Source organism: Paenibacillus mellifer, from assembly GCF_023195895.1.
GTDB lineage: Bacteria > Bacillota > Bacilli > Paenibacillales > Paenibacillaceae > Fontibacillus > Fontibacillus mellifer.
Map to the genome: position 1 here is coordinate 1 of NZ_JALPRK010000027.1, position 56,951 is coordinate 56,951.

A 56,951-nucleotide genomic window follows, 5' to 3' on the forward strand; every position below is an offset into this window, starting at 1 on the left:
GATAACCCCAAAAGTGAAGCGAGGCTTCGAAGGTAATTCCGATTACTTTTTGGGCTTGGCGGGGACAATTAGGGGCTAACACGCAAATACGTTTCGTATCCAGTTTTCAAGGATTAAACCTTGAATTTGTGGCTTGGAGAGATACCCAAGTGGCTATAAGGGGACCCTCTGCTAAGGGGTTAGACTGCGTAAGCGGTGCGAGGGTTCGAATCCCTCTCTCTCCGCCATTTGTACAAGCTTATATCGTGGCGGCGTAGCTCAGCTGGCTAGAGCGTACGGTTCATACCCGTGAGGTCGGGGGTTCGATCCCCTCCGCCGCTACCATAATATTTCGGAGGCTTAGCTCAGCTGGGAGAGCATCTGCCTTACAAGCAGAGGGTCGGGGGTTCGATCCCCTCAGCCTCCACCATTATTACGCTTTCGAAACCAATATTACACCGTGCCGGTGTAGCTCAACTGGTAGAGCAACTGACTTGTAATCAGTAGGTTGGGGGTTCAAGTCCTCTCGCCGGCACCATTTACTTCACGCGGAGCCGTGGTGTAGAGGCCTAACATGCCTGCCTGTCACGCAGGAGACCGCGGGTTCGAATCCCGTCGGCTCCGCCATTTATTTAAATATTTCCACCGTAAAGTGGGAAAGTGGCCAACTTCACCGCTTTATTTTTTTGGGAATTTATCGTAAAACATACGGCTCGGTAGCTCAGTCGGTAGAGCAGAGGACTGAAAATCCTCGTGTCGGCGGTTCGATTCCGTCCCGAGCCACTTTTATGCTCCTACATTATTTTCGGGTAATTCGGGAAGCATAAATCATATGGAGGCTTAGCGAAGTGGCCAAACGCAGCAGACTGTAAATCTGTTCTCTGACGAGTTCGGTGGTTCGAATCCATCAGCCTCCACCAGTTTTATGAGCCATTAGCTCAGTTGGTAGAGCACCTGACTTTTAATCAGGGTGTCGAAGGTTCGAGTCCTTCATGGCTCATGTCAAAAGTCGTTGACCTTAGGGTTGACGGCTTTTTTGCGTTAAAGCAGGATTTACGTTTACTTTGGCGGGTATGATAAAATGTATATAATGAACACTAAAATGCTTGGAGAGAAAGGCAACACTATGGATATTAAATTGCTGAAACAGCAAGTGGAGAGGGTCATCGGTACGTCGTTATCGGAGAACGTCCGGGAGACGCAGGCCTGGAACCACGTTATGTCGGAGCGGAGTGGTCAGGATGCAGGTCCTTATCGGATCGATGATCGATGGGTATGGTTCGTGGACCGTGAACCCGGAGGCATACGTGTGCTTGAGACGGAGCTCTCCAAGGTAAGCGAAGCGGAGGCGCGATTAATCCACTTGCTCTTATCCGCGGCTCGCGAATCGTCCCACCCGGTACCCAACCCGAAACGGGACGATGAGACTCGCAGCATCCAATTGGGGGAATGGCTGCAGGAACGCATAGAGCTGGGGGAGTTGAATCTGCCGTTACCGGAACATTTTCCTATGAAGCCAAAGCTGAAGGGTCGAATGCTGCCCTTTTTGCTGAACTGGGAGAGTTCGGGGCAAGGTCAAGCCCTTTCCTTTTCGAAGCTGAACAAGCTCTTGAAGAGTTACTTCGGCAGCGAAGTGATCTTAGTTCCGCTGAAAGAGGATTGGCTAATCCTGCTGGCTGAAGAGCTGTTTATGAGCTTGCGGGAAGAGAGCGAAGAGGCGGCGGAGACGGAACTTGACCTGCTGGGGGCGCTTTGCCAAGGGCTATACGAGCTCGTAACCAACGAATGGGTTGGTGGATTTCATCTGACGGTAGGGGGCACGTTAATTGGTGAGGCGGAACTGGCATCAGCTACGTTGTTTCTACGTCAAACGTTGGCCCTCGGTCGAGTGTTTAATGTAACGGACCCCATTCACTTACCTTGGGAACTGAAGCTGGAGCGCCTCATTTACAGCATTCCTGAGGAACAGCGCCGACAATTTACCCTGGAGCTTGGGGATCGTACCGGACTGTTACAGGACGAGGAGACGTTGACGACGCTGGAGACGTTTTTTGCATTGGATTGTAATGTTAGCGAAACCGCTAAACGACTTTATATTCACCGGAATACGTTATTATATCGGATTGATAAATTCAAACAGGAAACCGGACTGGATGTAAGGACGTTTGACGACGCCGTTTTGGTCAAGCTGGAGCTGCTATTGTATAAAGTGACGAAAAGGCCATGAGTTTTTTGTGCAGTTTGTGGATGGATGGGTGAACTCCTATCGACTAATATATAAATATAAAATGTATCCGATTTCATAAAGGTCATAGAACCCTTAACACCAAATTCATTTATGGGAGGCCAAACACATGGCAGGCGTACGCTTAGAACACATTTTCAAAAAATACCCGGGTGCTGCAAAAGCAACTGTAGAAGACATCAACCTTGATATTGCGGATAAAGAATTCCTCGTACTGGTAGGTCCATCCGGTTGCGGTAAATCCACAACTCTTCGGATGATCGCTGGTTTGGAAGAAATTACAGAAGGTAAATTGTACATCGGCGACCGCGTCGTGAACGACGTTGCTCCGAAAGACCGCGACATCGCGATGGTATTCCAATCCTACGCGCTGTACCCGCACATGAACGTATATCAAAACATGGCGTTCGGTTTGAAACTGCGTAAAGTGAAGAAAGACGAAATCGACCAACGCGTTCGCGAAGCTGCAAAGATCCTCGACATCGAGCATTTGCTGGATCGCAAACCTAAAGCTCTTTCCGGTGGTCAACGTCAACGGGTTGCCTTGGGCCGCGCAATCGTCCGCGATCCACAAGTGTTCCTGATGGACGAACCGCTTTCCAACTTGGATGCTAAACTGCGCGGTCAAATGCGCGCGGAAATCACGAAACTGGTTAAACGTCTGGAAACCACTTGCATCTACGTAACCCATGACCAAATTGAAGCTATGACGATGGGTGACCGCATCGTGGTTATGCACGACGGTATCATCCAACAAGCTGCTTCTCCAGAAGAGCTGTACAACCAACCGGGCAATATCTTCGTTGCTGGCTTTATCGGTTCCCCTACGATGAACTTCGTAAACGGTACTCTGGCAGAAGAAGCTGGTACAGTTCGTTTCAAAGCTACCAACATGGACGTTGTTGTGCCTCAAGGTAAAGCAACCGTTCTGAAAGAAAAAGGCTACATTGGCAAAGAAGTGATCATGGGTATTCGTCCTGAGGACATCCATGAAGAGCCAGTATTCCTGGAAGCTTCGCCGCAAACTGCATTCACCGCTAACGTGTACCTGACAGAAAACCTGGGTCACGAAATGCAATTGTACCTGAACGGTGCTGGCGGCGACGGCCTGATCGCTCGCGTTGACGGCCGCTCCAACACGCGTGAAGGTGACAATGTTAAACTGGCTATTGATATGAACAAAATTCATATCTTCGACAAAGAAACAGAACGCAACGTGTTCTTCAGCTAAACCGTTAAGCGTTGAAGAAGCCGCCCTTCGGGGCGGTTTTTTTGTTAAGCGGGAGAAACGACCGCTTCAAAGCATGGAACCCGGGCTACTCCCGGGGCAATGATTGATTTACGTGACAATTTCCTTTACGATGAATACATTAAGTGATCCTGTAACAAGATGAATGAATGCCGTAAAGGCAGCTTATATTGGAGCCGGAGCTTGTTTGAGATGGATAACCCGTCTGGGATGCCGGCAGGGGAAAGGAAGAGCACCATGGCTAAAAAAGTGAAAGTATCCGAATTGGTCAACCAGTTCGGGCTCGAGGTGGTTTCCGGAGAGCAGGGCTTGAAGCGTGCGATTACGGTCGATGATCTGTATCGTCCGGGTCTGGAGATGGCCGGATATTTTGAATACCACCCGCCGGAGCGCGTTCAGATTTTAGGGAAAACGGAGTTGGCTTTCTTCGAGATGCTTCCGGAGAAGGAGCGCAGAGATCGGATGGAGCGGTTATGCAGCAGTGAAGAGACTCCTTGCATTATCGTCACCCGGTCTTGGAACGTGCCAGAGGAATTAATTGAGATCAGTTCGGAGAAGCAGATCCCGGTCCTTCGCAGCAGCATGGCAACCACCATACTGTCGAGCCGGATCACAAGCTTTCTGGAACGGAAGCTGGCGCCAACGGCGACCATTCATGGGGTTCTCGTCGATGTTTATGGCGTAGGGATGCTGATAACGGGTACCAGCGGAATCGGGAAGAGCGAAACCGCACTTGAGCTGGTGAAGCGGGGTCACCGTCTAATTGCGGACGATGCCGTAGAAATTCGGCAAACCTCGGACAATCAATTGCATGGTTCGGCACCCGAACTGATCCGTCACTTGTTAGAAATCCGCGGTGTCGGGATTATCAATGTCATGACGTTGTTTGGCGCCGGGGCGATCCGCAACAACAAACGGATTACGCTTGTCGTAAGGCTGGAAGCTTGGCAGCAGGAGAAGCAGTATGACCGGTTGGGGCTGGATGAGGAGACGACGCGTATCATCGATACCGATGTGCCGCTGGCCACGATTCCCGTACGTCCCGGGCGGAACTTGGCTGTCATCATCGAGGTGGCTGCGATGAACTTCCGTTTGAAGCGGATGGGGTATAACGCCGCGCTGCAGTTTACGACAAAACTGACCGAAACGATTGCGGAAGATATCGACGATTTGGATTAGGAGCGTGAACGATGGGCACTTTGTTATTAGACCCGATCGCATTTTCCATCGGGGGCTTGAAAGTACACTGGTATGGACTGATTCTAGGAAGCGCTGCATTAGTTGGCCTTCTGTTAGCGGTATGGGAAGGGAAGCGGTTCCGCATTCCCCAGGAATTCTTTATGGACTTGCTGTTACTGGGGGTGCCGTCGGCGATTATCGCCGCGCGAATTTATTACGTCGCATTTATGTGGGACGATTACAAGAATAACTTCTGGGATGTCTTTAAGATCTGGAATGGCGGGATCGCCATCTATGGGGCGCTGATCGGTGCGATTATATGCGCGGTGATCTTTGTTCGGCGCCGGGGTTATAACTTCTGGCGGATCGCCGATATTTGTGCCCCTGGGCTCATTATTGGGCAAATGATCGGGCGTTGGGGGAACTTTGTCAATCAGGAAGCTTATGGCGGTCCGACAACCGAGAGCTTCCTTCGCGAGAACCTGCACCTGCCGTCGTTTATCGTAAATCAAATGAATGTGCAGGGGACGTTCCATCACCCTACCTTTTTATACGAGTCACTATGGAATTTGGTGGGATTGTTCCTGCTTCTAATCTTGCGCAGACAGAAATTTTTGCGCTCCGGCGAATTGTTTGCCTCGTACTTCATCTGGTATTCGATCGGACGATTCTTCATCGAAGCACTTCGGACCGACAGCTTGGCATTCCAAGGGGCAGCTTGGCTCGCCTCGTTCGTGAACGGGCTGTGGTCACCGATGACCTGGTTAGGCTTTGAATTGGGCTATCTGGCCCCGTCTTACGGAAACGTACGTATCTCGCAACTTCTCGCCATTGGGATTGTGATTGCCGCTGTTATTTTCATTATTGTACGCCGTCGTACGGTAAGTGATTTGCCGTACTATAGCGATCCAATTATTTCCACGAAAGTAGCCGCTGCGGGGGTGCCGGGTGTAACGGCAAGTGCCGAACCGGAGAAAGCAGAGCCGGTTAAGCCGATGGAGACGACGGTGGAGGAGCAACCGGAAGTTCCGGAAGAGAAGAAGGAGTAGCGACCACATGATAGACACCGTGTTATTTGATCTGGATGGAACGATCATCAATACCAACGAACTGATTATTACGACATTTGAGCATGTCATTGAAAAAAACGGCTTAAAGCCCCATACCCGGGAAGAAATCATCCCGCATATGGGCATGACGCTGGAGCATCAGCTGCAGATTTTCTCGGGTAGACAGGACGTCGCCGATCTGGTGGCGGATTACCGGAAATACAATCGGGAACGTCATGATGAATTGATCCGTGACTTTCCACATGTGAAGGAAGTGATCTCCAAGCTGCACGACCGGGGGATCACGATAGGCATCGTCACAACGAAAATTAAGGAAACGACGCTGCTCGCCTTGAACATGTTCGGGTTCAAACCGTATATGAAGGCGATCGTAACGGTGGAGGACGTGAAGCATCCTAAGCCGCATCCCGAGCCGATTCTAACGGCGTTGCGCGAGCTGAACGCCGATCCGGCGCGAACACTGATGGTCGGCGATAGTGCGGCGGATCTGCAGTGTGCGAAGGCGGCGGGCGTACAAGCTGCCGGCGTGGCTTGGTCGTTGAAAGGCGAAGCGATGTTGCGCAAGTATGATCCTGACTACATCCTCCAGGATATGACCGATCTCTACGGTATCTTAGGGTGGGAGCCGGTGAAGTCGTGAGACAAGTCAAACGGTATCCTGTCGAAGGGCCCAACGCACTTTGGCAGCTATACCGAACGGTAAGCCCTTGGAAGGGCGTACGCAATTTTATATTTATCCAAATCGCCCGGTACTGCCCGATTCTCTCTGTGAAGAATGCGATTTATCGGCGGGTTCTTGGTATGAAGGTCGGCGAGCATACCGCGTTTGGGCTGATGGTGATGGTTGACGTTTTTTTTCCGGAGCTCATTACAGTGGGACGTAATTCGGTGATCGGTTACAACACAACCATCCTGGCCCATGAGTACCTGATCAAGGAATACCGGCTGGGTGAGGTACGGATTGGCGATGAGGTGATGATTGGGGCGAATAGCACCATTCTCCCGGGCGTTACGATCGGGGACGGCGCAGTCATCGCGGCTGGATCGGTGGTACATAAAGACGTGGCTCCCGGCATGTTTGTGGGCGGCAATCCGCTGCAGGTGCTTGAGCGGAAGAGCCCTAGTTGATGCACGCATGACCTAGGGAACTCGAATTGTCAGTAGGCGCTAACGCTGATCAGGAACGCTATTGTGACTAATTCAGCGCTTTTGAAATTCTAACGACGGTGAGCCACGCTATTTCGAGGAAAACACCTGGTTACGGCAGCAAAAAGAGACAATAAGCATTGTGGTCAGCGTTAGAATTGTAAAACGGTGATTTTGGCGGATATAAGCTTTGTGACAAGCGTTATAAGTTAAGCTGAGTTAAAGAAAAGCGGCCTTGAACCGGTATCTTACTGGTTCAAGGTCGCCTTTTGCTTTATCATTTGAGTGGGATCTTAAATTCTTGGGGTTTGTAGGTGCTGTCCACCACTTCGGTTAAGGTAAAAGTTAACGGTTGCGCGTACGTTTTAGGCTCCAGCTCAAACGTGATGACTTCGGTCGTCGAATCATTCATATAATCGGACGGTTTACCGTCCACTTGAAGGATACGATGCTTTGCACCTTCGCGGTCGGTAAACTCCTCTTCAATTTGAAATGGAAGCCCAACGTCAACTTTTGTTTTTTTCTCGGCATAGATGCGGACTAGTGTACTTTGTTGGTCATGAATTATATTTACCTTTAGGATTGTCGAATCCGTAGCATGAAGTTGATTCTTCTCCGTATCAATAACCAGGTCAAAGGACCTCTTTTTGGTGCTAAGGGTTCCAAAACCGTCGATTTGAAGCGTGACCTCGTTCCAATCCGAGTAATAAAGGCTTTCAAATTCAATCCCCTGAAGATTCACTTCGTTGTTACTCAAAATTTTGTGGTCATAAATTACGTTCTTGGAACGCGTATAGTAGTGAAATTGACTCTCCTGCTTCTCACCTAAGTAGAGCTTCGCCTTAAGGTTGACAGCCATGTGAACATCCGTCCGCATTTGCGGCTCAAAGACGATGATCGTGCTTAACGGACGTATACTCACCTCGCGGATGGCGATCTTTGTACGATTTACCGTGGCGGTCTGTTTGACTGGAACGACCTTCTCCATTCCCTCATAAGGACGGCTGCTCCACGCGATGGGGATCTTTGCAATGGGATCACTATTTGTCACTCTGGAATCTACAGCAAAGCCAGCTTGAGTCGGCGCATCTTGATCAAAGGTGATCTTAAAGTAGCTATGATTAACATCCTTTGAATCAACAAATGATGTACCGCTTTGTCTAGGAAGGTTGATAAATATATCCCCATCCATATCGATCAGATAGCCATAAAAGTTATCAACGGCTTTCACATCCTCAGGATTGACCATCGAATAAAACACCACCACCGTCCTCCCATCCGCCAACACGCCATCAACGGTAACCTTCGTTCCCGCCACTTCCGTCGACTTCCTGATTGGCTGGTATAAGCCGTGTTCGGCGGCCCGTTCCATCTCAGAGGTCATTAAGGCAGAGACATAGTTCGGAATAACCTCGTTCTGGCTGGCTGTGGTGGGTGATAAGGGTGAGCCAACAAACGAGCTACCACTTGGCCAAACGAACAACAACAGCAGGCACATGGCCAGTGTTCCAGCCGCCCCGGCGGTCCAGGCCAGCCCCCGGCGCAGATGCCATTTACCGCGCAGATTTCTTCCCTGCTCCAGGCCATGCCGAATCGCCGCCTCCAGTTGCTCGTCTCCGATCTGCTTCTCGGCGATCCGAACGCCGTCAAAATAACGAGCCAGCAGGTTTTCCTCCCGGTCAACCATAATACAATTCACCTCCGACATCCATATGGCGGCGCAGTTGCTTCAACCCCTGATGCAGCCAGGTCTTGACGGTCCCCTCCGGACAGTCCAGCACCCGGGCAATCTCCGCCAGGGTCATATCTTGGTAATACTTCAGCGTCAACACATGGCGGTATTTCGGCTTAAGCCGATCCAGCGCCGTATCCAGATCCATTTTGAAGACGCTGACCATTTCCCCTGTAGGCTGCACCGTCTCGGCAACGTACGGAAGAACCCGTTTCCGCCGTTTGAGTTCATCGATGCAGCAGTTAATCAGAATCCGGATCAGCCAGGGAACGAAGGCTTCGGGATCTTGTAAAAGTCGGCATTTGATCCAAGCCTTGCACACCGTTTCCTGAATGGCCTCCAGGGCGTCCGACTCGTTGCGCAGATAGCTGTAAGCAATGCCGTAGAGTTTACGCCGATGGTTGGATATCAACTGATAAAAGGCTTGTTCGTCTCCGCTGCAGGCAGCGGCAGCCCATTCTCTCTCTTTCAAATTGGGCTCCTTCCTTCCCGTGTGAAATGCAGCGAACAGGGAGTACCGGCCGGTAACTTTCATTCCCTATGTTAAAGACCGCGAAGAAGGCCAAACGGTTTTACGATCCGCCAACTTCTGGTATAGTGAAAAGAGCACTCGGTAGAAACTTTTCCCATAAACGGGCGTCTAGTACATAAATAAGGCTTCTTCTTAATTATGAATAGGGGTTGGTTGAGTGAGCAAGGTGGTCAAGGAGCGTTTGCCGCAGCTAGACATCTTTCGGGCGTTAGCCATCATCAGCGTGATCCAGGTGCATGCCTCATCGTTCGCAGCGGCGGAACAAGCGTTGAATTCACCGGTCTACTATTTTTATAATTGGATGAACATTTTCTTCAAAATCGGAACTCCGTCCTTCATCTTCCTAAGCAGTTTCGTGCTCTTCTATAATTATTACGATCAGCCGATCAGCCGTAAGCTGGTCAGTAAGTTCTACAAGAAACGCCTTACCTATATTATTTTGCCATATGTATTGGTTTCCTGCTGTTATTTCGTACTGGTAGCAATCTACCGTCACGACTTCATCAATAATTCCAAGCTGTACGAGTTGAAGTTGCTGGGGACGGCGCTGCTGACCGGCACGGCCTACACCCACCTCTATTTCGTATTTATCAGCATTCAGTTCTACCTGTTGTTCCCGCTCTTCTTGTGGTTATTTCAATCCTTTCGCAATCACCGCGTGTGGCTCGCCCTGATCCTCCCGTGTGGTCTGGCGCTGCAATGGGGGTTCGTGTTCTTGAACAAATACGAGCTGCAGCTGCCGAACAAAGCGAGCTACGCGATTTCTTATATGGGTTACTACATGCTAGGCGCGATATTGGCGATCTACTTCGGCAAAGTGAAGGCCTGGCTCTCAACAGAATGGAAAGCGCTGCCGAAACTCCAAAAGGGATGGACGGCCGCCTTATGGATCGGTTGGCTGGTGATCGCTCTGATTCATGTCCAGCTCTGGTATTCGTTCCGTCAGGGCCTCAGCTCGCCGAACTCCCTTTGGTTTGAGCTGTTATGGAATGTGCATTCCTTATTTTCCGCGTTGGTGCTGATGAAGGCGGCCTTTTATATCCAGAGAAAAGGTTCAGGGTTTTGGATTCGATCGCTGACCCGACTGGGTGAGCTCTCCTTTGGTATCTATTTGTTTCATCCGTTTATTCTGCTCGTTTATCGGCTCTTCTGGAGTGAACAAAGGCTGCCCGGCGCTTCACTAGGCTATCTGCTCTACATCGTGGTTGGCTCCTTGGGGGCGTTGTTCCTCTCCTGGGGATTCGTGCAATTCAGCTTCCGGCGACTGCCGTTCGCCGCGTGGTTTCTCGGGAATGTACCGGCGTCTTTACGCAAAAATAAAACGTCCAGGCGGCGGGAAAGCGGGCAAAGCTCATCCGTTGGCGCTAATATGTAACGAACGTGTAAATCAAAGCCGGTCTGGTCTACCAGGCCGGTTTGTTGTATTTTTCGGCGGAATGCAAGGGTTTTGGCTCTCGCTTGGGGAATACTTTAGGGAGGATGATAGAGAGGGAAGTAGCAATTGACGGTCCGAAAGGAAATATGATAAAATTGGGCTACTCTTTACTTTGGTAGTATGGTAGCACTTTAATATAATAAAGGATTCAATGTGAGAGAGAAGAACGGTGAGGTGAAACACTTGTCGAAACCAAAAGGCTTTGAAAAACCAGCGGGTGTCCGCGACTATCTGCCTTTTGCCGTGGATAAACTGCGGGCCATTGAACGGAGTGTGCTGGATTGCATGGCTGGCTGGGGTTACCGGCAGATCATGACGCCAACGATGGAATATTACGATACGGTTGGCGTAGCCAGTTCGACGTCGGATCAGAAGCTGTTTAAATTGTTGAATAATCGGGGCACCACGATGGTGCTTCGTTCCGATATGACGGCGCCGATCGCCCGGGTCGTCTCTTCTTTGCTCAAAGAAGAACCGTTGCCGCTCCGTTTGTCGTATCACGCCAATGTGTTCCGCGCCATCGAGGAAGAGGCGGGACGCGAGGCGGAGTTTTTCCAAACCGGGGTCGAATTGGTCGGAGATGATTCCCCGGATGCCGACGCCGAGGTGATCGCTTTGGCGGTCGCCTCATTGCAAGCCGCGGGCGTGAAGTCGTTTAAAATCGCCGTCGGGCATGTCGGCTTCCTGAACGGTCTGCTGGAAGATGCGGTTCCCGGTCGTGAGGAGATCCAAGAGGCGCTCAAAGACGGGCTGCTGCACCGCGATTACGTCGGTTACCGCGAGACATTGGCGGAGTTGACACTGTCGCCGCAGCAACGCGACGAGCTGGAGGGGATCCTCCGCCTGCGCGGGGGGAAAGAGATCTGCGGCCAAGCGCTGGAGCTGAGCGGGAACACGCTCGCCCAAACGTCGGTTCGGCATCTCAGCCAGCTATGGGATGCGCTGGAGGACTTCGGCGTTGCCGAACACGTGATGATTGATCTGACAATGATCGGGGACTTTTCCTATTATACGGGCATGACGTTTGAAGGATATGCAGCGGAGCTGGGCTTCCCGGTATGCAGCGGCGGACGGTACGACAATTTGCTGCAGCAGTTCGGACGCCCTGCGCCGGCAACGGGCTTCTCGCTCAAGACGAATCGGATCCTGGACGGCGTAGGTGGCCTTGCAGGCGAACCGGAGCTGCCGGTCTTGCTTCAGTACGATGCGCCAAACCGGAAGCAAGCGTTCACCGAAGCGGAACGGCTGCGCGGAGAGGGTCGCAGCGTGCTGATGCGCCGCATCGAGGGTCCTGCGGATCTGCTAAGCGCACCGGAGTCCGCACGTAAGTCAGGGCCGCTGGGAGTATCCTACGGCGATATCCTGACGTTTGTAAGCTTTTGACTCAAGGCATGATGTTGCCTGCAAGGAGGTCGCAATCATTGAAACAGATCATCAAAGTCGCCATGCCCAAGGGGCGTATTTATAAGAAAGCCTCCGCCTTGTTCCGTGAGGCGGGCATCCAGATTCCGGACGATGTGGACGAAACCCGCAAGCTGGTCATTCCCCTTCCGGACATCGGGATGGAGTTTATTCTGGCGAAGCCCGTTGACGTGCCGACCTACGTGGAATACGGGGTAGCCGATATCGGCATCGTCGGCAAGGATGTGCTGATGGAGGAGAATCGCGATGTTTACGAGCTGCTTGATCTCGGCATCGCGCGTTGCCGCATGTCGGTCATCGCGCTGCCGGATTGGAAACCGGGAATTCAGCAACGGGTCGCAACGAAATATCCGAACGTGGCATCGCAATTTTTCCGTGAGCATGGGCAGCAGGTTGAAGTGATCAAGCTAAACGGATCGATTGAGCTGGCGCCGCTGATCGGCCTCGCCGATCGGATCGTCGATATGGTTGAAACCGGGCAGACGCTCAAAGAGAACGGGTTGGTCGAGATGGAGAAGATCTTTGATATCACCAGCCGCTTGGTTGCCAATCGCGTCAGTTACCGGATGAAGAACGCCGAGATCCAAGCCGTATGCGATGCGCTGAGTAAGGTGATTCGGCGGGATGAAGTGAAGCAGGCTTAGAGAGCGGCGCAGCTAAGAACGAGTAGGAAAAGGGAATCGATAGAGCCATATAAGAAAGAAAGCAGGGGGATGCCGGATGATGAAACTGGTATCGGCACAGGATTTTGATTTGCGGCGGGAAGTCGAGTACGGATCGCCGGAACAGAACGAAGCGGTAAAGGAGATCGTCCAAGCGATCAAAATGGAAGGCGATACGGCATTACTTCGTTACACGGAGAAGTTTGACGGCATGAAGCTGGAAGCGTCCGGGCTGCGCGTAACGAAGGAAGAGTTGCAAGCGGCGTATGACGTGGTGGAGCCGTCGTTCGTAACGGCGATTCAGGCGGCTGCTGCGAATATTCGAGCGTTTCACACCCGGCAGAAACGCAACTCCTGGATGGATTTGCAGCCGGACGGGAGCTTGCTCGGACAGATCATCCGGCCGCTGAAGCGCGTCGGGGTATACGTTCCCGGCGGGAAGGCGGCTTATCCTTCCTCCGTGCTGATGAACGTCATCCCCGCACAAGTAGCGGGCGTGCCGGAGATCGTGATGGTAACGCCGCCGGCCACGGGCGGCAGAGCCGGGATCGACCCGTACATTCTCGTGGCCGCGGCGGAAGCCGGCGTGCACGAAATCTATCGGGTCGGCGGGGCCCAAGCGATTGCCGCGCTCGCGTACGGCACGGACACGATCCGGCCCGTTGATAAAATCTGCGGGCCGGGGAACATCTACGTCGCGTTGGCGAAACGCGAAGTATACGGCGTCGTCGATATCGACAGTATCGCCGGTCCTAGTGAAATCGCCGTGCTGGCCGACGACAGCGCCAATCCCGCCTATGTGGCGGCGGATTTGCTGTCCCAGGCCGAACACGACGAGATGGCGTCGGCGATCCTCGTGACGCCGTCGGAGGCGTTTGCGAAGGCGTGCCAGGCCGAGGTGGAGCGGCAGCTGGCCGCGCTGCCGCGGAAGGCGATCGCCGGAGCTTCGATCGAGCGTTACGGCGCGATCATTCTCGTCGATTCGGTGGAAGCCGGGATCGACGTGGTTAATCAGCTAGCGCCGGAGCATTTTGAGCTGATCGTGGAGAATCCGATGGGCTATCTGGGGCGGGTGGAGAACGCCGGAGCGATCTTCCTCGGGCCGTACAGCTCGGAGCCGGTTGGCGATTATTTTGCAGGGCCGAATCATATTATTCCGACCAACGGAACGGCGCGGTTCTCGTCGCCGGTGGATGTGGACGATTTTATCAAGAAATCCAGTGTGATTTACTATAGCAAGGATGCGCTGCTGGAGAACGGGGCGACGATTATGGAGCTGGCGCGTCGGGAAGGCCTGGAAGGCCATGCCCGGGCGATTGAAGTCCGGCTGCAACAGGAAGGAAAGGCGGGGAACGAACATGGCTAATTTGAATAACGGGGGAACGGCGGCTCGCCAATCGAGCGTCAGCCGCAAGACGAACGAGACCGACATCCAGTTGACCTTCGCGGTGGACGGGAGCGGGAACGCTCAGCTGGAGACGGATGTTCCTTTTTTGAACCATATGCTCGATTTGTTCACCAAGCACGGACATTTTGATTTATCGGTCCAAGCGCGCGGCGATATTGAGATCGACGACCATCACACGGTGGAGGATATCGGCATTTGCTTGGGTCAGGTGATCCGGGAGGCGCTGGGCGACAAAAAAGGGATCAAACGTTATTCGAGCGTGTTTATCCCAATGGATGAGGCGTTGGCTCAAGTGGTGATCGACGTCAGCAATCGACCGCATTTCGAATATCGCGCGGAGTATCCTTCGGATCGGGTTGGCAGCTTCGACGTGCAGTTGGTCCATGAGTTTCTGTGGAAGCTGGCGCTGGAAGCCCGCATCACGTTGCACGTGATCGTGCATTACGGCCAGAACACGCATCACATGATTGAGGCGGTATTCAAAGCGCTCGGGCGGGCGCTCGATGAGGCGACGAGCATCGATCCGCGTGTCAGCGGGGTCCCGTCAACGAAGGGAGTGCTATAACGCGATGAACATCGCCATCGTCGATTACGGGATGGGCAACCTGCATAGCGTCAGCAAGGCAGTGGAGCGCCTCGGCTACGAAGGCCGCGTCACGGCGGATGAGGCGCAAATCCTGGCGGCGGACGGCGTGCTGCTGCCGGGCGTCGGAGCTTTCGGCGACGCGATGGAGCATCTGCGCGCGTCGGGATTGGACGCCGTGGTTCGGAAGGCGGCCGATCAAGGTGTGCCGCTGCTCGGCATCTGCCTCGGGATGCAACTGCTCTTCGGCGAAAGCGAAGAGCATGGGCGGAACGAGGGACTCGGCTTGCTGCCGGGCCGAGCGGTGCGGTTTGCGGGCACCGAAGGGTACAAGGTGCCGCATATGGGCTGGAATCGGCTGGCGTTCCGGCAGCCGAAGAACCCGCTGCTCGCAGGGCTGGAAGAGGGACATGTCTACTTCGTCCACTCTTATCATGTGTTAGCCGAGCAGCCGGAGGATGTGCTGGCCGTGACGGACTACGGCCATCCGGTGACCGCCATCGTCGGCCGCGGTAACGTGTTCGGGATGCAATTCCATCCCGAGAAGAGCGGCGAGCTGGGCATGGCGCTGCTGCGCAATTTCTTGAAGCTGGTGGAGCGTCGGCAGGTGGAAGCATAGATTCGCTTATTTTCGCATCCGTTCCGATTTGATATTTAGCGGTAATTTATGGCCTTATTTTAAGGATAAGCTGATTCGGCGGATGATTAGCGGTAAAAAGTGGCGCTATTATAGGGCATGTCGCGCTAAAACTGGTGATTTGGCTGAAATAACGCCATATATTCCCGTTATTTGGCCCGAATCATACGAATGCGTTGAAATAACGCCATATATTCCCGTTATTTGGCCCGAATCATACGAATGCGTTGAAATAACGCCATAAATTACCGTTATTATTCTACGGGATATTCAAAGGAACTGGACCATGTACGGCGGGAGGTAGGATTATTCATGTCATCTTTTATTATTTATCCGGCGATCGATATTCGCGGCGGGCAATGCGTACGTCTGGTCCAGGGGGACTACGATCGCGAGACGGTGTATAACGCTAATCCGGTAGAAGTGGCCCGTTCTTGGGAAGCGCAAGGCGGGTCGTTTATTCATTTGGTCGATTTGGACGGCGCCAAGGCTGGGCATCCGGTCAACGATGAGTTGATCGGCGAAATTGCCCGCAGCGTACAGGTGCCGGTGCAGGTCGGCGGCGGGCTTCGCACGCTGGACGACGTTCAGCGGCTGCTGGCGCTGGGCGTAAGCCGGGTCATTCTCGGCACTGCGGCGATCGAAGACCGTGCGTTTACCGAAGCGGTGCTCGGCACCTACGGCGATCAGGTTGCCATCGGCATCGATGCTCGGAATGGCTATGTCGCTACACGCGGCTGGTTGGAAACGTCGGAGGTTCAAGCCGAAGAGCTGGCGAAGGATTTGGCCGCCAAAGGGGCGGAGACGTTTATCTTCACGGATATTTCCCGCGATGGGATGATGCAAGGGCCTAACGTGGAAGCAATTCTGTCGCTGGCTCAGGCCTCCGGCAAGACCGTGATCGCCTCTGGCGGGGTGACGGTACAGGACGATTTGCTGCGACTCGCAGCACACGCGGATCAAGGCATAGGCGGAGCCATCGTCGGTAAAGCGTTATATACCGGAAACATTGATTTGGCCCAAGCGATCGCGGCAATCGGGGCTTTAAAGTAGTAACCTACAAAGAAAGGAAGTCGAACCAGCATGCTCGCAAAGCGAATTATTCCCTGCCTGGACGTGAAGGACGGGCGGGTCGTCAAAGGCGTGAATTTTGTGAACCTGCGTGATGCCGGCGACCCCGTAGAGCTGGCGGCGTTGTATGACCGGGAGGGGGCGGATGAGCTCGTGTTCCTGGACATATCCGCGTCACACGAGGGGCGGGCCACGATGGTCGAGGTCGTGAAGCAAACCGCCGGCGAAATCGCTATTCCATTTACGGTTGGCGGCGGGATTTCCCAGGTAGAGGACATGAAGCGCCTGCTGCGCGCCGGAGCCGATAAGATCGGCATCAACACAGCGGCGGTCGTGAACCCCGGGTTGATTTCGGACGGGGCGCGGCGCTTCGGCTCCCAGTGCATCGTGGTGGCGGTAGACGCCAAGTTTAACGCCGAGTGGGGCGAATGGGAAGTGTATACCCACGGCGGACGCAAGCCGACGGGGATCCGTGCGCTAGCTTGGGTGCAGGAAGCCGAGAAGCGGGGCGCCGGGGAAATTTTGTTGACGAGCATGGACGCAGACGGCACCAAAGACGGATTCGATTTGCCGCTGACGAGCGCGGTGAGTCGATCGGTAGGGATTCCGGTCATCGCCTCCGGCGGGGCCGGGAAGGTGAACGATTTCTATGAGGTATTTACCGAAGGACAGGCGGACGCGGCGCTGGCGGCGACGATTTTTCATTATAAAGAAATTGCGGTACCGGATTTGAAGCAAGAGCTGAAAGCCAAAGGGGTGGAAATACGATGACCATAGGAAATGAAAAACCGCTGCAATTATCGCTATCTGTAGAGGAACTGGAGCAAGCGGTGAAGTGGGATGCGTCCGGGCTGGTTCCGGCGATTGTGCAGGCTGCGAGCAGCAAAGAAGTGCTGATGCTGGCCTACATGAACCGCGAGTCGCTGCGCAAATCGGTGGAAACCGGGTTGACCTGGTTCTGGAGCCGGTCGCGCACTGAGCTGTGGAACAAAGGGGCGACCTCCGGCAACACCCAGCGGATCACGGCCTTGAAATACGACTGTGACGGAGACACACTATTGGTCGAGGTGATTGCGAGTGGGCCGGCTTGCCATACCGGGGAGCCAACTTGCTTCTATCGCACGGCAGCCGCGGCTGAGTCTGAGGTAGCGGCAACTTCAACTGGGGCAAGAGGTGGGTCCGATGAGCGCTTCAAGGTGCTCGCCGAGCTGGAGCAGCTGATTGCCGAGCGTTACGCGGAGCGTCCGGAAGGAGCGTATACGACGTATTTGTTCGAGAAAGGCCTCGATAAAATTCTCAAAAAGGTCGGCGAAGAAACCGCCGAGTCGATCATTGCGGCCAAAAACGGTGATAACGCCGAGCTGCGCTACGAAGTGAGCGACCTGATCTATCATCTGTTGGTGCTGCTGCGCGAACGCAATCTGCCGCTCGATGATATCATGCAGGAGCTGGAGCGGCGTCATGAACGGCCGCGGCGCGACTAGAGCGGGGGGCATAAACGGATGTTGATCGATTACCATACGCATCATGAACGCTGCGGACATGCCGTTGGTACATTAGAGGAGTACGTTCGCCGGGGGATCGAAATCGGCTTGTCCCAGCTGGGCGTCTCCGACCATATGCCGCTGCTGCATGTCGATCCGGCTACCTATTATCCGGAAATGGCCATGCCGATGGAGGAGTTGCCGCGTTATGTCGAGGAGGCATTTCGCCTAAAGGAGAAATATCGCGGACAAATCGACGTCCGAGTTGGCCTAGAAGGCGATTATATCGAAGGCTGGGAAGCGCGGATCGAGGAGATCGTCAAAGCCTATCCTTGGGATTATGTGATCGGTTCGGTACATTTTCTCGGGGAATGGGATGTGTCGGATTTCCGCCAGGTTCACCACTGGGAAGGCCAGGATGTGTTTTCGGTATATGAGCGGTATTATGATGCAGTAACCAAGGCTGCGCAGACGGGATTCTACGACTTCCTCGGCCACCTGGATGTAATCAAACGGTTCGGCAATAAGCCGGAGCCGGAGCGCGAACAGGAGACAATTCAGCTGGAGCGTAAAACCTTGGCTGCCGTGAAGAAAGCCGGGATCGCGATGGAACTCAACGCCTCGGGGTTGTCCAAACCGTGCGCGGAGATGTTTCCGAGTGAACGGATTTTGCAGGCGGCGATCGAGATGGAAATCCCGTTGACGGTGGGGTCGGATGCGCATGATCCGCACAAGCTGAGCGAATATCTGGATCAGGCGCGAACGCTGCTCTATAGTTTGGGCGTAAGGGAGCTGGCAACCTTTGAAGGGCGTCGGCGGACGATGATCCCTCTGGAAGAGAGAAGTCGTTAATAAGGTTTCGGGAGGATATTATGGAAGCCAAAATGCGCGTGTTTTCCGGTTCGTCCAATCCAAAGCTGGTGTCGGATATCTGCGGCCGGTTAGGTGTCGAACCCGGGAAAGTGAAGCTGTCGCGTTTCAAAAGCGGTGAAATTTATGTGCATTATGAGGAAAGTATCCGCAATTTCGATGTGTTTCTCGTCCAGTCTCTAGCCCATCCGATCAATGAGCTATTTGTTGAGCTCCTGGTGATGATCGATGCCGCTAAACGGGCTTCGGCTCGAACGATCAACATCATCATGCCGTATTACGGTTACGCTCGGCAGGAGCGCAAGTCCGCGCCACGGGAGCCGATTTCGGCCAAGCTGCTTGCGGATGTGTTGACGACGGCGGGGGCGAACCGGGTCGTGACGATCGATTTGCACGCGCCGGCGATCCAAGGCTTCTTCAACATTCCGGTCGATCATTTGACCGCGCTCGACTTGATGACCGACTATCTGAAAGCTCAGCAGATCCCGAATCCCGTGATCGTCTCGCCGGATGCGGGACGCGCTTCGATGGCCGAGAAGCTGGCCAATGGGCTGGATTCGCCGTTCGCGATCATGATCAAGAAACGCCCCACGCACAACGAATCGGTGATCACGCATGTAATCGGCGATGTCGCCGGGCATACACCGATCATAATCGAGGATTTGATCGATACCGGGACCACAATCGTTAACGTTGTGGAAAGCTTGAAAGAACGGGGGGCGGCGGACGCTTATGTGTGCGCGACGCATGGGCTCTTTTCCGAAAATGCCTTGGATAAGCTTCAGCACCCGAGCATTCGCCAAGTGGTGGTCACCGATTCGATCGCACAGCCGGAGCTGCATTCGCCCCATGTGCAGGTGCTCTCCGTAGCACCGATGCTGGCCCGGGCCACGCAGTTCATCCTGGAGGGTGGGTCGATTGCCGCTTTGTTTAAGGATCGGGGAATTTAGTCTGAAAGGATTCGAGTAAATGCCGCCTTAGGGGCGGCTTTTTATATGTTCTAGCGTTTCTTCGCGGCTTTCTCGTCCGCGATCCGTTGGTTTTCCGCCACGCGGAAGAGAACGATGCGGCGAATCAAGTCCAGCGGCAGCGGCTGATTCAAGGGGAACTGTATGGACCCTTTGCCGCCCTTATAACCGGACAACTCCTTTGCAAATGCCTCCGTACCGCTAGGCGTTGGGTAAAAGCCGATATGCTTCTTAAAGGCCGCGAAGTGCACCAGATTATTTCCATTCGTTGCAAACGTCGGCATTTGGTAGCTCATTTTCTCCATCGCGTCAGGTGCAGCCTCCCGAACCAGCTTGCGGATTTGCTGCAGTCGGTCCTGAATCTCCGGCTGGAATTGGTCGATGTACTCGTCTATCGTGGCAAACGTCGGAGTTTTTGCTTCCATTGTTCTGATGATCTCCTTTACTTCATCCGTGCCGCAGGGGGAGGATGGTTATTTCCGTTTTTGTATACTTTGGAATATAGACCAGATAGCGAAAACCAAAAGGGCGAGGACCAACGCGGAAATGACCGTGTTTTCCCAGACAATATTCATGATGGAAAGAACTCCTTTCTCTGCAAATATCTTAATTATTCGTCTGCGAGAGGCGGTTTTCCTTCCGGCTTTGTCACATCCGTTATTTTCCGCCAGGATTCCCCGTGGGAGGACAGCTTCTCCTATGTTATACTGTGGAATGGAGAGTTTACCTGAGTGTGCGGGAAGTAGACTTATCAGAAATGAAATCAAAGGAGGTGCCTTGCTTGAACGAAAAAAAGCGACCAGCCAAAACCAAACGGGGAAAAGTACTGCCCTTCTCGATGGATGCGGGGTTTTTCTTTGAGAGAGCTGTCTCTTCGTTGGACCGCTATCGCTATGACAAGGCATTGAAATATTTTCGCAAAGCCGTGGAATACGAGCCGAGCAACCCGGTGAATCATTGCAATATGGCGGGGATCTTGTCGGAAATGGGAGATTACGAGGCTTCCAATGAGGTGCTGCAGACCGTCTTGGAAGAGGTTGACCCGGCGATGACGGAATGTTATTTCTACATGGCGAACAATTACGCTAATATGGATCTGTTCGAAGCGGCCGAAGAGGCGCTCGTCCGTTATCTGGAGCAGGATGAGAGCGGCCAGTTCCTGAGCGAAGCCGAAGAGATGATCGACTTGCTGCAATACGAGCTGGACCGGCCGACCAAGTTGAAGAGCATTAAGTCCCGGCATGGTGTCTATGAGCATGATCAGGCTCGTGCGTTGCTGGAAGAAGGTAAATTTGCGCAAGCCGTGAAAATGCTGGAGGAGCTCTTACGGAACCTGCCTGATTTCTTGGCGGCCCGCAATAACCTGGCCTTGGGTTACTACTACCTGGGGTTATTTCGCAAAGCGATGGATACCGTGGGAGAGGTGCTGACACAAGACCCCGGGAATTTGCACGGCTTGTGTAATCTGGCGATTTTCTATCAGCATGAAGGGAACCACGAGGCGCTGGAGGAGTTGGCCGAACGATTGGAAAATATCGTGCCCTTCCACCAGGAACACGTGTTTAAACTGGCGACAACGATGGGGATTTTGGGCCGTCATAATGCGGCCTTCGGCCATTTCAAACGGCTGCTGCGCGGGGAAGATACGTCCTTTGATGCGAGCTTGTACCACTATGCAGCGGTGGCTGCTTATTATACCGGACGGCGATCGGAAGCGGAACAGCTTTGGAACACCGTGAGAAGGCTGGACCCCGGCTCAAGCGTGTCGGATTATTATTTGAACTGTCTCGCTCAGGAGCGCGAGCACCCCGAGGCAGGGCCGTTTCCAGTGAATTATCAGTACCTGCTGCCGTTCGAGGAGCAAATGAAGCGCTGGGAGGTTTCGGATCAAGGCATCCCAACCGATTTGAAAGAGAACCCGTTGATTCGTTCTTCGTTCTTCTGGGCGTTACGCCACGGCGATACGAAGACGAAACTCCAGGTGATTCAGGCGCTGGGGCTGATCGCCGATCGGGAGGTCGAGGAAGCGCTGCAAGCTTTCTTGCTGGAGCCGGAGGAAGATGCCTATCTGAAGGAGATGGCGTTATTTGTGCTCCGGAACTTGGGCGTGAGCCAGCCGCTGCCCGTTCGATCCGGAGCGACAACAACCATGGTTGATCCCAGCCGTGTGACGTCAGAGCTGCCGGTATGGCAGAACGAATGGCAGGCGGTCGTGGATCTGGCGATGGAGCAAATGAAGCGGAACTTCGATCTTCAGCAGCAACATGATATGGAGACATTGTGGGCGGATTTTCTCACCCGGTTATATCCGGATACGCCAACAATCTCTCATTTGGAGGGGTGGGCCGCGGCTCTCGAGTATTTGACGGCCAAAATGCATGGCCTTGCCGTGACCTATGACCAGGTCGCACAGAAATACAACATTTCGGCATCGACGGCACGGCGTTATGTTCAACGTGTGGATGAGGTGTGCGGAGTGAAGGAGAAGATCGAGGCGATTTTTCCATCGGTCCAATAGTTTGCGGGTAAAGCGGGTCCAACTTGGGGAAAATTTGATGGAGCATTCCATTTACATAGGAATCGAGAGGTCGAGCTATTTCCTAGGAACCAAGGAGGTACGAACGTATGCACAAAGTGTTGGTGATTGGAACGGGGCCGGCCGGCCTGACGGCGGCGATTTATTTGGCGCGGGCTAACTTAAGCCCGGTAGTGATCGAGGGTCTGGAACCCGGCGGGCAGTTGACCACGACAACGGAAGTGGAGAACTTCCCGGGTTTTCCGGAGGGCATTATGGGGCCCGAGCTGATGGACAATATGCGCAAGCAGGCGGAACGTTTTGGCGCGGAGTTTAGAAATGGTTGGGTTGAGACCGTTGACTTCTCGAAACGGCCGTTTCAGGTGACGCTCGAGGGCGGCGAAGCCCTGGAGTCGGAAACAGTCATCTTGTCGACGGGGGCATCGGCAAGGTATCTGGGGATTCCCGGCGAGCAGGAGAACGTGGGTCGTGGGGTCAGCACCTGTGCGACCTGTGACGGGTTCTTTTTCCGCGGCAAAAAGCTTCTCGTTGTCGGGGGCGGCGACTCCGCGATGGAGGAAGCGAACTTCCTGACCCGATTCGCCACCGAGGTGACGATCGTGCATCGCCGGGAGGAGCTGCGCGCCTCGAAGATCATGCAGGATCGCGCCAAGGCCAACGAGAAAATTCGCTGGGCCTTGAATCGCACTCCACTGGAAGTGGTGACGGAAGAGGGCGCCAAGGTGAAAGGCCTGAAGGTACGGAACAATGCCGGGGATCAGGAGGAGCTGCTGGAAGCCGACGGGGTGTTCGTGGCGATTGGCCATTCGCCGAATACGAAGTTCCTCGGCGGCGCGGTCGAGACCGATGACCACGGCTATATCGTCGTCAAGCCGGGAACAACAGAGACGAACGTACCCGGGGTATTCGCCTGCGGCGACGTGCAGGATACGCGATACCGCCAGGCGATCACCGCGGCTGGGTCCGGCTGCATGGCGGCGATGGATTGCGAGAAGTTCCTTGAGGGCAGCATGGTGCACGATTGGAGCGGCCCGACCGGGAGTTGAGCGAGTGGATCGCGTTGTTCCAGTCTGAATGTATGCGAAAATTCGCGTACATTATGGGAATTCCGGCGGTTTCTAGCGAATATATATGAAATTCCATATATAGATTTAGGCAATCATCAGACGAAGTCCTGGAATCTATATGAAAAACCGAATACATTTCGGGTTTTTCGTCGTCTGCGCCCTATTTTATGCGAAAAATCGAATATAACTTAATAGGACGCCGATCTCTTCGGCGTCCTTTTGTGCTTCTTCTTGTGAGCGAGCTGCTTAAATCCAGCCGTTCTCCTCCGCGAGGCGCACCGCTTCAATACGGGTTTTGACCTCCAGCTTGTTCAAAATTTCCGAAATATAATTGCGAACGGTGCCGTAAGACAAGTGCAGGGATCCGGCGATTTCCCCAGCGGTGCGTCCTTCAGCGGCCAGCCGCAGGATCTCCTGCTCGCGAGCGGTGAGGGGGTTGTCCCGGCGGATACTGCCGAAGAGGAGCTCCGGCGAAGCCTCGCGGTGTCCGGCCATGACGCGACGAATCGCTTCCGCCAGCCGGTCACTGGACTCGTCCTTGAGCAGATAACCCTGGACGCCGGTTTTGACGGCCCTCTCGAAGTAACCCGGCCGGGCGAACGTCGTCAGGATAATCACGCGGCACGGCGATCCCTGCGCTTGCAGTTTCTCGGCCACCTCAAGCCCGCTCATCAGCGGCATTTCGATGTCCATCAAGCAGACATCCGGGCGCAGGGTCTCGATAAGCGCCAGCGCTCCGGCCCCGTCTCCGGCCTGGCCGACGACCTCAAGGTCGTCCTCCAGATCGAGCAGGGAGGCCAGCGCTCCCCGCAGCATGCGTTGATCCTCGGCAATCACGATGCGAATCATGCGGTTTCCCCCTCTTTGTTGGCTTCCTTCACAATGAGCGGGATGGCGATCCGCAGCCGGGTGCCCTGGCCGGAGCCAACCGCTGATCCGTCCGAGTGGCTCGGGCTCGCCAGGCCGACGGTTAATGCGCCGTCGATCAGCGACAAACGCTCGGCCATGCCCTTCAGGCCGTTGCCCGTGACGCTGTCGTCCAACGGCGCGGATAACCCGATGCCGTTGTCCTCGATCTGGAGCCGCACCTCGGCCGGGGCGATCTCGATCGTGACGGCGCAACGCGTGGCCCGGCTGTGCTTGACGATGTTCGTCACCGCTTCTTTAATGCAGAGGCTGACGATATTCTGCGTCAAGTCGGACACGCCGGTCAGCCGCGGATCGCCTTCCACGTCAAAGGCGATGTCGGCCGCGCGGAGGATCTCGCCGGCTTCCGCCAGCGCCTCCGCAATCGTGATCGCTCGCATGTCGGAGACGAGCTCCCGTACCTGTCGCAGTGCGGCGCGCGAGGTGCGCTGGATCTCCCGCGCTTCGACTTGAGCCCGTTCGGCGTCCTTGCTCGCGAGCTTCTCAACCAGCTGGCTCTTCAGCGTGATCAAGGACAAGGTATGCCCCAGTGTATCGTGCAGATCGCGGGCGATTCGCATCCGTTCCTCACGCTTGATCAACTCCTTGATCTGTTCATTCGCCCGGTCGAGCTCTTGCTCCAGATGCTGCCGTCTTGCCATCGAACGGATGCCGTAAGGCATCACCAGCATGATGAGCAGAAATGGGAGCAGGAACGGCAGATCACTAACCAGCAGATCGTGGGAGCCGATCAGGAGCGACAGCACTTCCACGGCGGCGAAGCAAGAGATCGCGACATTAAATTTCTTGTGGTCGGTATACCATCCGATAAAGTTCGAGGTGAAGAAACCCATGTAGAAATTATACGGACTATAGAATGCGCAGAGCGCCAGAATAAGCCCTAATTGCAGCGCAAGCCATAAGTTAAATGTTCTGCTGGTAACCCAGTACAACTGACGGTACGTCACCGCAAAGAGGACAATCATCGCGCAGCCGATCCACAGCTTAATACCTTGCTCATCGCGAATATTTACTACGGGAAGAGCCAGATAAATCGGCCAGATGTAAGGGAACCAGCCGTATTTTTTCGGGAATAACTCAAACTTGCCGAACCTCATGTGAGCTTACACCGCTTCCTGTTTTTTTCGGATATATGTGGATAGTACCATAAACAGGAAGAGGTAGCCCAGCAAAATCAACACATTGCGCCAGCTCGGCGCATGGCCCTGAACGATCGACCACGCGCCGCCTCCGAACTGGTAGGAGGGCAGCCATTTGCCGATGGCCTGCATCGCCTTGGGCAGTACTTCGATCGGCATCCACATACCGCCCGTGACAGCAAGTGCCAGGTACAATACGTTACTGACGCCGCTCGCTGTATCAACGCGTTTCATCAACCCGACTAAGGTACCCAGCGCGAGGAAAGGGAGCGAAGCCGCCACAATCCACAGACCGCTGTAAATCCACAGGTGCCAAGGTAACGAAACCCCGTTAATCAAATATCCCGCGATAAAAATAAACACGACGGAAAACAGATGCATCATCGTTTGGCCGAACATTTTACCGAAGAAGTACACCGGGCCGGGCAGCGGCGTGATTCGCATGAAGGTGGACCACCCTTGGGTTCGCTCCTGCACCAGACGGATGCCAAGTGTCATGATGGCCGAACCCATGACGCTGAATGTGGTCATCGACATCAGGTAATGCGCTTGCCAATTGCCCGGATTGTCGGCACCGGTATTGACGACCCGAGTGAAGATAAAATAGAACATGACCGGCATCAGCAGCGACCAGAATACATAATAGGGATTGCGAAAAACCCGCAGCATTTCCGCCTTGCATTGCATCGATATTGTGTGCATCATTTAGACCGCCTCCTCTTCATGATTAGCTGTAAGCTGTTCGAACGCTTCGTCCAGCCGACCTTGTTCGATCCGTATGTCATGCACGGGCAACCCGGCTGTAAACAACGCGGCGAGCGCTGCATCCGTGTCATCCGTCGTCACATGGATTCGGCCGTCCTTGCTGTAACACTCCGCGACAGGGGAGAGCGCCACCAGCCGGCTCCGCAGCTCAGGGCCATCGCCGTTGGTGAGGAAGGAGACCGAACGTTTGACGATACGCGATTTAATGGCTTCCGGCGTGCCGTCCGCTACCAAACTGCCTCGGTTAAACAACAGGATCCGATCGGCGATATCGTCAGCTTCCTGTAAGTAATGCGTCGTGAAGACAATCGTCTTCCCTTGCTCGGCCAGCTGACGGACGCTGTCCCAGAAGCGCCGCCGGGCAGTGATATCAAGCCCGACCGTCGGCTCGTCGAAGAACACCAGCTCGGGGTTGCCCGCCAAGGCGAGGGCGAAGGCGAGGCTGCGCTTTTGCCCGCCGGACAACTTCTCGGCATACCGGTTTAAATCGGTAGCCCCGAGCCCGGTCAGGCGGACGAGCTCAGCCAGCTCCATCGGGTTCGGGTAGTAGCTGGAGATCAGCTCGAGAATCTCACGCACCTTAAGTCGGTCCATGACGCTGACCTCTTGGAGCATGGCGCCGGTCCGCTCACGGACCGTTCGATCCTTAGGCGACTGACCAAACAGCTTTACAGTTCCGGCGGTAGGTTCGAGCAAGCCGAGAAGCATCGAGACCGCGGTTGTCTTCCCGGCTCCGTTCGGACCGAGAATCGCGGTGATGGAGCCTTTGGGAATGTGGAAGGATAGGTGATCGACCGCCTTTTTATCTTTGAAACTTTTGCTGACGTCGTGCATTTCAATGATGGATTCCACGTTAATTTTCGCCTCCAATTTCTGGTTTTTCATCGGTTAACTCTAGGATAATGGAACGCTCCGAACCTCGTTAGTAAGGATTGTCATGAGTTAAAGATGACAATTGTCACAAGGGGTTAAGCGGTTACAGGCTTCCTCCTGGCAAGACCCAAAAATAGTTGAACTTTTCCCAATAAGCGCTTACTTATGGAGAGGGGCAAGATGTATTAAAATATGAATGCGGTTACAAAATACCGAGTAGAAAACAAAAAGGGGAGGCAAAGCATGAAACGCATGAAACGCATGAAACACCTGTTGATCGGGATCTCTGCATTGCTGGTGATGACGACAGCCCTCACGGCTTGCGGAGGCAACAACTCCAAGAACGAATCGTCCTCGAATACGACTACGCCGACGGAATCGAATTCTTCCGCGGGTACAGATTCTAAGGGTGAAAAAGTTACCATCAATCTGTGGAGCTTTACGGATGAAATTCCGAATATGACAACAAAATATTTGGAAACGCATCCGGACGCCAACGTGGAGTTCAAAACCACGGTTATCGCTACAACGGATGGCGCTTACCAACCTGCGCTTGACCAAGCTCTGGCTGGCGGCGGCAAAGACGCTCCGGACATCTATGCGGCTGAAGCAGCATTCGTCCTGAAGTATACGCAAGGTGATGCTTCCAGTTATGCGGCAAACTACGCTGACCTGGGCTTGACTGACCAAATGGTTAAGGACGCAGGCATCGCTCAATACTCCGTAGATATCGGTAGTAAAGACGGCGCGTTGAAAGGCCTTGGCTACCAAGCAACTGGCGGCGCGTTCATCTACCGTCGTTCGATTGCGAAGGAAGTATTCGGAACAGACGACCCGGCTGCAATCAAAGGAGAAGTTGGTCCTGGTTGGGATAAGTTCTTCTCGGCAGCTGAGAAGCTGAAAGCTAAAGGTTACGGCATCGTCTCTGGTGACGGCGACATGTGGCATGCGATCGAAAACAGCTCCGACAAGGGCTGGATTGTAGACGGCAAACTTCACATCGATCCGAAACGTGAAGAGTTCCTGGACCTTTCCAAGAAGTTGAAAGACAACGGATATCACAACGATACAACGGACTGGACGGAAGCTTGGTATGCAGACATGTCCGGATCCGGCGCTCAACCGATCTTCGGGTTCTTCGGCCCAGCATGGCTGATCAACTACGTTATGAACGGTCAAGTTAAAGATACAAACGGCGACTGGGCAGTTACTGAACCACCAACAGGCTTCTTCTGGGGCGGTACTTGGCTCTTGGCTAACAAAGACGTAACGAAAGACGAAGCGAAGAAGAAAGCAGTTGCTGACTTCATGAACTGGATTACGCTGGATACCTCTGAAACTGGCCTCCAATATTTCTGGGCTAACGGTACGATGAAAGAGGGCGAAACAGGTACGAAGGATAGCGTAGCTTCCTCCGTGGTTATGTCGAAATCCAACGGTGAAGTTCCATTGCTTGGCGGTCAGAACATGTTTGATATTTTCGTACCGGCTAACGCGAACGCTTCCGGTAAGAACTTGACGCAATACGACGAAACGATCAACAAACTCTGGCGCGATCAAACTCGTGAGTACACGGCAGGCAACAAATCCCGTGACGATGCGATCAAAACCTTCAAACAACAAGTGAAAGACCAACTTGGCATCGACAGCGAATAAGCATACGCAGTAGATGCGAAGGGGCGGGGAGTTACCCGCCCCTTCATATAATGAAAGAGGTGAAAGCATGCGCCGCAAAGGTGTCAACTATTCGAGATATGGTTACATTTTTACATTGCCATTTGTATTGGCATTTTTGGTTTTTTCACTATATCCGATTTTATATACCGCAGTAATCGGCTTTACGAATATGCAGGGGATCATCCCTAAGCCGCTGGAGATTCTAGATAACCCTTTTCAGAACTTTAAGGATCTGATCCTTGAAAATGCTTCGTTCAAAAAATCCTTAATTAACACAGGCCTGCTCTGGATCATTAACTTTATTCCGCAGATGGGCCTTGCGCTATTGCTCACAGCTTGGTTCACGAACAAACGCCTGAATGTCAAAGGACAAGGCGCGTTCAAGATCATGCTCTATATGCCGAATATTATCACTGCAAGTACAATTGCAGTGCTTTTTAGCTCTTTGTTTGCATATCCGATGGGACCGATCAACAGCTTGTTCGAAATGCTGGGTTGGTCTGACGCTCCGATCTTCTTCCTTCAGGATAAGACGACGGCGCGGGGAATTGTTTCCTTTATTCAATTCTGGATGTGGTATGGGAACACCATGATCATTCTGGTCGCAGGTGTTATGGGGATCAATCCCGCTATCTTCGAGTCCGCGTCGATCGACGGGGCGAACGGGTGGCAAACCTTCTTCCGTATCACACTGCCTAGTCTTCGGACCATCTTGCTGTACACGTTGATTACGTCGATGATCGGCGGCTTGACGATGTTCGATATTCCGCAATTGTTCCTGCAAGGCGGTCCGGACGACTCTACGCTGACAACGTCGATGTTTATCTACGGGCAAGCGTTTAAAGGAAGTTATATGTACAACCGTGCAGCAGCAGCAAGTATGCTTCTGTTCATCATCGCTGCGCTTCTGTCCGCCGTCTTGTTCTACATGATGCGTGACCGTGATGCGGCGAAATTGAATAAAACGATTAAACAACAAAGAAAAGCTGAACGTGCAGCAGCTAAAGGGGAGGTGTAAGCCATGGAAAAAATTAAGGAAGGTAGTGCCGTCGCACTCCGAATTAATCGGACGATTGTTTATGTCGTGTGTATTCTACTGGCTCTCCTCAGCATCCTTCCGTTTTGGGTCATGTTTGTCAACGCTACGCGTTCTACGGCAGAAATCCAAGCCGGCCTCTCGCTGCTTCCATCGACTCACATGATGAGCAACCTGCAGGTGCTGTTGGATAAGAGCTTTGACCCGATTCAAGGGTTTCTGAACTCCTTCACGATCTCCGCTTCGGCGACGATTTTGACCGTCTATTTCTCGTCTCTAACCGCTTACGGTCTTGTGGCTTATAATTGGAAGCTGCGTCAGCCATTCTTTACCTTTATTATGGCTGTCATGTTGATTCCGGCTCAAGCCAGCTCGATCGGTTTCTATCAATTCATGTACAAGATTCACTTTACGAATAACCTGTTACCGCTGATTTTGCCGGCTATTGCCGCTCCAGCTGTCGTGTTCTTCATGCGCCAGTATCTGCTGGGAACGCTCTCGCTGGAGATCGTGGAGGCCGCTCGTGTAGACGGATCCGGTGAATTCAAAACGTTTAACCGAATCATTCTGCCACTGATGATGCCGGCGATTGCAACTCAAGCGATTTTTGCCTTTGTTGCGAACTGGAACAACCTGTTTATGCCGCTCATTTTGCTGACGGATAAGAGTAAGTATACGATGCCGATCATGGTCAGCTTGCTGCGCGGCGATATTTACAAAACGGAGTTTGGTTCCATTTACATGGGGCTAGCTTTGACCGCGTTACCATTGTTCATTGTTTACTTCCTGTTGTCCCGGTACATTATTGCCGGTGTCGCTTTAGGTGGCGTCAAAGAATAACCTGGTGTTTTAGCATTTCATAATAACCCCCCCCTATGAATAGAGGCCTGTAGATTGGCTTGGATGAGTAATGGCTCATCCGGCTAATCTACAGGCCTTTTGTAGTTGTGTGTCTCTACACCGCCTTGCGGCGGAAGTACAGAATGCCGGCTGCCAGGAATAATAGGAAGCTGCCAAGGACGGTGATGAGCAGGCTTTCGTACGGCAGATTAAAGGCGCCGTAATCGGCCTGTCCGCGCGGCATCATGGCAAGAAGCGGTTGAGCCCAAGGGTAGTAAGGGCCAATCTTGGACGAATTGATGATCAGCAGGTTCGGGATCGTCAGCGAGACATTGACCGCGAGCGGGGCGGCAAAGCTGGTCCAAACCAGCGATACGCCCATCTGCAAGGCGACCAGCGGTAAGCAGGCAATCAGGCCGCCGAGGAGGCTTGTGGCGATCATTCCCCATGGTAACGGGCCGGATATGCCCTGGACCTGCGCCACGATCAGCAAGGCGGCTAAGAATAGCAGCTGCGAGATGGCCAGCAGCCCAAGGACGACGGTGAATTTGGCCATGTACACCGCGCTGCGTGAGACAGGCAATACGAGCAGCTGCTTCCATCCGCCGCCGGTATGCTCGTAGCGGCACAGGAACGACGGGAACAAGCCGGACATAATCGGCAGGAACAGCAGCCCGTGCAACATCGACATGCCGCTGATCAAGAGCGGCCAGGCGCTCGCATCCAAGCCGTCCGGGAGATCAACTAAGACGCCGATCAGGGCAGACAGGGCCGGGCTGGCTAACAGGACGAGCCATACGCGAGATCTTGCCATTTTCAGGCGTTCGGCGGCCAGGACGTTTAGGAAGGTTCTCATCTTAATCCACGTCCTTTCGATTGAAATGAACCAGCCCGATCAGGAGGATGACCGCACCAACGACTAAGCCAGCAGCCACGAACCATTCACGGTGCGGGCCGAAGAGCCCGAACATGGGCCAGTTCAGGGGGAACCATTCCGACAGATTCATCGTAAACGGCGAGATGATCGAAATGGTCACACCGAGGGATACGGGAAGCGCCTGATTGCGATAAGCCAGTGAAAGCCAGAGCTGCAAGGCCAGAAGCGGGAGTACGGCAAGCAGCGGATAAAATCCCAAGCGTGCCAAATCCGGAAACGGGATCGAGCCGGGCTTGAAACCGAAGGATACCCCCAGGATCACGGTGGCGGCTGATAACAACACGCACGATACGCACAGCAACAGGAAGCATAGCAGGAACTTAGCGCTGAACACCGCGGTCCGGGAGATCGGAAGAGCAAGCAGTTGCTTCAAAGAGCTCACTTGATGCTCCACATTAGCGACCAGCGAGCTAATCAGTGTGCATCCGAGATACAGGGCAATGGGAACAAAAACCGAGATGTTCTCCAGCAATCCGCCCCATGGATCACTTGCATGCTCCTTCATCATCCAGTCAAAGCGAAGCCCATAATTAAGCGCCTGCATGACGATCAGCCCGATCGGAGCCAAGAAGATCAAGAACCAAATGCCTTTGCGTCGAATTTTCAGGAAGTCGGAGGATAGGGAGCGCAACATCATACCGCCGCCCCCTCCCCGATCACCTGCATGAAGATGTCCTCAAGCGATTTCTTCTTCTGCTCGACGCGATACACGGAATGCCCGTTCTCTACCAATCGTTTGACCAGGTGGGCGACTTGGGCGTCGGCCATGCCCGGGAACGACAAAATGCCACTCTGCAGTTTACCGGCTGCGCCTAAATCGCGGGCGATCCAAAGCGCCTCATCCGGCTCTGAGACAACGAGTTCCATATCATGCGCCGACCTCTGCCGCAGATTGTCAATCGTGTCCTGGAACACCATCCGGCCTTCGCGGATGATACCTACTTTGCTGGCCATTAGTTCCATTTCGCCGAGAAGATGGCTGGAGACCAGCACGGTGATCCCGTACTGCTGCGGCATACTCTTGATCAACTCGCGGATCTCGTGGATGCCGGAAGGGTCTAGCCCGTTGGTCGGCTCGTCCAAGATGAGCAGCTCGGGATTGCCGAGCAGGGAGGCCGCGATGCCCAGACGTTGCTTCATCCCGAGGGAGAAGCCCTTCACAGGCCGGCGTGCTTCGCTGGTTAGCGAGACGATCTCCAGCACTTCGTCGATCCGCGATTTCGGCACCTGCAGAATGCGGCGGATGGCCTCCAGATTATCAATCGCGCTCAAATGGCCGTAGTAAGACGGGGATTCGACCAGCGAGCCGATGCGGCGCAAGATGGCCAGCTTATCTCGCTGTAGCTCGCGGCCGAAGATGTGGATTGAACCGGAGGTCGGCTGAATCAAGCCGAGCAGCATGCGGATCGTCGTTGTTTTCCCAGCGCCATTGGGCCCCAGGAATCCGTAGATGTCCCCTTTGGCAATCTCCAGGTTCAAATGGTCTACCGCGGCGCGGCCGCGGTATTTTTTCGTTAAGCCTTCCGTTTGAATGATGATTTCATTCACGATATATCACCTCGGAAACGATCATATCGTCCGAAGTTTAAAGGCGAAGACAGGGGAAGTTTAAGTTTCGTTTAATTTATGGAGGGATAAATACACACTTTCGTCCCCGCATCCGTGGATACCGTGTCCCGGTTAAGCCCCATTTCCCGCAGGAGCAGATCGACAATCTGCAGGCCCAGCCCAGCTCCCCCGGCGGCGGAAACGGCCTGGATGCCAGGGCCGCGGTCACTGATGACGAGGGCCGCCGTATTGCCGCGGGGTTCTACCGTAATCCCGGCATATCTCCCGGAGCCTGCATGGCGTACGAGATTCTGGAACAGGTTATCCAGCACGCGGCGGAAGCCCTGGGCATCAATGTTCCAGTATAGTGGCTGCTCAGGCAGTTCAACTTCGGCCGTGATCCCGGCTTTCTCCCAGACGGGATACCAGGCGGCTGCGCTTTCCCTTACCAGCCGCAGCACATCAAGCCGCTCCAAGGACATGGCATAACGCCCGGTGGATAGCAGATTATACGATAACAGATGATCCATCAAGCCGGATAAATCGCTGATTTTGGTCTCCATCAAGGTCAGGGATTGCCGGCCTTGATCGCTTAAGGACTCCTGACGGAGCGAATACAGATGGCTTGCCAGCACCGTCAGCGGCGTACGCAGATCATGCGATAGATGGCTGATCAGACTCTTGCGTAATTCTTCTTCTTCGCTTTCGCGTTGGCGGCTGTCCTTCAGTTCGGACACCATGTGGTTAAAGGCTAGCTCCAACCGACCGATTTCATCCGGCCGCCCTTCCTGGATAAGTGACGGGAGTCCGTCGGGACCGGGACGGGTCATGCCGGACTCCAGACGCAGCAGCCGTTTGCGGATATCGCTAAAGAACAGGTAGGACAGCAACACGAAAGCGCCCAGCAGAATCGCTAGAAACACGCCGTAGAAACGGCTGTCGCTTTGCCTGCCCTCGTTTTGGATTACCATAAATTTACGCGGGAGCTCCAGCACCATGAAGCCTTGTTTCGCCCGCTCGTCCCCTCCAATGAAAGCGACGACGGTAAAAGGGTCCGCATCTACGCGTTGCTTCATGAAGGCGATGGTATCTTCCAGGGACCAATGCTTCGGCACCATTTCCTGTTCCGGCAGTTGCAGACGGGTTTGTCCGGCCGTGTCGACCCAATACAGCGCAGCGTCGGGATAACGCTTCTTCAACTCCTTCACCTTCTCGTCAATGGCTTCGGGAGAAGCCCCCTTCAGCCCGGCGGCAGCTTGGTGCCAAGTGGTCTCGATGTCGAGGCCCGTACCGTAGGGGCGTTTGTTTTGCCAAAGAGGTTCCGGGTTCATCAGCAGATTGACGGCCCAAGATGCGAATAAGCTAACCGGAATAAGGACGGGGATGAAGACAAAGGCAATCATCAGAATCAACACGTATCTCGTTAGCAGCGATTTGCGGAACTTGCGAACGGGTCGGAGCTTCATGCTCTCACCCGATAGCCGATCCCGCGAATCGTCTCGATGACTTCGGGATTCGCCGGATCACGTTCCAACTTCTCGCGCAGATGACGAATATGAACCATCAGGGTCTTGTCCCCATCAAGGTAAGGTTCGTTCCATACCGCTTCGTAGATCTGCTCTTTGGTCAAGATTTGCCCGAGATGGCGCAGCAGATAGGCGAAAATATGAAATTGCTTGCCGGTCAGCACAATTTCTTCGTTCGTGCCCTGATCGATGATGCGGTTCTCTTTCTCATAGACCAGCAAATGTTTAAGCTGCAGCGGCTCCGGGTCAGCGGACCCCCCGCTGCGGCGCAGCAGCACCTCGATCCGGGCTGCCAGCTCGTCCGGATGGAACGGCTTTGTCAAATAATCGTCGGCGAATTTGAGCCCCTGCAGCTTGTCGTCAATCGAGGTTCGAGCCGACAACATCAGTACGGGAAGCTCAGGGTACTGCTGCTTTAACCGTCCCCCTACGGTGAAACCGTCCAATCCCGGAAGCATCACATCCAGGATGACGAGCTGGCAATCGGCAGCTTTCTCAACGGCCTGTTCCCCGCTCTTCAGCCACGTCACGGTGTACCCGCGCTCTTGCAAATTGGCGTAGACCCATTCGCCGATTTCGGGATCGTCTTCGATATATAGCAAATTTGTTATAGGCATGATGGCATTCCTCCTGATTCTATTTTGGCAAAAGACGGAGAAAAAAGAAACGGGAGGAACCCCAATTCGCCTATATTATTTGTGATTGCAATCACAAGTTGGCAATTTTCCCTATGCTACCTTGTTCTTGAGAATGGTTATCAACGAGAGGGATCGGATGAGAACAGAGGTTTAACCTTATAAGGAGGGACTGGCTCGTGAGTGAATTGATCAATAATCGGGAGTTTGGCGCAACGGAACCAAGCCGGCGTCAGCAGATGCTGAAGGAAATCATTAAAGAAAGAACTGCATCAAGGTAAGAGTGTGGATGAAGTCAAGGCACGGTTTGAGGCGGCGGTTGGTGACGTGACGGTCTCGGAGATTTCTGCGATGGAGCATGCGCTGATGGAAGAGGAAGGTATCCCGGTTGAGGAGGTGCAGCGGTTATGCTCGGTCCATACGGCGATATTTAAGGGCTCGATTGAAGATATTCACCGTTCATCCAAGCCGGAAGAGCAGCCAGGCCACCCGGTGCACACTTATAAGCTGGAAAACCGTGAGATCGAGCGGCTGGTCAATTTCAAGCTGTAGCTGCATCTCGATAAGTACCGGAAGGAAGCCAACGAGGAGCTGGTATTCAAGCTGTTGGAGGATTTTAAAGCGGGGCGGAAGGATGCCGAAGATTTCTGGATTCCGGTCAAGGACAAATTCGTGTATCCGCTATTTTGCTGTTCGCAGTGAGGAGGGGCGTTATTTGGGGACACTCGAGTTCACGCAGAATATCGCCCCGATTCGTGAGTTGGAGGGGCAAAAACGGATTTTGTCCTAAAATCCGCACAACATTCGTTATACCCCGGCGTTCGTACCGCGATGCCGGTTTTTTTATGGGTATCTATACGGTGGGGAGGGCGGAGGGAATTTGTGGATTTTTGAGGCGTGTATGCCTGTCTATGATCTACGTCATTTACGCAAAATCCCTTATCACTATTGGGATTGCCGTTTCTTCCCTTCTCTTGACCGAACCGAAGGGTTCGCTTATAGTTGGTACGTAGGAGTAAACTACTTGCGAAGGCGTTTTCAGTCATGGCGCGGACAGCGCGGTGATGGATCGAGAATGGCCTTTTTGCACGTATGGACACGTAAATTATCTATTATTTAAAAAAGGTGGCTTGTGAATATGTCTGAAAAAATCTACATTGGCGTTGACTTGGGCGGTACGGCAGTCAAAGTCGGCATTTGCAATGAAGAAGGTCAACTTCTTCATACGTATGAAGGCCCGACCGAAGTCGATAAGGGCGCGGATACGATCGTCGCTAATATCGAGAAGTACGTCCGGCGCGTCGTGGAAGAATCGCCGTTCGCCTGGGAGCAGGTGGCGGGGGTAGGCGCCGGCGTGGCTGGGTTTACGAATGTCCGCGAGGGGATTATTATTTTGGCGCCGAATGTAGGTTTGAAGGATTTCCCGATTCGCGAGATTTTGGAGCAGCGACTGGGCAAGCCGATCAAAATAGACAACGACGCTAATGTGGCGGCGCTGGGCGAAGCCTGGGGCGGAGCCGGTAAAGGAATCGAGAACTGCGTTTGCTACACGCTGGGCACTGGCGTTGGCGGCGGGATCATCATGAACGGTAAAATCTATCAAGGGTTCTCAGGGATGGCCGGCGAACTGGGGCATATGTCCGTTGTTCCGGACCTGGAAGCGATCGGTTGCGGATGCGGTCAAATGGGTTGCTTGGAAACCGTCTCTTCGGCAACAGGCATTATCCGTATGGCTAAGGACGCCGTAGCGCGCGGCGACCGGACATCGCTGTCGCATGTGGAGAACATCATGGCCAAGGACGTCTTTGATGCGGCTAAAGCCGGCGACGAAGCGGCGATTCGTATCGTGAACCGTGCGGCGTTCTATCTGGGCAAATCGATGGCGGCCGTGGCGGTCGTTCTGAATCCGGAATTGTTTATCGTCGGTGGCGGCGTATCCAAAGCAGGCGACATTCTGTTTAACGAAGTCCGCAGCGTATTCGCCAAATTGACACCGGAACCGGTGCAAAGAGGCATGCAAATCGTACCGGCTACGCTGGGCAATGATGCGGGGATGGTTGGCGCCGCCGGCCTCTTCCTTAGATCATAATCATAAGGTCATTACGGTCCGTTAGGGTCAGTGACGTTCAAGTTGGCAGGCCAATGATTTGCTTAGGAGACAAATTTACATGGGACAAGGAGAATTTTGCGAGGAGGGAACAACGATGCCGGAGAAGGAAACAGGTTCGGTCGCCAATCTGATCATTATCACGGGCATGTCGGGGGCAGGTAAATCGCTGGCCGTACGCAGTTTAGAGGATCTCGGATTTTTTTGCGTGGATAATTTGCCTCCGGTGCTGATTCCCAAATTCGCCGAATTGATTGAGCAGTCCAAAGGCAAGATCGCTAAGGTCGCGCTCGTGATCGACCTGCGCGGGCGGGAGTTTTTTACGGCGCTGTCAGAGTCGCTTAGCTTTATTAAGGAGCATTTCACCATCAAGTGTGAAATTCTGTTCCTCGATGCTACCGATTCGATCCTTGTGCAGCGGTATAAGGAAAGCCGCCGCCGCCACCCGCTGGCCCCGGAAGGTATGCCGCTCGACGGCATCCGGCTGGAGCGCAAAATGCTGGATGAACTGCGGATGTCAGCCACCCAGGTGATCGATACCAGCATCATGAAGCCGGGGCAGCTCAAGGAGAAGATCATTTCCCGCTTCTCTCATTTGGAGAGCAGCAATTTATCGGTGAACATTACCTCGTTCGGATTCAAATACGGCATTCCGATCGATGCGGATCTGGTGTTCGACGTCCGTTTCTTGCCAAACCCGCACTACATCGAGCAACTTCGTCCGCACACGGGACAAGACAGCGATGTATATGAATATGTTATGAAGTGGCCGGAGACCCAAACCTTCCTGGCCAAACTGTTAGATATGCTGCATTTCTTGCTGCCGCAATACCATAAAGAGGGGAAAAGCCAGGTGATCATCGGAATCGGCTGCACCGGCGGCAAACACCGTTCGGTCGCGATTGCCGAATACCTGGGTCGGATGCTCGGCGTCAGCGAAACGGAAACGGTTCGCGTCAGTCATCGCGACGAAGGCCGAGACCGCTAAAACAAGCTTCCCCGCAAGTATAGAGGCTCTTCAAAAGAGTATTCCATTTCTTTTTGAACCCTCACTAAGAGGTGAACCAAGTGATACATCGGGCTGAGGAAAACAGAGTTCCGCGGATCGTCGTGATGGGCGGGGGCACCGGATTGTCCGTCATGCTTCGCGGGTTGAAAGAGAAACCGCTCGATATCACGGCTATCGTAACTGTAGCCGACGATGGGGGCAGCTCCGGGATTTTGCGCAACGAACTGCAAATGCCGCCACCCGGCGATATAAGGAATGTACTAACCGCACTGGCTGACGTCGAACCTTTGCTGTCGGATATGCTGAACTACCGGTTTGCATCCGGTTCGGGGTTGGCGGGCCATAGTTTGGGCAATTTGATTTTAGCGGCCATCACCGACATCTCCGGTGATTTCGTGACGGCTGTCCGCGAGCTTAGCCGTGTCTTTGCCGTGCGCGGGCGCGTATTGCCTGCAGCCGGTCAGGCGGTTGTGCTGCACGCGGAGATGGAAGACGGCACTATAGTAACCGGGGAATCCAAGATTCCTGAAGTACGGGGCCGAATCAAGCGGATTTTCCTCGAACCGGAGGAAGTCGAGCCGTTGCCGGAAGCCGTTGAGGCGATCCGGGAAGCCGACGCAATTCTGATTGGACCGGGCAGCCTATACACCAGCATCATTCCGAATCTGCTCGTACCCAAGCTGGCGGAGGCCGTATTAGAGAACACCTCTGCGATCAAAATATTCATATGTAACGTGATGACCCAACCGGGCGAGACGGACGATTATACGGTCAGCGATCACTTACAGGCCGTGTATCACCACGTCGGCAAGCATCTGTTCGACTACGTGATCGTGAATGACGGCGAAATTCCGCCGCAGGTTCAGGATTTTTACGCAGAGAAAGGCGCTAAGCCCGTCCAGGTGGACTGGGATAACGTAACGGGGCAAGGGTACAAGGTCATTGCCGATACCCTCGTGTTGTTCCGCAGATACTTGCGGCATGACGCCGACAAATTAAGCCATCATATTTATCAACTAGTTGAGAACTGGATTTTACGAAAGAGGTGAGTCCCTTGTCCTTTGCGGCGCAAACCAAAAAAGAGCTGACGATGGTCGAAGCCTCGGACTGCTGCGAGCAGGCCGAATTATCCGCTTTGATCCGGATGAACGGATCGGTACAGGTTTCGAACAAAAAGATCATTTTGGATATATCCACCGAAAACGCCGCGATCGCAAGACGGATCTATTCTTTATTGAAGAAGCATTTCCAAATTCACACGGAGCTGCTGGTCCGCAAGAAGATGCGCCTCAAGAAAAACAACGTCTACATCGTCCGCATTCCGGGCCGGGTTGAAGAGATCCTGAAGGAGCTGAAAATTGTCTCCGAAGGGTTTATTTTTAACTCGGGGATTAATCCGGAGCTTACCCGGAAAAACTGTTGTAAGCGGGCTTATCTGCGCGGGGCGTTTATGGCCGGCGGTTCGGTCAACAATCCAGAGGGTTCGTCGTACCACCTGGAGATTGCCTCGATGTACGAGGAGCATTGTCAAGCGCTGGTCGATTTAGCGAATGAGTTTCATTTGAACGCACGCTGTATTGAACGGAAGAAAGGGTTTATTTTCTACATTAAGGAAGGCGAAAAAATCATCGAGCTCCTCAGCATCATCGGCGCGCATCAGGCGTTGTTCAAATTCGAGGACGTGCGGATCATGCGCGACATGCGGAATTCCGTGAATCGCATCGTGAATTGCGAGACGGCCAATTTGAACAAAACGATCGGCGCCGCCGTCCGGCAGATCGACAACATTAAGCTGCTGCAGAAGGAAGTGGGTTTGGAGAACTTGCCGGAGAAGTTGCGTGAGGTTGCCGAGGTCCGTTTGGCCCACCCCGATATGAACCTCAAAGAAGTGGGCGAGCTGCTGAAAGGAACGGTCAGCAAATCGGGAGTGAACCACCGGCTGCGCAAAATCGACGAGCTCGCCGAAAAAATTCGCGGGAGTTAAAAAAGGTTTTGCTGCTAGTGTCTTACGTACTCCGTATGCTATAATGATAGAAATTATAATGTCTACGAATATGATGATGTGGATTGAATTCGTATAGGGGGTAAGTTTTCATGGTTAAACACCCGGTTACCGTTCGTCTGAAGACGGGGCTGCATGCCCGGCCGGCTGCGCTTTTCGTTCAGGAAGCGAATAAATATTCTTCCGAGATTTTTGTTGAAAAAGACGATAAAAAAGTCAATGCCAAGAGCATTATGGGGATTATGAGCCTCGCGATTAGTACCGGCACCGAGATTTACATCAGTGCGGAGGGTGCGGATGCTGAGCAGGCTGCAAACGCTTTAATCAATTTGGTCAGCAAAGAGGAGCTAGAGAACCAGTAATTGCTGGTTTAGCCTTTCGGAACAAGGGGATGTTTCCGTGGATTTTCTGCGGAATCATCCTTTTTTTGCGTGAGCTGCAACATTTGTCCTCGGTTTACGTTTAGAAGGGTAAATTACCAATAACCATCAAATAAATAATGGAGGTCATGAACATGAAAACATGGTTAAAGCCTGCGGCATCGCTGCTGGTAGCGGGTACGTTGATTGCCGGGGGAACTTTTGTAAGCGGTGCGCTTAACGCTCCGGTTCCGGTCTATGCGGATGGCGAGATGCAGAAGAATGTAGTTACGGTGGTGGGCAGCGGAGAATTGTCCGTGAAGCCGGACGTAGCTTACCTCTCGATCGGCGTAGTGACGGAAGCCAAGACGGCGAAGGAAGCGCAAAGTGCCAACGCGACGAAGGTTGCCGCACTGACCAAGCTGTTGAAAGAGACTTGGGGGATTGCCGATAAGGATATCCAAACCGGCCAATTCTACGTCCAACCGAATTATACGTACAGCGAGAAGGACGGACAGCAAATCAAAGGGTACTCCGCTCAGCACTCGCTTGAAATGACCTACCGTGATTTGACGAAGGTTGGACAGCTGCTGGATGCGGCATCCGCGGCAGGGGCCAATCGGATTGACAATATCCGGTTCAGCACCGAAAATCCAGATCAGTATCAGGATCAGGTGATCCAAAAAGCGATGAATGACGCCAACAAGAAAGCAGCGTCGATCGCCAAAGCGGCGAACCGTCAAGTGGGCATCGTGCTGAGCATCAGCCAAGCCAGCGCCGGCACGCCGGTGTTCTCGCAGAACTACAAGATGATGGAAATGGCCGCGGCCGATTCCGCAGCCAGCACGCCGGTGGAACCGGGCGAAATCGACTTGCAAACGACGTTGACCGTGATGTATGAGTTGAAATAACGTATATGCAAATGAAGCTGCCTCCGGGTGTTTGCCGGAGGCAGCTTTTTTTGTAAACATCGGCGTTTGACGAGCGAGGTGGAACCAAAGGGTTGGTCTGTCCCGTGTGTATTTGTCTAACGCTTGCCAGGCAGCTTATTTGGGCGAAAAGAGGGGAGATTCATTCCTAACGCTGATCAGCGAGCTTATAGGTACGAAACTGTCCCTTTTCGGCAGAAAAACCGGGAAATAAGCGCTCCTGTAAGCGTTACAGCTTACACATCCCCATTTCGGACCCAATAACGACGCTCATAAGCGTTAGATTTTTTCGTATTTGTTCGTGTTAGCGTATAAATGCCTGGACAAATCGTCCATCGAGTTACGCCTCGTTCATCCAACCCCGGTCTCTATCCCAAGATCCCAGAAAAACTATTGTAACCCGCGCCAAAACAAGGTATAGTGAATATGCGAAAAAATGATCTAGGACCGTTAAGCCATACCAATGGATATGGCTTTTTTTTCTTAGGAAGACAAGCCTACATTGAAGGAGTTGATGCAAAGATGATAGAACTGGCCGCGGTGGAGAAGCACTTTGCGGGACAGGTCGCCTTGCATCCGCTATCGCTCACGATTAAGGAAGGGGAATTCCTCACCTTGCTGGGCCCAAGCGGCTGCGGCAAGACGACGATTTTGCGCATGATCGCCGGGTTCGAGCAACCGACCTCAGGGAAGATCCTGCTGGACGGACAGGACCTAACGAATTTGCCGCCGAATCGCCGGGATTTGAACCTTGTCTTTCAACACTATGCCTTGTTTCCTCATATGACAGTAGAAGAGAATGTAGCCTTCGGGCTCAAGATGAAGAAGATGCCGGCCAAGCAGCAGCAGGAACGCGTGCGGGAGGCGGTTGAGATGACGCAGCTGACCGCGCTCACCAAGCGTTACCCGCATCAGCTGTCCGGCGGGCAGCAGCAACGGGTGGCCATCGCGCGGGCAATCGCCAACAAGCCGCGGGTGCTGCTGTTGGATGAGCCGCTGGGCGCGCTGGATCTGCAGCTTCGCAAGAGCCTGCAGGGCGAGCTCAAGCAGCTGCAACGCAGTCTGGGCATCACGTTCGTGTACGTGACGCATGACCAGGAAGAAGCGATGATGATGTCCGACCGTATCGTGGTCATGAACAGCGGCCAGGTGGAACAGATCGGCACGCCGCGAGAAATTTACGCACAGCCGGCCACGTTGTTTTCGGCCACCTTCGTTGGCGAGAACAACATCTTCTCCCGGGACGGGCAGATGTTCGCCGTGCGGCCGGAGAAGCTGAAGGTCGTGCGGGGCGGCGAGAGCGGCGAATCGAAACGAAGCGGCGAGCTGCAAGATGTGCTGTATCTTGGCGGTGTGCACAAGCTGATCGTTCAGCTCGACAACGAGCCGATGACCGTATCCGTCGTGCTGGACGTCGATGATGAGCGCACGTGGCAAATCGGAGAGACGGTTGGGGTGGATTGGAAGCCGGAGGACGAGGTGGTCATCGGATCATGAAGAAATCTGGCTTGAGCATGCTGCCGGTGCTCCTATGGTTATGCTTGTTCTTGGTTGTGCCGATGTTGATCGTGGTGGGCATCTCCTTTATGGGACGCGACGATCTCGGCAATGTCGTGCTGGATTTTAATCTGGATGCGTATGCGTTATTTTTTGACCCGTTATATTTGGGGATTTATTGGGATACGATTGTGCTCTCGGTGCTGACGACGGCGTTATGCTTGCTGCTCAGTTACCCATTGGCCTATTATATTGCAAATGCCGGCCCGAGAATGCAAACCTGGGGCCTGGTGCTCATTACGGTGCCGTTCTGGATCAACTTCCTGATCCGCACCTATGCCTGGGTGCTGCTGCTGCGCACGCAAGGGGTCGTGAACGAGCTCCTGCTGGGCATGGGGCTGATCTCCGAGCCGCTGCAGATGCTGTACACCAAAGGCGCCGTGCTGCTCGGCATGGTCTATACGTTCATTCCGTTTATGGTGCTGCCGATTTACGTGGCGCTGGAGCAAATGGACAAGAAGCTGCTGGAAGCGGCCAACGATCTTGGGGCAACGCGCTGGAGATCATTCTGGCACATTACGCTGCCGCAAACCAAGTCCGGGATCATGACCGGCTCGGTGCTGGTGTACGTTTCGACGACCGGCATGTTTGTCGTGACCGACATCCTCGGCGGGGCCAAATCAGCGATGATCAGCAACATCATCCAGAGTCAGTACCTCGGAGCCCGCAACTGGCCGTTTGGCTCGGCGCTCTCGGTGATCTTCGTGATCACGTCGCTGATTCTGATCGCGCTGTTTAACCGGGCGATGACCTCTCGGTATCAAAAGGTGCGGGAGGTGCGTTCATGAAAACCAAAAGTCATCCGCTGCTCGGAATTCATTCGCTGGTGATGATGATTTTTATATATGTGCCGATCCTCTTTATCGTCGCTTACTCGTTTAACAGCTCTAGGCTGGCGGCGGATTGGAGCGGTTTTACGTTTGATTGGTATATTTCGTTGTTTGATAACCGCCATGTCATGGAGGCGCTGGCCAACAGTTTGACCGTGGCGATTGTCTCGACGGTGATCTCGACGGTGCTCGGTACGCTGGCGGCGCTGGCGATGCGGAAGCTGGGTCGTCGCTTTAAAGCGGGAATGGGCGGTCTGCTGTATTTGCCGATCATTATCCCGGATATCATCATGGGTTTGTCCTTGCTGGTCTTGTTCAATCAATTGAATATGCCCCTTGGCAAAATCACGATAATCATCGCCCATATTACTTTTAGCTTGTCCTACGTCTACGTTGTTGTCACCACCCGCCTGTCCGGCATGGGAGGACAATTGGAGGAGGCGGCGCAGGATTTGGGAGCGAGCTCGTGGCAAACGTTCCGCCACGTGACGTTGCCGCAAATTGCTCCGGGTATCATCTCCGGGGCGCTCATCGCGTTTACATTGTCGCTGGATGACTTCATGGTGAGCTTCTTTGTCAGCGGACCGAATTCGACGACGCTGCCGATCTACATCTATGGGCAGGTGAAACGGGGTATTTCCCCGGAAATTAACGCATTATGTACGATTTTGATCCTGGTGACGGTGACTTTGATCTTCCTGGCGCAATTTGTGTTGAATCGCGGCAAGGGCCAGAAGAAGCAATCCGTGCTGCCGTTCTAGGAACACTCTTATATTCGGTATGGCGAAACAGAAGGGAGATTGGGAATTGAACAATAAGAACATGAAATGGGCCGGCCTCGTGCTGGCAGGATTGATGCTTATCGGGTTGTTGTCTGGCTGCGGATCGTCGAAAGAGACGTTGAACATTTACAGCTGGGCCGACAATTTTGACGAGGAAGTGCTGAAGCAATTCGAACAAGAGTTTGACGTGAAGGTCAATTATGATGTGTTTGCAAACAATGAAGACTTGCTGGCCAAGATTAAGGCGGGCGGCGGCGGTTATGATCTGATCCAACCCTCCGATTACATGGTGGCGACGATGATCAAGCAGGACCTGCTGGCGCCGCTGGACATGAACCATATTCCGAACTTTGCCAATGTGTCTGAGGCATATAAAGACCCGTCCTACGACCCGGGGAATAAATACTCGATCGTATACACCTCTGGGGTCACGGGGATCGCTTACAACACGAAATACGTCAAAGATGAGATCGACAGCTGGGAAGACCTGTGGAATCCCGAATACAAGGGGAAGGTCATTTTGCTTGACGATAACCGCGAGGTAATCGGCATGGCGTTGAAGAAGGCCGGACACTCCAACAGCTCCACCGATGAAGGCGAGATCACGGCTGCCGTGGATGATCTGAAGAGTTTGCTGCCGAGCGTATTGGCTTTTGATACCGACAATATTAAGCAAAAAATGATTCAAGAGGAAGGCTGGATCGCCACCGTCTGGTCGGGCGACGCTTCCTACATCGCACAAGATAATCCGGACGTGGCTTACGTCGTTCCGAAGGAAGGCGGCACCATCTGGTCGGACAACTATGCGATTCCGAAGGATTCGAAGCATAAAGAACTAGCCGAGAAATTCATCAACTTCATGCTCGATCCGGAAGTGAGCGCGAAGAACTACGAATCCATTGGCTACAGCGATCCGAATACAAAAGCGACGGAGTTCCACAGTGAAGAGTATCGGAACGACAAAATGATTAATCTGTCCGAGGACGAATTATCCCGTACCGAATGGCTTGGCGACGTGGGCGACAAGCTGCAGCTGTATGACCGCTTCTGGACCGAATTGAAGAGCGGACGGTAGGATTTTCCGATTGCTTCTGTTAGAGTTCTGCGAGAGCGCCAGGCGCCTCCCATTGGGGAGGGCGTGCTGGCGTTTTTGCGTACATGAATTTTTGCCACCAGGGTCATAATTTAGGTATTAACTTGAAGAGGGTGGCGATATCCAATGAAGCGTAACGCGGTAAAAATGATGACTTCGCTGATGACCGCAGGCCTGATGGTTTCCGGTGTGGCTGTCGTTCCGACGGAAGCTGCGCCGCAGTCGCCGGTAGAGCTTAGCGGGGAGATGGATGCATTGAGACCGACGCTCCAGCAGGAGCAGCAGGGCGTCAAGATCACGAACCATACGATCGAGAAGAAAATCCCCGAGGCGTCGATTAAAGTCGACTATCCGCAAATCAGCGGGTTAAAGCACAAATCGGTGCAGAAGAAGATCAATAAGCTGCTTAAGGAGAAGGCGGAGACGTTTGTGGCAAACGCTCTGAAGGAGGCGAAAGCAGGACAGCCGACGACACCAAGCGGGAACCCTTACGAGTATGTTGGCGTCTACAAGGTGACTTACAATCGCGATGGGGTGTTAAGCCTTTATCAGGATTTGTACTCCTACACCGGGGGGGCGCATGGAATTACCGTGCGTGAGGGAATGACTTTCCGGTTGGATACCGGGAAGCTGCTAACGCTGGACGAGCTGCTTCGGGCGAACTCGAATTACCGCAGCATCGTTGATCTGGCCATCGCCAAGAAGCTGCAGGAAACCGACGGGTATTTCGGCAACTTCAAGACGATTGGCCCGAATCCTTCGTATTTTGTGCAGGATGACGGTGTCACGATCTTCTTCCAGCTGTATGACTATCTGCCTTATGTGTTTGGCTTCCCGGAATTCCACTTCCCGTTCGCCCAGCTGCTGCCGCCGGGGACGAATCCGTTTGATTTCAAAACGCACTGAGCAGTTGATTTCTTGAACGTCCTCTTCGGTGGTGATGCTGCCGGGAGGGCGTTTTTAGATGGGAGGGGTGAGAACATCCCCAGCGCCTATAAATCTCCTTGCGTTTTAGTCGAAAACGGTTACAATAAGAATCAGCACAATGATGTTAACGTGAACAATAGGTAGGGTAACGGATCTAATTGAGGGGAGAACGGGAATATGGCGAAGAAGTTTTTGGGGAAAAATTTTCTGCTGAACAGCGATACGGCGGAGAAGTTGTATCATCAATACGCGAAGGATCTGCCGATCATCGATTATCACTGCCATTTGAGTCCGCAGGAAATCTACGAGAATAAGACATTCCGCAACCTGACCGAGGCCTGGCTGGGCGGCGACCACTACAAATGGCGAGTCATGCGGGCTTGCGGCGTTGATGAGGAGCTCATCACCGGAGGGGCGGATGATTACGACAAGTTCCTGGCCTGGGCCAAGGTGGTGCCGCAGCTGCTGGGCAATCCGCTGTATCATTGGACACACCTGGAGCTGCAACGGTTCTTCGGGATTCAGGAGCTGCTGAACGAGCAAAGCGCCCCGGCCATCTGGGATAAAGCGAATGCCAAGCTGCAAAGCGAAGGATTTGGCGCACGGGATCTAATTACGAAATCCAAGGTAACGGTGGTATGCACAACCGACGATCCGGCGGATTCGCTCGAATACCATTTGAAGATCCAGGGGCTGGAGGGATTTGACACGGCCGTGCTGCCAAGCTTCCGTCCCGACAAGTTCTTAGAGATCAACCGCGATACTTTTAAGCCGTGGTTGGCGAAGCTGGAGGTGACGACGGGGAAGGCGATCTCGAACTACGGGGCATTGTTGGACGCATTACACGAACGGATCGAGTTCTTCCATGAGATTGGCGGACGGGTGTCCGACCATGCTTTGGATACGCTGGAATACCGGGAGACGACGCTGAAGGAAGTGGAGGCGATTTTCGCCAAGGCGCTGAGCAAGGGCTCCGTAACACCGGTGGAAGAGCGGAAATACAAGTCGTATACGATGCGTTTCCTCGGCAAGGAATATGCTGCGCACGGGTGGGCGATGCAGCTGCATATTCATGCGCTGCGGAACACGAATACGGCGATGTTCAAGCGGCTCGGCCCAGATACGGGTTATGATGCGATCAACGACGGACCGCTGGCAGAAGCGCTGGCGGGACTGCTCGACGCCCTGGAGCAGGACGGCGGGCTGCCGAAGACGATCCTGTATTCGTTGAACCCAAACGACTACTGGGCGCTTGCCAGCATCATGGGCAGCTTCCAGGGTGGCGGTGTGCCGGGCAAGATCCAGTTTGGCACCGCCTGGTGGTTCAACGACAACAAGGACGGAATGATCCAGCAAATGCGCACGCTGGCCAATTTCGGTGTGTTGTCCCAATTCCTCGGGATGCTGACGGATTCGCGCAGCTTCCTGTCGTATACGCGGCATGAGTATTTCCGCCGCCTGCTGTGCGACGTGCTCGGCGATTGGGTCGACCGCGGCGAGGCGCCGGAGGACTTCGAATTGCTGGGACGGATCGTTACCGACATTTGTTATGGCAATGCCAAGCGGTATTTTGCTTTTCGGGAACAATAGAAAGGATTGACGCAGCTTCATGACTGCTACGATAAAAGACATCGCCCGGGCGGCGAATGTCTCGCATATGACGGTTTCCCGGGCACTGAACCACAGTCCGCTCATTAAAGAGGAGACCAAACGCAAGATCCTGGAGATTGCCGAGCAACTTCATTACGTGCCAAATGTGAATGCCAAAAGCCTGGTGCTGCAGCGCTCGCATACGATCGGATTGTTTTTTACGAGCATGGTTCAGGGAACGTCCTCCAGCTTTCTTGCTGAGGCCATCCGCGGCGTCGGTCAAGAGGTTGGCGTCCAGTACAACTTGTTTTTGCGGGGAATCGACGATTTCGAGGATTTCAGTTCAATTCACCGTCGTCGGTTCGACGGCATCCTGCTGATGAGCCAAAGCGAACGGGATGACGCGTTTATCCGCCATGTGCGGGAGCAGGGGATTCCACTGGTTGTGCTGAATCGGAACGTAGGCGACCCTTCGATTGTCAATTTCGTGTCCAATGACCGGGAGGGGGCCTACGCGTTGACTCGCCATTTAATCGACTCGGGGCATACGCGCATCGGTCTGGTGGAAGGGATCGCCAGCTACAAGTCGACACAGGAGCGCAAGGAGGGCTATCTGGGAGCTATGACGTCGGCTGGCCTGGAGGTCAGGAAGGAATGGGTCGTAGAGGGGCGCTACGACGTGGAGAGCGGGTATTTGGCGATGGAGAGGCTGATGGCGCTGTCGCTGGAGGAACGGCCGACAGCGGTGTTCTGTTGCAACGACGATATGGCGATTGGCGCGATGAAGGCGGCCGCGGAGGCGGGATTGCAGATTCCGTCGGACCTCTCGATCGTTGGCTTTGACGACATCGGCTTCTCGCATTACACGAATCCGCCGCTCACCACAGTGCAGCGCCCGATCGAGCAGCTCAGCCGCATGGGTGCGCGCAAGGTCCTTGAGCTAATCGACGAGCCTTCGTCAGGCGGAGAACTGGTGCTGCTGGACACGCGGTTGGTGTGCCGCGAGTCGGTTGGGGCAGCCGAGTCCTTTTAACGGAAGAGATGCCAAAGAACCCGCCAGAATTGGAGTTTCTGGCGGGTTCTTTGCGTACGGTTTATTGGAATGTCTCCCTGGAAGGACCGGGATTAATCGATTTCCACTGGAATGAGTTTGAACTCGTTCACGTCGGCCAGGCCTCGGTTGGTGATGCGCAGCTCGGGAATGACCGGCAAGGCGATCAACGAGAAGGTCATAAACGGTGCGTTCAATTGGCAACCGAGTTGCTTCCAAGCCGTCTCCAACCCTTTCACCTGGGTGACGACGGTCTCCAGCGGCTGGTCGGACATGAGGCCGGCGATGGCCATCGGTACCGCCGCGAGCACCTGGCCGTCCAGCACGGCGATCATGCCGCCGCCCAGCTTCGCTAGCTCGTTTGCGGCAAACGCCATGTCCTCGGGATTCGTACCCATGACGAGCAGGTTGTGACTGTCATGTGCGACAGTGGAGGCCACGGCCCCCCGCTTCAGGCCAAACCCCCGCGCGAAGGCGAGCGACAACTCGCCGGAACCGCGGTGACGGTCGATGCAGGCCAGCGTGGCGATGTCCTGCTCGGCGGCGGGACGCACGACTCCGTATCCGTCAACCTTGACGGTTGCCGTCCCCTTCGCCGTGCGGGCGCTGTTCTCGATCACGTCGATGACGTGGATCGTTGTTTGGTTCATGCCGCTGGCGCTGCTGCGGTAGAGGAAATCGGCGTCGGTCAGCGGACGCGCCAATTTCACCGAGGCACGCGCCTGCGGCGGATACGGGTACGCCGGGAACGGAACGCGGAGCTGCCCGTCGTCATAAGCGACCTTGCCGTCGGTGATGACGGTCGACGGCTCCATCCGCCGCAGGTCGCCGATCAGCAGCAGGTCCGCGCATTTACCCGGTGCGATCCCGCCCAAGTCGCCGTCGACCTTGAAGTACCGCGCCGTGTTGATGGTTCCCATCTGAATCGCGGTGACCGGATCGACGCCTTCTTCAATGGCCCGGCGCACGACATGGTTCATGTGCCCTTGCTCGATCAGCGTCTGCGGGTACACATCGTCGGTGACTAGCAGGATGTTCGAAGGGTTCACCTTATCCTCAGTGGCCACCTTGATCACTTCCTTGACATCATGCCAAGCTGAGCCCTCACGGATCATCAGGTGCATGCCGATGCGCAACTTGGCAAGCCCTTGCTCTCTGGTCACCGTCTCGTGACAGGAAGTGACGCCCGAAGCGGTGTAGGCTTGGAGCATGCGCTCATCATCGCTTGGAAAATGCCCGGTTACCGTCTTACCCGCCTCCATCGTGGCTTGGATCTCGCCGAGCATTTTCGGATCTCCGTACACAACGCCGGGAAAGTTCATGACCTCGCCCAGTCCTTCGACCCCGTCCCAGGTCATCCCTTCGGCGATATCACCCGTGTTCAGCGAGGCTCCGGCATCCTCCAAATGATCGGTAGCCGGTACGCAGGATGGGAACGTGGTGTAAACCTTAAGCGGCAGCCCTTGGCCTTCCTCGTGCATCCAACGCACACCTTCCGCGCCAAACACATTGGCGATTTCGTGCGGGTCCATAAAGATGCCGGTCGTCCCTTTGGCCAGCGCCGCCTTGGCGAACTCGGACACCGACAGCATGGTGCTCTCAACATGCATATGCCCGTCCAGGAGCCCTGGAACAATGTGTCGGCCCGCCGCGTCGATCACGATGGTGTCCTCGCCAATCGTGTGCCCGGCGTCCCCCACGAAGGCGATCCGCCCTTCAGCAACGGCGACGTCGGTCTGCGGCAACAGCTCCCCGGTGTAGACGTTGACTAAGGTGCCACCCTTAACAACCAAGTCAGCCTTTGCCTTACCCATGGCGACATCCGCCAACGTACGGCTTACTTCATACAGCTTCTTCCTTACAGATTGTTTCATCTCCCGACTCACTCCTTTATTAATCCGTCGCTCAACCAAGCTAAAGTAACTCTAGCGATCCCATGCCGTTCAAAGTTACAACTAATCAATGCGCGCCTAGCCGTCCCACCCGAGTTACCTTTAGCGCTAACGCTTGCCACAGAGCTTAATTGGGCCCAAAACGCTACATTCTGAGTCTAACGCTTACCACAGAGCTTATTGTCCATTTTACAGCGGTAAACAGGCACTTTTGATGAAAATAGCGCCGCTCAGCGTCGTTAGAGTTGAAAAACCCCCGAAGTTGCTAGTATAGTGTTTCTCATCAGCGTTAGAAGCGGGTGGGGGCAGAATTCACGCCCTAAGCGGCTTTCGCGGGGCCTTCGCCGCGCCAGCATGGTCTCGACTGTCCCCGCGACGCTCCGGGCTCCCCGCAGCTTCCCCGGCGCCCCTGTCGTTGCCTTGCCTCGCTTTATTTAAAAATAAATATAACAAGAAAGGCCGCCCTTCGAACAGAACTTTCTGTTCAAAGCGCAGCCTTTCGTCTTAAGCCTTAGCCTTTGGCGGTTGGATCCACTTTCTCGATGACTTTATCGACCAAGCCGTATTCCTTCGCTTCGGCCGCGCTCATGAAGTAGTCGCGGTCGGTGTCCTTCTCGATCCGATCCAGCGGTTGGCCGGTCCGTTCGGCGAGGATTTGGTTCAGTTTATCGCGCATCTTCAGGATGCGGCGGGCGCGGATTTCGATGTCCGTCGCTTGACCTTCGGCTCCGCCGAGCGGCTGATGGATCATGATTTCGCTGTTTGGCAGCGCGTAACGTTTGCCCGGCGCGCCGGCGTTCAGCAGGAAAGCGCCCATCGAAGCGGCCAGCCCGACGCAAATCGTGGAGACGTCGGATTTAATGAATTGCATCGTATCATAAATCGCCATGCCGGCTGTAATCGAACCGCCAGGGCTGTTAATGTATAGGGAGATGTCCTTCGTTGGATCTTCCGCGTCCAGAAACAGCATCTGAGCAATGATGGAGTTGGCGACGACATCGTTCACCTGAGAGCCCAGGAAGATGATCCGATCCTTGAGCAGACGGGAATAAATGTCGTAAGCGCGCTCGCCGCGATTGCTTTGTTCAACGACCATAGGAATATAACTCACCAATAAAACCTCCTTAAATTTAGGGCGCTCGCGTGGAACGACCCACCCAATGGAATAGTCTGCAAAAATCGCCCCAATCAATCTAAGAATTGACGGAAACGAAGAAGATTAATCTCATCATAAACAATTTAATCGAGAAAGTCAAAGAAAGTCAAACTCAAGGGAATAAAAAAAGTCCAATCGACGAAAGTCAGGACTTGTTCATGTATATCAAATATAGTATGGCGCGCCCGCGAGGAATCGAACCTCGATCTCAGGCTCCGGAGGCCTACGTCATATCCATTGGACCACGGGCGCAAATTTAGCGAACAAAAATTATTATATGATATTTCAAATCAAAACGCAAGGCGAAATCCTTAAAGCAAAAAAAGCCCAAAAAAAAGGATTGTCATGAAAGCGTTTCTATGATAACTTGATGAATATATAAAAACGTTTTTATAGATAGGGTGTATCGAGAGATGGGGAAAGTCACCATTAAGGATGTAGCCAAAGCGGCGGGCGTTTCGATCTCCACGGTTTCCAACGCGTTAAATGACGTGGACGTACTGAACCCGGAGACCAAATCCCACGTGCTGAAGGTTGCCAAGCAACTGAACTACGTTCCGAATTTAAACGGGAAGCAGTTGAAGTCGAAGAAGACGAATATGCTCGGCTTTTTCACGACCAGCGTCTCGGGACCTTATTTCTACATTCTGGTCGAGTCGATGGCGCGCGAGAGCGAACGGTTGGGATACGGTTTGCACGTGATGGTTACGGCCGACAAGCAAACCATTATTAGCAACATCATGGGTCGGCGGGTGGACGGCGTCATCATCTACGAGGAACTTCGGATCGATAAACAGGATATCGCGATGATGGAGAAGGACAGGATCAAGGCGGTATTTCTCGATCGGGTCATTCAGAAGGAAACGATGGGAACGGTCATTTTCAATTCTTATGCATCCTCTTACGAGGCCGCGAAATACCTGATTAGCTTAGGCCATAAGCGAATCGCTTACCTGTCCGGCGTGGATACGATGTACGACAGCGTGCAGCGGAAGGAAGGGTATCTCGCCGCTTTACGGGAACATCAATTGCCGGTGGACGAGGATTTCATTGTGCAGGGGTATTTTGAAGAAGAGAGCACCTATAATGCGGTTCGGGCTTTTGTTCACAAGCATCCGGGCAAAATACCGGACGCGATTCTGGCGGGCAACGATCTGAGTGCGATCGGATGCATTAAGGCCTTGCGCTCGTATGGTCTTGAGGTTCCAAGAGACATCAGCGTCGTCGGTTTTGACGATATCGATATTGCCCAGTATTTCACGCCGCCTCTGACTACGGTACGGAACCAAATCGCCAGGCAAGGGATCTTGGCTGTCAATCATTTGGTGAACATGATCAAGAAGCAGGAGCAGGGGAAAGTGCAGAAGCTGGACGGAGAACTGATCGTGCGGGGCTCAAGCCATGTCCGTTTAAGCTGAGATTTTTAGCCCAAGCAAGATTGTAAGCGGTTCATGCTAGGGGTCTTTTCGACAAAAATAAAAACGTTTTTATTCCTTCCTGAGGAATAAAGAGAGGAGCGCAAAATGGCGAAGTCAGCTGCGGCAGCCAAGAAACCGGTGGGATTAAGAATGAAGCAATTCTTTATCGACTTCGGCAGGCAATGGGAAATCCAGTCGATGATCTGGCCGGGCATCATTTTCATGATTATTTTTTGCTACGTCCCGATTTACGGATTAACCATCGCCTTCAAGAATTACACGGTCATCGATACGCTAAACTCCGCCCCATGGGTGGGATTGGATAACTTCAAGATTATCGCAAGCGATCGGTACTTCTGGGATTCGGTGGTGAACACGCTGGGGATCAGCTTTCTGAAGCTGGCGATCGGGTTCGTGATCCCAATTATTCTGGCGATCATGATTTACGAGCTCAGCATGGGCCGGTTCAAAAAAATCGTACAGACCATTTCCTATCTCCCGCACTTTCTGTCCTGGATCGTCCTTGGGGGCATGTTGATCACCTGGTTTTCGACGACCGGGATGTTCAATCAGCTTCTGCTGGACCTGGGAATCATCTCGAAGGCGCAGAACATCATGTTGGATCCGGGGAAATACTGGTGGATCGCCGTGTTGTCTGATGTCTGGAAAGAAGCGGGTTGGGGGACGATCCTCTATCTCGCCATCATGGCCAAGATTGATCCGACCTATTACGAGGCGGCCAAGATCGACGGGGCCAGCCGGATTCGACAAATTTGGAACATCACTTTACCGAACATGAAGATGATCATCAGCCTGAACCTGATCCTCACCGTCAGCGGCCTGCTTGGCTCCAACCTGGACCAGACCTTAGTGCTGATCAACTCCCAGAACCGGGAAAAAGCCGAGGTCATCAACTCTTACGTGTACCGGATGGGGATGACGCAAGGGGACTTCTCCTACGCGACCGCCGTCGGGCTCGGCGTTTCGATCGTCTCCGTCATTCTGTTGGTGTTTGCCAATAAGGTGACCAGCAAACTCAACGATAATCAATCTGTCCTGTAAGGAAGGAGCAGCAGCCATGAATCGAAAGGCGGTCAAACAGGATCTCGACAGCCGAATTTTTGATACCGTCAATGTCACGATCCTGATTCTATTTACAATCATCATTGTCATTCCGCTCTGGAACGTCATCGTGTCTTCCTTCAGTTCGGGGCGGTCGTTGGCGGAAGGCGGATTTGTCTTCTGGCCCAAGGAGTTTTCACTGGAGAACTACCAGGCGGTGTTCCGGGACGATACGATTTGGCAGTCGTTCCTGATCTCGGTCCTCAAGACGGTCATCGGCGTGGTTACTCACGTATTCTTCTGCGCGATGATTGGTTACGGCCTCAGCAAGAGCAATGTGCGCGGCCGCAAGCTGTATGTGACGATGGGCGTCATTACGATGTTCTTCTCGGGCGGCATGATTCCGACATACTTGCTCATTAAATCGCTGGGTCTGCTTAACAGCTTCTGGGTGTACATCATTCCGGCTTTGTTCAGTTATTACGACGTCGTGATTCTCATGAACTTCTTCCGAAATGTGCCGGATTCCCTGGAGGAATCGGCTAAGATCGATGGTGCCGGCGACTGGAGGATCTTCCTGAAAATCTTTATTCCGTTATCGATGCCGGCGATGGCAACTATCGCTTTGTTCAACGGTGTCAACCAGTGGAACGACTTCATGACCACGAAGCTGTATATCACGGATCAGTATCTCTATCCACTGCAAATGAAGTTGTACGAAATTATCGTCCAATCCCAGACCCAATCGATGCAGAACGTCGCGGGTTCCGTCGTGATTGAAACGACCACCAAAGGAGTTCAACTCGCAACAATTGTGATTACGACTTTGCCGATTGTTGTGATTTATCCATTATTACAAAGATACTTCATCTCCGGCATGATGCTGGGGGCGGTGAAGGAGTAACGAATCAGCACCTTAGAATTAGGACGAATAAAGCGTGTTGAACTAGTAGTGCTTACAAAAAAGGGAGGGTACACAAATGTTAAAATTGAACAAAAGTCTCGCTAGAAAAGGGATCACGGCTTGCGCCGCCCTGCTGACCGCCGCGCTGGTCGTTACGGGCTGCGGCGGCTCCGGAGGTGGCTCCAAGGCTGCGAAAGGGGACGTCTCCCTGGATAACCGTTATACCGTAGACGCGAATACGCCGGCATGGAAGCTGGATAAGAAGGAAGAGGCGACTCAACTGACTTGGTACGTTAATGCTGATTGGTGGAACACCGACTTCGGTAATGACGTAGTCACGAAGAAGATCAAAGAAGACCTGAATATTGACATCAAATTTGTTACCGGTGACGACACGAAGCTCAACACCTTTTTTGCGGGCAGCGACATGCCGGATTTGATCACGGTGTTCGATGCGAACGCGGCTGTCGTGCAGAAAGCTTCTTCCTGGGCTTTGCCGCTGAATGAGCTGGCAGAGAAATACGATCCTTATTTCAACAAGGTGGCAGCGCAAGATACGATCAACTGGTTTAAGCAAGCCGACGGCAACACGTACGGTTACCCGAACTACTCCAATACGCAGGCCGATTATGACAGCGGTAACATTCCGGCGAAGACCGCCTTCGCAATCCGTAAGGACGTTTACGAAGCGCTGGGCAAGCCAAGCATCGGAACGCCGGAGGAATTTAAAAGCGTCATGCAGCAAATTAAAACACAATTCCCGGATTTGATTCCTTTCGGATTTAACTCGATCGGCGAAGGTACGGGATCCTTGGGCGACGTGTTCCAGGATTTCCTTGGGGTGCCGCTGGAAACCGAAAACGGCGAATTCTACAACCGGAATCTCGATGAAGATTACTTGACCTGGCTCAAGACGTTGAATCAAGTGCACCAGGCCGGCAATATCAGCGATGACAGCTTTGCCGATGACGGCCCGGCTTTTGAAGAAAAGGTGAAATCCGGCAAATACGCTACGATGCTTCTTGACGGAACGCCGCAGCAAGGCGGCAACCTGCAAATCTTCGCCACCGCCCATCCGGATCAAGCGTATCTGGCCATCGACGGA

General features: G+C 53.6%; 53 protein-coding genes, 9 tRNA genes and 1 pseudogene (1 of these 63 running past the window's edge). 48 read left to right on the forward strand and 15 right to left on the reverse strand.

Going from position 1 to position 56,951, the window contains the following annotated elements:
- Nucleotides 1-135: 135 nt before the first annotated feature.
- The 14 genes from M0651_RS20780 (at nt 136) to M0651_RS20845 (ending at nt 6,850) form a co-directional block, all read left to right on the forward strand.
- Nucleotides 136-227 (forward strand) — tRNA-Ser (locus M0651_RS20780).
- A gap of 20 nt (nt 228-247) precedes the next feature.
- Nucleotides 248-324: transfer RNA gene (locus M0651_RS20785), tRNA-Met, on the forward strand.
- Between the two features lie 9 nt (nt 325-333).
- Nucleotides 334-409 (forward strand) — tRNA-Val (locus M0651_RS20790).
- Between the two features lie 32 nt (nt 410-441).
- Nucleotides 442-517 (forward strand) — tRNA-Thr (locus M0651_RS20795).
- A gap of 12 nt (nt 518-529) precedes the next feature.
- A tRNA-Asp gene (locus tag M0651_RS20800) sits at nt 530-606 on the forward strand.
- Nucleotides 607-689: 83 nt separating this feature from the next.
- Nucleotides 690-762 (forward strand) — tRNA-Phe (locus tag M0651_RS20805).
- A 51-nt stretch (nt 763-813) separates the two neighbouring features.
- Nucleotides 814-899: transfer RNA gene (locus M0651_RS20810), tRNA-Tyr, on the forward strand.
- Nucleotides 900-906: 7 nt separating this feature from the next.
- Nucleotides 907-979: transfer RNA gene (locus M0651_RS20815), tRNA-Lys, on the forward strand.
- Between the two features lie 126 nt (nt 980-1,105).
- On the forward strand, nt 1,106-2,206 hold the full coding sequence (locus M0651_RS20820) for a PucR family transcriptional regulator (protein ID WP_248553637.1): 1,101 nt from the start codon (nt 1,106-1,108) through the stop codon (nt 2,204-2,206).
- A 127-nt stretch (nt 2,207-2,333) separates the two neighbouring features.
- Entirely contained in the window at nt 2,334-3,455 is a 1,122-nt protein-coding gene (locus M0651_RS20825; RefSeq protein WP_068784439.1) for an ABC transporter ATP-binding protein, read from the forward strand.
- Nucleotides 3,456-3,710: 255 nt separating this feature from the next.
- Nucleotides 3,711-4,652, forward strand: a complete 942-nt coding sequence (gene hprK, locus M0651_RS20830) for an HPr(Ser) kinase/phosphatase (RefSeq protein WP_248553638.1) — start codon at nt 3,711-3,713, stop codon at nt 4,650-4,652.
- Nucleotides 4,653-4,663: 11 nt separating this feature from the next.
- Entirely contained in the window at nt 4,664-5,701 is a 1,038-nt protein-coding gene (lgt, locus tag M0651_RS20835; protein ID WP_248553639.1) for a prolipoprotein diacylglyceryl transferase, read from the forward strand.
- A 7-nt stretch (nt 5,702-5,708) separates the two neighbouring features.
- Nucleotides 5,709-6,362, forward strand: a complete 654-nt coding sequence (ppaX, locus tag M0651_RS20840; RefSeq protein WP_248553640.1) for a pyrophosphatase PpaX — start codon at nt 5,709-5,711, stop codon at nt 6,360-6,362.
- Nucleotides 6,359-6,850: an acyltransferase gene (locus M0651_RS20845; RefSeq protein WP_248553641.1), complete on the forward strand. Its 492-nt coding sequence runs from the start codon at nt 6,359-6,361 to the stop codon at nt 6,848-6,850. The genes ppaX and M0651_RS20845 overlap by 4 nt, the downstream gene beginning before the upstream one ends.
- 295 nt (nt 6,851-7,145) lie before the next feature.
- On the opposite strand, the gene M0651_RS20850 is transcribed toward M0651_RS20845, so the two are convergent.
- A complete protein-coding gene (locus tag M0651_RS20850) occupies nt 7,146-8,555 on the reverse strand; it encodes a DUF4179 domain-containing protein (protein ID WP_248553642.1) in 1,410 nt (469 codons plus the stop codon).
- Complete coding sequence (locus M0651_RS20855) at nt 8,548-9,072, reverse strand: sigma-70 family RNA polymerase sigma factor (protein ID WP_248553643.1); 525 nt, start codon at nt 9,070-9,072, stop codon at nt 8,548-8,550. Before M0651_RS20855 ends, M0651_RS20850 begins: the two co-directional genes overlap by 8 nt.
- Nucleotides 9,073-9,289: 217 nt before the next feature.
- On the opposite strand from M0651_RS20855, the gene M0651_RS20860 reads away from it, so the two are divergent.
- From M0651_RS20860 to M0651_RS20910, 11 genes are all read left to right on the forward strand, one after another.
- On the forward strand, nt 9,290-10,507 hold the full coding sequence (locus tag M0651_RS20860; RefSeq protein ID WP_248553644.1) for an acyltransferase: 1,218 nt from the start codon (nt 9,290-9,292) through the stop codon (nt 10,505-10,507).
- A gap of 243 nt (nt 10,508-10,750) precedes the next feature.
- Nucleotides 10,751-11,950 (forward strand): ATP phosphoribosyltransferase regulatory subunit, encoded by a 1,200-nt coding sequence (locus M0651_RS20865; protein WP_248553645.1) that lies wholly within the window; start codon nt 10,751-10,753, stop codon nt 11,948-11,950.
- 11 nt (nt 11,951-11,961) lie between these two features.
- Complete coding sequence (gene hisG / locus M0651_RS20870; protein WP_372491025.1) at nt 11,962-12,633, forward strand: ATP phosphoribosyltransferase; 672 nt, start codon at nt 11,962-11,964, stop codon at nt 12,631-12,633.
- Nucleotides 12,634-12,712: 79 nt separating this feature from the next.
- Nucleotides 12,713-14,017 carry a histidinol dehydrogenase gene (gene hisD / locus M0651_RS20875; RefSeq protein ID WP_248553687.1) on the forward strand — a complete coding sequence of 435 codons (1,305 nt, stop codon included), beginning with the start codon at nt 12,713-12,715 and terminating at the stop codon, nt 14,015-14,017.
- Nucleotides 14,010-14,624: an imidazoleglycerol-phosphate dehydratase HisB gene (gene hisB / locus M0651_RS20880; RefSeq protein WP_248553646.1), complete on the forward strand. Its 615-nt coding sequence runs from the start codon at nt 14,010-14,012 to the stop codon at nt 14,622-14,624. Before hisD ends, hisB begins: the two co-directional genes overlap by 8 nt.
- 4 nt (nt 14,625-14,628) lie before the next feature.
- Nucleotides 14,629-15,261 (forward strand): imidazole glycerol phosphate synthase subunit HisH, encoded by a 633-nt coding sequence (gene hisH, locus M0651_RS20885; protein ID WP_248553647.1) that lies wholly within the window; start codon nt 14,629-14,631, stop codon nt 15,259-15,261.
- Nucleotides 15,262-15,591: 330 nt separating this feature from the next.
- On the forward strand, nt 15,592-16,332 hold the full coding sequence (hisA, locus tag M0651_RS20890) for a 1-(5-phosphoribosyl)-5-[(5-phosphoribosylamino)methylideneamino]imidazole-4-carboxamide isomerase (protein WP_248553648.1): 741 nt from the start codon (nt 15,592-15,594) through the stop codon (nt 16,330-16,332).
- 30 nt (nt 16,333-16,362) lie between these two features.
- A complete protein-coding gene (gene hisF / locus M0651_RS20895) occupies nt 16,363-17,121 on the forward strand; it encodes an imidazole glycerol phosphate synthase subunit HisF (protein WP_248553649.1) in 759 nt (252 codons plus the stop codon).
- Nucleotides 17,118-17,834, forward strand: a complete 717-nt coding sequence (hisIE, locus tag M0651_RS20900; protein ID WP_248553650.1) for a bifunctional phosphoribosyl-AMP cyclohydrolase/phosphoribosyl-ATP diphosphatase HisIE — start codon at nt 17,118-17,120, stop codon at nt 17,832-17,834. Before hisF ends, hisIE begins: the two co-directional genes overlap by 4 nt.
- An 18-nt stretch (nt 17,835-17,852) precedes the next feature.
- Nucleotides 17,853-18,686 carry a histidinol-phosphatase HisJ gene (hisJ, locus tag M0651_RS20905; protein WP_248553651.1) on the forward strand — a complete coding sequence of 278 codons (834 nt, stop codon included), beginning with the start codon at nt 17,853-17,855 and terminating at the stop codon, nt 18,684-18,686.
- A gap of 20 nt (nt 18,687-18,706) precedes the next feature.
- On the forward strand, nt 18,707-19,654 hold the full coding sequence (locus M0651_RS20910; protein ID WP_248553652.1) for a ribose-phosphate diphosphokinase: 948 nt from the start codon (nt 18,707-18,709) through the stop codon (nt 19,652-19,654).
- Nucleotides 19,655-19,704: 50 nt separating this feature from the next.
- Here the strand turns inward: M0651_RS20910 and M0651_RS20915 are convergent, their stop codons facing one another.
- Nucleotides 19,705-20,097: an iron chaperone gene (locus M0651_RS20915; RefSeq protein ID WP_248553653.1), complete on the reverse strand. Its 393-nt coding sequence runs from the start codon at nt 20,095-20,097 to the stop codon at nt 19,705-19,707.
- A 356-nt stretch (nt 20,098-20,453) separates the two neighbouring features.
- On the opposite strand from M0651_RS20915, the gene M0651_RS20920 reads away from it, so the two are divergent.
- Nucleotides 20,454-22,190: a tetratricopeptide repeat protein gene (locus M0651_RS20920; protein WP_248553654.1), complete on the forward strand. Its 1,737-nt coding sequence runs from the start codon at nt 20,454-20,456 to the stop codon at nt 22,188-22,190.
- A gap of 107 nt (nt 22,191-22,297) precedes the next feature.
- Nucleotides 22,298-23,254, forward strand: a complete 957-nt coding sequence (gene trxB / locus M0651_RS20925) for a thioredoxin-disulfide reductase (RefSeq protein WP_248553655.1) — start codon at nt 22,298-22,300, stop codon at nt 23,252-23,254.
- 267 nt (nt 23,255-23,521) lie between these two features.
- On the opposite strand, the gene M0651_RS20930 is transcribed toward trxB, so the two are convergent.
- Genes M0651_RS20930 through M0651_RS20945 form a run of 4 tightly spaced genes read right to left on the reverse strand, consistent with a single transcriptional unit; the run spans nt 23,522 to nt 26,991 of the window.
- Nucleotides 23,522-24,124 (reverse strand): response regulator transcription factor, encoded by a 603-nt coding sequence (locus M0651_RS20930; protein ID WP_248553656.1) that lies wholly within the window; start codon nt 24,122-24,124, stop codon nt 23,522-23,524.
- Nucleotides 24,121-25,299 carry a sensor histidine kinase gene (locus M0651_RS20935; protein ID WP_248553657.1) on the reverse strand — a complete coding sequence of 393 codons (1,179 nt, stop codon included), beginning with the start codon at nt 25,297-25,299 and terminating at the stop codon, nt 24,121-24,123. Before M0651_RS20935 ends, M0651_RS20930 begins: the two co-directional genes overlap by 4 nt.
- A 6-nt stretch (nt 25,300-25,305) precedes the next feature.
- Nucleotides 25,306-26,043, reverse strand: a complete 738-nt coding sequence (locus M0651_RS20940) for an ABC transporter permease (RefSeq protein WP_248553688.1) — start codon at nt 26,041-26,043, stop codon at nt 25,306-25,308.
- 3 nt (nt 26,044-26,046) lie between these two features.
- Complete coding sequence (locus M0651_RS20945; protein WP_248553658.1) at nt 26,047-26,991, reverse strand: ABC transporter ATP-binding protein; 945 nt, start codon at nt 26,989-26,991, stop codon at nt 26,047-26,049.
- A gap of 231 nt (nt 26,992-27,222) precedes the next feature.
- On the opposite strand from M0651_RS20945, the gene M0651_RS20950 reads away from it, so the two are divergent.
- The 3 genes from M0651_RS20950 to M0651_RS20960 all read left to right on the forward strand — a co-directional run bounded on the left by M0651_RS20950 (nt 27,223) and on the right by M0651_RS20960 (nt 30,532).
- Complete coding sequence (locus M0651_RS20950) at nt 27,223-28,635, forward strand: ABC transporter substrate-binding protein (RefSeq protein WP_248553659.1); 1,413 nt, start codon at nt 27,223-27,225, stop codon at nt 28,633-28,635.
- 67 nt (nt 28,636-28,702) lie between these two features.
- The gene (locus tag M0651_RS20955; protein ID WP_248553660.1) at nt 28,703-29,674 is read left to right on the forward strand and encodes a carbohydrate ABC transporter permease; all 972 of its coding nucleotides are present in this window, start codon (nt 28,703-28,705) and stop codon (nt 29,672-29,674) included.
- 3 nt (nt 29,675-29,677) lie between these two features.
- The gene (locus tag M0651_RS20960) at nt 29,678-30,532 is read left to right on the forward strand and encodes a carbohydrate ABC transporter permease (protein ID WP_248553661.1); all 855 of its coding nucleotides are present in this window, start codon (nt 29,678-29,680) and stop codon (nt 30,530-30,532) included.
- A gap of 115 nt (nt 30,533-30,647) precedes the next feature.
- Here the strand turns inward: M0651_RS20960 and M0651_RS20965 are convergent, their stop codons facing one another.
- From M0651_RS20965 to M0651_RS20985, 5 genes are all read right to left on the reverse strand, one after another.
- Entirely contained in the window at nt 30,648-31,388 is a 741-nt protein-coding gene (locus M0651_RS20965; RefSeq protein ID WP_248553662.1) for an ABC transporter permease, read from the reverse strand.
- 1 nt (nt 31,389) lies between these two features.
- The gene (locus M0651_RS20970) at nt 31,390-32,106 is read right to left on the reverse strand and encodes an ABC transporter permease (RefSeq protein WP_248553663.1); all 717 of its coding nucleotides are present in this window, start codon (nt 32,104-32,106) and stop codon (nt 31,390-31,392) included.
- Nucleotides 32,103-33,017 carry an ABC transporter ATP-binding protein gene (locus tag M0651_RS20975; RefSeq protein WP_248553664.1) on the reverse strand — a complete coding sequence of 305 codons (915 nt, stop codon included), beginning with the start codon at nt 33,015-33,017 and terminating at the stop codon, nt 32,103-32,105. Before M0651_RS20975 ends, M0651_RS20970 begins: the two co-directional genes overlap by 4 nt.
- A gap of 71 nt (nt 33,018-33,088) precedes the next feature.
- Nucleotides 33,089-34,483, reverse strand: a complete 1,395-nt coding sequence (locus tag M0651_RS20980) for a sensor histidine kinase (RefSeq protein ID WP_248553665.1) — start codon at nt 34,481-34,483, stop codon at nt 33,089-33,091.
- Entirely contained in the window at nt 34,480-35,160 is a 681-nt protein-coding gene (locus M0651_RS20985) for a response regulator transcription factor (protein WP_248553666.1), read from the reverse strand. The genes M0651_RS20980 and M0651_RS20985 overlap by 4 nt, the downstream gene beginning before the upstream one ends.
- 197 nt (nt 35,161-35,357) lie before the next feature.
- Between M0651_RS20985 and M0651_RS20990 the strand changes: the two are divergent.
- From M0651_RS20990 to M0651_RS21055, 14 genes and pseudogenes are all read left to right on the forward strand, one after another.
- Nucleotides 35,358-35,793 (forward strand): annotated as a pseudogene (locus tag M0651_RS20990) (DUF438 domain-containing protein); the annotation flags it as partial.
- A gap of 523 nt (nt 35,794-36,316) precedes the next feature.
- On the forward strand, nt 36,317-37,267 hold the full coding sequence (locus M0651_RS20995) for an ROK family glucokinase (RefSeq protein ID WP_248553667.1): 951 nt from the start codon (nt 36,317-36,319) through the stop codon (nt 37,265-37,267).
- Between the two features lie 115 nt (nt 37,268-37,382).
- Nucleotides 37,383-38,273 carry an RNase adapter RapZ gene (gene rapZ, locus M0651_RS21000; protein WP_248553689.1) on the forward strand — a complete coding sequence of 297 codons (891 nt, stop codon included), beginning with the start codon at nt 37,383-37,385 and terminating at the stop codon, nt 38,271-38,273.
- Nucleotides 38,274-38,353: 80 nt separating this feature from the next.
- A complete protein-coding gene (gene mgfK / locus M0651_RS21005) occupies nt 38,354-39,343 on the forward strand; it encodes a gluconeogenesis morphogenetic factor MgfK (protein WP_504928355.1) in 990 nt (329 codons plus the stop codon).
- Nucleotides 39,344-39,348: 5 nt separating this feature from the next.
- Nucleotides 39,349-40,278: a DNA-binding protein WhiA gene (whiA, locus tag M0651_RS21010; protein WP_248553668.1), complete on the forward strand. Its 930-nt coding sequence runs from the start codon at nt 39,349-39,351 to the stop codon at nt 40,276-40,278.
- Nucleotides 40,279-40,388: 110 nt separating this feature from the next.
- Nucleotides 40,389-40,658, forward strand: coding sequence for an HPr family phosphocarrier protein (locus M0651_RS21015; protein ID WP_009224994.1), 270 nt, complete (start codon nt 40,389-40,391; stop codon nt 40,656-40,658).
- 152 nt (nt 40,659-40,810) lie between these two features.
- On the forward strand, nt 40,811-41,566 hold the full coding sequence (locus M0651_RS21020; protein WP_248553669.1) for an SIMPL domain-containing protein: 756 nt from the start codon (nt 40,811-40,813) through the stop codon (nt 41,564-41,566).
- Between the two features lie 540 nt (nt 41,567-42,106).
- A complete protein-coding gene (locus M0651_RS21025) occupies nt 42,107-43,081 on the forward strand; it encodes an ABC transporter ATP-binding protein (protein WP_248553670.1) in 975 nt (324 codons plus the stop codon).
- Nucleotides 43,078-43,929, forward strand: a complete 852-nt coding sequence (locus tag M0651_RS21030; protein WP_248553671.1) for an ABC transporter permease — start codon at nt 43,078-43,080, stop codon at nt 43,927-43,929. The genes M0651_RS21025 and M0651_RS21030 overlap by 4 nt, the downstream gene beginning before the upstream one ends.
- Nucleotides 43,926-44,732: an ABC transporter permease gene (locus M0651_RS21035; RefSeq protein ID WP_248553672.1), complete on the forward strand. Its 807-nt coding sequence runs from the start codon at nt 43,926-43,928 to the stop codon at nt 44,730-44,732. Before M0651_RS21030 ends, M0651_RS21035 begins: the two co-directional genes overlap by 4 nt.
- A 61-nt stretch (nt 44,733-44,793) precedes the next feature.
- Nucleotides 44,794-45,828 (forward strand): ABC transporter substrate-binding protein, encoded by a 1,035-nt coding sequence (locus M0651_RS21040; RefSeq protein ID WP_248553691.1) that lies wholly within the window; start codon nt 44,794-44,796, stop codon nt 45,826-45,828.
- A gap of 144 nt (nt 45,829-45,972) precedes the next feature.
- Nucleotides 45,973-46,752 (forward strand): DUF3298 and DUF4163 domain-containing protein, encoded by a 780-nt coding sequence (locus M0651_RS21045; RefSeq protein WP_248553673.1) that lies wholly within the window; start codon nt 45,973-45,975, stop codon nt 46,750-46,752.
- A 198-nt stretch (nt 46,753-46,950) separates the two neighbouring features.
- Nucleotides 46,951-48,363, forward strand: a complete 1,413-nt coding sequence (gene uxaC, locus M0651_RS21050) for a glucuronate isomerase (protein ID WP_248553674.1) — start codon at nt 46,951-46,953, stop codon at nt 48,361-48,363.
- 19 nt (nt 48,364-48,382) lie between these two features.
- On the forward strand, nt 48,383-49,396 hold the full coding sequence (locus M0651_RS21055) for a LacI family DNA-binding transcriptional regulator (RefSeq protein WP_248553675.1): 1,014 nt from the start codon (nt 48,383-48,385) through the stop codon (nt 49,394-49,396).
- A 92-nt stretch (nt 49,397-49,488) separates the two neighbouring features.
- Here M0651_RS21055 and ade read toward each other — a convergent pair whose 3' ends face one another.
- From ade to M0651_RS21070, 3 genes are all read right to left on the reverse strand, one after another.
- Nucleotides 49,489-51,288, reverse strand: a complete 1,800-nt coding sequence (gene ade, locus M0651_RS21060; protein WP_248553676.1) for an adenine deaminase — start codon at nt 51,286-51,288, stop codon at nt 49,489-49,491.
- A gap of 529 nt (nt 51,289-51,817) precedes the next feature.
- Nucleotides 51,818-52,417, reverse strand: coding sequence for an ATP-dependent Clp endopeptidase proteolytic subunit ClpP (gene clpP / locus M0651_RS21065; RefSeq protein ID WP_308195567.1), 600 nt, complete (start codon nt 52,415-52,417; stop codon nt 51,818-51,820).
- Nucleotides 52,418-52,639: 222 nt separating this feature from the next.
- A tRNA-Arg gene (locus M0651_RS21070) sits at nt 52,640-52,714 on the reverse strand.
- 161 nt (nt 52,715-52,875) lie between these two features.
- Here M0651_RS21070 and M0651_RS21075 point away from each other — a divergent pair.
- From M0651_RS21075 to M0651_RS21090, 4 genes are all read left to right on the forward strand, one after another.
- Complete coding sequence (locus tag M0651_RS21075; protein WP_248553677.1) at nt 52,876-53,880, forward strand: LacI family DNA-binding transcriptional regulator; 1,005 nt, start codon at nt 52,876-52,878, stop codon at nt 53,878-53,880.
- A 105-nt stretch (nt 53,881-53,985) separates the two neighbouring features.
- A complete protein-coding gene (locus M0651_RS21080; RefSeq protein WP_248553678.1) occupies nt 53,986-54,942 on the forward strand; it encodes an ABC transporter permease in 957 nt (318 codons plus the stop codon).
- 16 nt (nt 54,943-54,958) lie between these two features.
- Entirely contained in the window at nt 54,959-55,846 is an 888-nt protein-coding gene (locus tag M0651_RS21085) for a carbohydrate ABC transporter permease (RefSeq protein WP_248553679.1), read from the forward strand.
- Between the two features lie 76 nt (nt 55,847-55,922).
- Nucleotides 55,923-56,951, forward strand: partial view of a type 2 periplasmic-binding domain-containing protein gene (locus M0651_RS21090; RefSeq protein ID WP_248553680.1) — the 5' portion only. Its footprint extends 618 nt past the window's final position; 1,029 of the gene's 1,647 nt are visible here — the first part of the coding sequence; it begins with the start codon at nt 55,923-55,925; its stop codon lies beyond the right edge, outside the window.

What these genes read in the sequence shown, in the direction of transcription:
- M0651_RS20820 (WP_248553637.1), top strand. Translation starts at nt 1,106, where the DNA reads ATGGATATTAAATTGCTGAAACAGCAAGTGGAGAGGGTCATCGGTACG.
- M0651_RS20825 (WP_068784439.1), top strand. Translation starts at nt 2,334, where the DNA reads ATGGCAGGCGTACGCTTAGAACACATTTTCAAAAAATACCCGGGTGCT.
- hprK (WP_248553638.1), top strand. Translation starts at nt 3,711, where the DNA reads ATGGCTAAAAAAGTGAAAGTATCCGAATTGGTCAACCAGTTCGGGCTC.
- lgt (WP_248553639.1), top strand. Translation starts at nt 4,664, where the DNA reads ATGGGCACTTTGTTATTAGACCCGATCGCATTTTCCATCGGGGGCTTG.
- ppaX (WP_248553640.1), top strand. Translation starts at nt 5,709, where the DNA reads ATGATAGACACCGTGTTATTTGATCTGGATGGAACGATCATCAATACC.
- M0651_RS20850 (WP_248553642.1), bottom strand. Translation starts at nt 8,555, where the DNA reads ATGGTTGACCGGGAGGAAAACCTGCTGGCTCGTTATTTTGACGGCGTT.
- hisG (WP_372491025.1), top strand. Translation starts at nt 11,962, where the DNA reads ATGTTGCCTGCAAGGAGGTCGCAATCATTGAAACAGATCATCAAAGTC.
- hisD (WP_248553687.1), top strand. Translation starts at nt 12,713, where the DNA reads ATGAAACTGGTATCGGCACAGGATTTTGATTTGCGGCGGGAAGTCGAG.
- hisB (WP_248553646.1), top strand. Translation starts at nt 14,010, where the DNA reads ATGGCTAATTTGAATAACGGGGGAACGGCGGCTCGCCAATCGAGCGTC.
- hisH (WP_248553647.1), top strand. Translation starts at nt 14,629, where the DNA reads ATGAACATCGCCATCGTCGATTACGGGATGGGCAACCTGCATAGCGTC.
- hisA (WP_248553648.1), top strand. Translation starts at nt 15,592, where the DNA reads ATGTCATCTTTTATTATTTATCCGGCGATCGATATTCGCGGCGGGCAA.
- hisF (WP_248553649.1), top strand. Translation starts at nt 16,363, where the DNA reads ATGCTCGCAAAGCGAATTATTCCCTGCCTGGACGTGAAGGACGGGCGG.
- hisIE (WP_248553650.1), top strand. Translation starts at nt 17,118, where the DNA reads ATGACCATAGGAAATGAAAAACCGCTGCAATTATCGCTATCTGTAGAG.
- hisJ (WP_248553651.1), top strand. Translation starts at nt 17,853, where the DNA reads ATGTTGATCGATTACCATACGCATCATGAACGCTGCGGACATGCCGTT.
- M0651_RS20910 (WP_248553652.1), top strand. Translation starts at nt 18,707, where the DNA reads ATGGAAGCCAAAATGCGCGTGTTTTCCGGTTCGTCCAATCCAAAGCTG.
- M0651_RS20915 (WP_248553653.1), bottom strand. Translation starts at nt 20,097, where the DNA reads ATGGAAGCAAAAACTCCGACGTTTGCCACGATAGACGAGTACATCGAC.
- trxB (WP_248553655.1), top strand. Translation starts at nt 22,298, where the DNA reads ATGCACAAAGTGTTGGTGATTGGAACGGGGCCGGCCGGCCTGACGGCG.
- M0651_RS20930 (WP_248553656.1), bottom strand. Translation starts at nt 24,124, where the DNA reads ATGATTCGCATCGTGATTGCCGAGGATCAACGCATGCTGCGGGGAGCG.
- M0651_RS20935 (WP_248553657.1), bottom strand. Translation starts at nt 25,299, where the DNA reads ATGAGGTTCGGCAAGTTTGAGTTATTCCCGAAAAAATACGGCTGGTTC.
- M0651_RS20940 (WP_248553688.1), bottom strand. Translation starts at nt 26,043, where the DNA reads ATGCACACAATATCGATGCAATGCAAGGCGGAAATGCTGCGGGTTTTT.
- M0651_RS20945 (WP_248553658.1), bottom strand. Translation starts at nt 26,991, where the DNA reads ATGAAAAACCAGAAATTGGAGGCGAAAATTAACGTGGAATCCATCATT.
- M0651_RS20950 (WP_248553659.1), top strand. Translation starts at nt 27,223, where the DNA reads ATGAAACGCATGAAACGCATGAAACACCTGTTGATCGGGATCTCTGCA.
- M0651_RS20955 (WP_248553660.1), top strand. Translation starts at nt 28,703, where the DNA reads ATGCGCCGCAAAGGTGTCAACTATTCGAGATATGGTTACATTTTTACA.
- M0651_RS20960 (WP_248553661.1), top strand. Translation starts at nt 29,678, where the DNA reads ATGGAAAAAATTAAGGAAGGTAGTGCCGTCGCACTCCGAATTAATCGG.
- M0651_RS20965 (WP_248553662.1), bottom strand. Translation starts at nt 31,388, where the DNA reads ATGAGAACCTTCCTAAACGTCCTGGCCGCCGAACGCCTGAAAATGGCA.
- M0651_RS20970 (WP_248553663.1), bottom strand. Translation starts at nt 32,106, where the DNA reads ATGATGTTGCGCTCCCTATCCTCCGACTTCCTGAAAATTCGACGCAAA.
- M0651_RS20980 (WP_248553665.1), bottom strand. Translation starts at nt 34,483, where the DNA reads ATGAAGCTCCGACCCGTTCGCAAGTTCCGCAAATCGCTGCTAACGAGA.
- M0651_RS20985 (WP_248553666.1), bottom strand. Translation starts at nt 35,160, where the DNA reads ATGCCTATAACAAATTTGCTATATATCGAAGACGATCCCGAAATCGGC.
- M0651_RS20995 (WP_248553667.1), top strand. Translation starts at nt 36,317, where the DNA reads ATGTCTGAAAAAATCTACATTGGCGTTGACTTGGGCGGTACGGCAGTC.
- rapZ (WP_248553689.1), top strand. Translation starts at nt 37,383, where the DNA reads ATGCCGGAGAAGGAAACAGGTTCGGTCGCCAATCTGATCATTATCACG.
- M0651_RS21015 (WP_009224994.1), top strand. Translation starts at nt 40,389, where the DNA reads ATGGTTAAACACCCGGTTACCGTTCGTCTGAAGACGGGGCTGCATGCC.
- M0651_RS21020 (WP_248553669.1), top strand. Translation starts at nt 40,811, where the DNA reads ATGAAAACATGGTTAAAGCCTGCGGCATCGCTGCTGGTAGCGGGTACG.
- M0651_RS21025 (WP_248553670.1), top strand. Translation starts at nt 42,107, where the DNA reads ATGATAGAACTGGCCGCGGTGGAGAAGCACTTTGCGGGACAGGTCGCC.
- M0651_RS21030 (WP_248553671.1), top strand. Translation starts at nt 43,078, where the DNA reads ATGAAGAAATCTGGCTTGAGCATGCTGCCGGTGCTCCTATGGTTATGC.
- M0651_RS21035 (WP_248553672.1), top strand. Translation starts at nt 43,926, where the DNA reads ATGAAAACCAAAAGTCATCCGCTGCTCGGAATTCATTCGCTGGTGATG.
- M0651_RS21040 (WP_248553691.1), top strand. Translation starts at nt 44,794, where the DNA reads ATGAAATGGGCCGGCCTCGTGCTGGCAGGATTGATGCTTATCGGGTTG.
- M0651_RS21045 (WP_248553673.1), top strand. Translation starts at nt 45,973, where the DNA reads ATGAAGCGTAACGCGGTAAAAATGATGACTTCGCTGATGACCGCAGGC.
- uxaC (WP_248553674.1), top strand. Translation starts at nt 46,951, where the DNA reads ATGGCGAAGAAGTTTTTGGGGAAAAATTTTCTGCTGAACAGCGATACG.
- M0651_RS21055 (WP_248553675.1), top strand. Translation starts at nt 48,383, where the DNA reads ATGACTGCTACGATAAAAGACATCGCCCGGGCGGCGAATGTCTCGCAT.
- ade (WP_248553676.1), bottom strand. Translation starts at nt 51,288, where the DNA reads ATGAAACAATCTGTAAGGAAGAAGCTGTATGAAGTAAGCCGTACGTTG.
- M0651_RS21075 (WP_248553677.1), top strand. Translation starts at nt 52,876, where the DNA reads ATGGGGAAAGTCACCATTAAGGATGTAGCCAAAGCGGCGGGCGTTTCG.
- M0651_RS21080 (WP_248553678.1), top strand. Translation starts at nt 53,986, where the DNA reads ATGGCGAAGTCAGCTGCGGCAGCCAAGAAACCGGTGGGATTAAGAATG.
- M0651_RS21085 (WP_248553679.1), top strand. Translation starts at nt 54,959, where the DNA reads ATGAATCGAAAGGCGGTCAAACAGGATCTCGACAGCCGAATTTTTGAT.